Here is a 56,056-nt window from a genome sequence, read left to right as displayed (position 1 = left end):
GGATGAGCAGGGACGGCTGGAGCGTGGAGGACCTGGCCTGGCTGACCGCGTCGGTCAGCGACAACACCGCGACCAACGCACTGCTGCGCGTGGTGGGACGGGAGTCCACGGCCCGGTTGGCACAACGGCTCGGTCTGGGCCGTCTCGCGCTCCACGACAAGGTCCGCGACGTCCGGGGCCCGGACGTGCCGCCCGTCTTCGCCACGGGCACCGCGAGGGACCTGGCGCGGCTGGTGACGCACGCGGCACGCGGCACGATGGTCTCGCCCGCGGCCTCCGCGCGGCTGCTGGGGTGGATGCGCGCCAACACCGACCACGGGCTGGTCCCGGCCCTGGTGGACCACGACCCGTACGCGCCCGGTTTCCCGGATCCGCTGCCCGGTGGGCTGCTGGTGGCCAACAAGACCGGCACCGACACCGGGGTCCGCGCGGACGCCGGTGTCATCGTCGGGGCCCGGCGGCTCGCGTACGCGGTGGTGGCGCACTGGGACACGGCGCTGGGGCCGGGAGCCGAGCGGGCCGCGGTGCACGCCGTACGGGACGTCGGCCGCACCCTCGCGGCCTGCGCCGGCCGCTCCGCCCCCTGACGGGGCCGGGGCGGCCCCGCCCCGTCAGGACCACTGCATCTCCAGCAGCGACCTGATCTCCTCGGCCGCCGACCGCAGTTCCGCGAGGAAGATCCGCAGCAGCGGGTTGCGGTTGGTGGGCCGGGTGGCGACCCCGATCCGGCGGTGGAGCCGGGGGTGGTCCAGCCGGCAGACGTGGACGCCCGTACTGTCCGCGAGGCCGAGGGCCGGGACGAGCGCGATGCCCATCCCGGCCCGGGTCAGGTTGACCGTGACCTGGTAGTGGTCGGTGCGGCAGCGGATCCGGGGGCGGAAGCCCTCGGTGGCGCACGCGCGTTCCAGCACCGGTTCGCCGGTACGGCCGCCGTGCGTCCCGATCCAGGTCTCCCCCTCCAGGGCGGCGAGCCGGACGGTGGTGCGGCGGCCGAAGCGGTGGCCCAGCGGGAGGACCACCAGCTGGGGTTCGTCGAAGAACATCTCGACGTCGACGCCCGCGTGGCGGCACCAGGGGTCCAGCGGGTGCTCGAAGACGACCGCCGCGTCGAGCCGGCCGGCCTCCAGATCGGGCACCGTCTCGTGCGGCTGTCCGAGGATCAGCTCCAGTTCCACCTGCGGCCGCTCGGCGGCGAAGGCGGACAGCGCCCTCGGCAGCAGCTCCAGGCCCGAGGAGGCGAAGAAGCCGACGCGCAGGACGCCGGCCTCGCCCTCGGAGTGCGCGCGCAGATCGTCCTGCGCGACGGCCATCAGATCGGCCACGGCCTGGGCGTGCTCGGCCAGTCGCGCTCCGGCAGCCGTCAGCCGCAGGCTCTGCGGCTGACGTTCCACCAAGGCGGTCCCGACCTCCTGTTCCAGCCGGGCGAGCTGGTGCGAGACCGCGGACGGGCTCAGATGCAGGGCCCGGCCCGCGGCCACGATGGTGCCCGTGCGGGCTATCTCCAGCAGGACGAGCAGTCGGGCACTGTTCAGCATCGGGTCAGACTAGGCGGTATCGGCGCGGAACGCTCCAGGGGAACCGCGGGTTCCTCGACGTCCAGGCGCAGCAGGTCCTCCTCGGTCTCGCGGCGCACCACGGTGCGGACCGCGCCGTCGCGGACGAAGACGACCGCCGGGCGCGGCAGCTTGTTGTAGTTGGACGCCATCGCGTATCCGTAGGCGCCGGTGACCGGTGTGGCCAGGACGTCCCCGACGGCCGTGCCGACGGGCAGGGCGGCATCGTCGACGATCACGTCGCCGCTCTCGCAGTGCTTGCCCACCAGGCGCGCGCGCCACGGCCGCGGCGCGTGCGGACTGCGCGGCAGGAAGACCTCGTAACGGCTGCCGTACAGGGCGGGGCGCAGGTTGTCGCTCATCCCGCCGTCGACCCCGACGTAGGTCCGTACGCCCTCGATCCGTTTGATCGTCCCGACCCGGTAAAGGGTCAGCCCGGCGCGGGCGGCTATGGACCTTCCGGGCTCCACCGTGACCTCGCCGTGCCAGCCCGCCTCCCGGACGGCGCTCCGCACCGCGGCGGCCCAGTCGGCGAACGAGGGCACGGTCTGCCCGGCCTCGTAGGCGACGCCGAGGCCGCCGCCGACGGTCAGCCGGGGTGCGCGCGTCTCGACCGCGAACCGCGCCACGGCGGCGGCGCCGGCCGCGAGTTCGGCGGTGTCCAGCACCTGGGAGCCCACGTGCGCGTGGATGCCCTCCAGGACCATCGCCGGGGACCGGTCGGCACGCCGCACGGCGTGTGCGGCGGCCCCGTCCGCCAGACCGAAGCCGAACTTGGAGTCGTGGCCGCCGGTCCTGATCGCCTCGTGGGCACCGGCGGCGACGCCCGGGGCGACCCTCAGCTGGACGTGCGCGGGCGGCAGCCGTTCCTCGGCGTGCAGCCGCTCGATGCGGTCCATCTCGTCGAGGCTGTCGACCACGACGTGCCGCAGCCCGGCCGTCATCGCCGTGCGCAGTTCCGTCTCGTTCTTGTTGTTGCCGTGCAGCACGATCCGGTCGGCCGGTACGCCCGCGTGCAGGGCCACGCGCAGTTCGCCGCCGGAGGCGACGTCGAGCAGCATCCCCTCCTCGTGGGCGAGACGGGCCATGGCCGTGCACAGGAACGCCTTGGAGGCGTAGGCGACGTTGTCCTGGCCGAAGGCGGCGACCGCCTCCCGGCAGCGCAGGCGCAGGTGCTCCTCGTCGTAGACGAACAGCGGGGTTCCGAAGCGCTCCGCGAGGTCGACGAGCGGGACGCCCCCGACAGCGAGTCCGCCGGGGCGGGCCTCGGCCGTGAGGGGCAACAGCCCCGTTTCGATGGCTGACGTCATGGTTCCTCCCCTGTGGGCCGGTTCCCGGCCATCCTCCGGCCTGCGGGAGGGGACACAAAAGCGCATTCTTCCGTGGCTGAGCCTCAGGTTCTTCGATGCATCGACCCAGGCGTACCCGCGTGGCGGCGGCCGGGTCGCGGGTGCGGCGCACGCGCGGCGCTCACCGGCGCGGTGCGCCGTCCGCCGGGTCCTGGTCGCGTGCGACGGTTCCGGTCCGCTTGAGGGTGCGGATGATCGGGGCCGTCTCGACCGTGTCGACACCCGGGAGCGCCCCGATGCGCTCGGCGAGGTAGTCGTAGAGGTGTTCGTCGTCCCGGCACAGGACGGTGGCGAGCAGATTGGTCCGTCCCGTGGTCGCGGCCGCGTACGCCACTTCGGGGTGGCGGGCCAGCTCGGCGCCGGCGGCGGCGAGCCGCGCGGGACGCACCGACAGCCACAGCGCGGTGCCGGAGGGGCCGCCGAGCGAGCGCTCGTCGATGTCCAGCACGAAGAACAGCGCCCCGGCTCCGCGCAGGTGCGCGATGCGGCGGCGCACCGTCGACTCGTGGCAGCGTGCCTCGGCGGCGAGCGCGGCGTGCGTGGTGCGGCCGTCGCGGGCCAGTGCCGCGAGGAGCAGGTGGTCGAGGTCGGTGAGCCGGACGGGCTGCGCCCGGGCGTCGGGCGGCGGGTACGCGGGGGCGAGCGCGTCCCGCTGCTCCGGGGTGAGGACGGAGGCGATGCCGTCCCAGCCGGTCGGGCCGCCCTTGAACAGCCGCAGCAGCCGGTGCGCGGTCACCGACGTGACCGCGCGGCTCGCGGGGATCCGGCCCATCAGCAGCGCGTCCCGCTCCCGTTCGCCGCGCACCGCCAGGTGGCAGACCACCTCGGTACCACCGGCGGCGAGCTTGACCCAGCGGGTGTCCTCCCGCCGGGCCAGGGCCCGGGCGAGCCCCAGCGCGGCGCTCGGGACGCACTGGAGCCGCAGCGCCCACACGGTCTGCCCGACGGGTCTGGGGTTGAGCCGGCCGACGACGCGCAGCCCGGCCGTCTCGCGCAACCGGGCGTAGCGGCGGGCGACCATCTGGTCCGAGACGCCCAGGACCGAGGCGATCCGGCGCAATGGCGCGCGGCCGTCGATCTTCAGTGCGTGGATGAGCTGCAGATCGAGGAATTCCACGTCCGCCAAGTCTATGCGCGGCGAGAACCGGCATGCGCGGCCGGACTCGTTGTTCCTGTTCGGGACCATTTCGGATCCTCGGTGTGCAGGCCCGCGCGGATCGTTCCGGAGCGGGACCGCGCATCCCGCGGCGCCGCCCGGCGCGGTCGCCGCTGTCCACGAAGAGGAGGACGGGAGGCGTCGGCGCATCGCCCGCTTCCCACGGCGCATGAGCACATTCCGTGACCTTCGGCACTACATCGACCAGCTGACCGGGACGCTCGGGGAGGACGAGGTGCTCCGGATCGACGGCGCGGACCGCGATCTGGACATCGGCGGCATCACCGAACTCATGGCGGAGAAGGAGGGGCCCGCCCTGATGTTCGACAACATTCCCGGATTCCCCCCGGGCTACCGGGTGTTCACCAACTTCATGGGGACGGCGGCCCGCACCGCGGTGGCGCTCGGGCTGCCGCCCGACACCCCGAAGCTGGACATCGTGCGGGCCTGGAAGGACCTGAGCAGGCGGATCGAACCGGTGCCGCCGGTCGAGGTCACCACCGGTCCGGTCCTGGAGAACGTCCTGACCGGCGACGACGTCGACCTGCGCATCTTCCCGGCGCCCCGGTGGCACGAGGCCGACGGAGGGCGCTACATCGGCACCGCCTGCATGGTCATCGCCCGCGACCCCGACACCGGCTGGGTGAACATCGGCACGTACCGGGCGTGCGTGCAGGGCCCGGACCGGCTCTCGCTGTGGATGCTCGGCAACCGGCACGCCCGCGCCATCGCGGAGAAGTACTGGGCGCGCGGGCGTTCCTGCCCGATCGCGGTGGTGGTGGGCCAGGACCCGATCCTGTCCACGGCGGCGGCGATCGCCGCCCCCTCGGGGATGTCGGAGTACGACCTGGCCGGCGGACTGCGCGGGAAGGGGGTCGAGGTCCTGTACCCGGAGGGCAGCGAGCTTCCCGTCCCGGCGCACGCGGAGATCGTGATCGAGGGCGAGCTGCCGCCGGTCGAGGAGGAGTCCGTCCTGGAGGGGCCGTTCGGCGAGTGGACCGGCTACTACACGCACTCGGGCCAGGAGACCGTCGTCCGGGTGAAGCGGATCCTGCACCGGGACGACCCGATCATCCTCGGCGCGCCGCCGATGCTTCCGACCGTCCCCGCGGGCGACCAGGCCGTGCCGCTGTACTCGGCGTCGGTGACCTGGGACCACCTGGAGGCCTCCGGGGTGCAGAACGTCAAGGGCGTGTGGGCCTACGCCCGCCAGCTGCTGATGGTGGTCTCCATCGAGCAGACCGGCGCGGGGGACGCCATGCACGCGCTGCTGGCGGCGGCCGGGCGCAAGCGCACCGGGGGCATGGAGCGGTACTTCGTCGTGGTCGACGAGGACATCGATGTCACCGACATCAACCATGTCCTGTGGGCGATGTTCACCCGTGTCGATCCGTCGGAGTCGATCCAGGTGCTGCGCGCACCGACGACCGCCATCGATCCGCGGCTGTCGCCCGAGCGCCGGGAGGCCGGGGACCTGTCGATGGGGATCGTGCTGATCGACGCGACCAAGCCGTTCGCCTGGAAGGACCGCTACCCGGCGGCGAACCGCTTCGACGACGCGGCCCGCGAGGAGCTGCGGCGGCGGTGGGAAGGGGTCCTGGCGCTCTGAGAGCCCGTCGGACGGCCTCCGACCGGGACGGCCACGCCCTGGCGCGCATGCCGCCCGCGTCGCGGGAATGCCCTGGTGGCTCCTTCCCCGAGCGCTCGACTCCGTTCGAGCCGGGGAGACCCCGTCCGAGGCATCCCGGCGCCCCGGAACCGCACGCCCCGCACCGCGTCCGCTCTCCGATCGGAGGTCACCCGGCAGGCGCCGGTTCCGGCGCCGCGGGGAGGGGCGGGCCCCGCCCCTCCCCGCCTTCCTTCCCGTCCCCTCGTCCCCGTCCCTCTACTTCCTCGTCCCGCCCCGCATCCCGTTCCGTCGCGCCGCAAGGAGCCCCCGTGACCATCCCACCTCCCGCCCGTCTCGTCGTCGCAGTCACCGGCGCGACGGGCGCGCCGATCGCCGTCCGTCTGCTCGAAGTCCTGCGGGAGGTGCCGGAGGTGGAGACCCATCTCGTGCTGAGCACCTGGGCCCGCTCCACCATCGAGGTGGAGACGTCCCTCACCAGCAGACGGTTCGCCGAACTCGCCGACGTGAACCACAAGTTCGGTGAGCTGGGGGCGACGATCTCTTCCGGCTCGTACCGGACCGCGGGCATGGTGATCGTGCCGTGCAGCATGAAGACGCTCGCGGCGGTACGGCACGGTCTCGCCGACAACCTCGTCTGCCGGGCGGCCGACGTCACCCTCAAGGAGCGGCGGCCGCTGGTCCTCGTGCCCCGCGAGACACCGCTGAACGAGATCCACCTGGAGAACATGCTCGCCCTCGCCCGCATGGGCGCGCGGATCGTTCCGCCGATGCCGTCCTTCTACGACGCGCCGAGCAGCATCGACGACCTCGTGGACCACATCGTGATGCGGATCCTCGACCAGTTCTCCCTGCCGGTCGCCACGGCGGACATCGCGGAGCGCTGGCCGGGCCTGGCCGCCACCCGCGTACGGGAGTCTCGGCGGCAGCGGCGCGACACGACGGGGGCGGTCCGGGGCCGGTCGCGGTGACGGGCGGCCCCGGCCGCCCCTCGCGCCCGGGCGCCCGGGTGCTCAGGCGACCAGGGGGCGGTCGTGCGGTGCCACGGGAGCCGGGAGCATCGTGGAGCCGTTCAGGTAGCGGTCCGTCGCCGCGGCGGCGGACCGTCCCTCCGCGATGGCCCAGACGACGAGAGACTGTCCGCGCCCCGCGTCACCCGCGATGAACACGCCTCCCGCCCGCGCCCGGCCCGCCCCCGCGACCGGCTCCGACGGGCCGGCCGACGACGGTGCGGCCGTCACGGCCTCGAAGGCGTCGGTCCGGGCGTAGTTCCCCCGGTCGTCCAGTACGAGTCCGAGCTGACGCACCAGCCCGCCCTCCCGATCCGGACCGTGGAAACCGAGGGCGAGCAGGACCATGTCGGCGGGGATCACGTGTTCCGTGCCCGGCCTCGGCGTCCTGTCCGCGGGCCCCACCTCCGCCAGGCGCAGCGCGCACACACGGCCGGCCCCGTCGTCGTCGAAGCCCAGGGTGGCCGCGCAGAAGCGTCTCGGGTCCCCGCCGTCCCGGTCCCGGGCCTCCTCGTGGGCGTGGGACACCCGGTAGATCCGGGGGCGCACGGGCCAGGGTTCGGTGTCCGGGCGTACGGGTCCGGGTTCGGGGTTGATGTCGAGCTGGACGACGGAAGCGGCGCCCTGGCGCAGCACCGTGCCGAGGCAGTCCGCCCCGGTGTCGCCGCCGCCGACGATCACGACGTGTCTGCCCTCGGCGGTGAGGACCACGAGGTCCCGGTCCCCCTCGGCGACCCGGTTGGCCAGCGTCAGGTACTCCATGGCCTGGTGGATGCCGCACAGCTCACGGCCCGGGACGGGCAGTTCCCTGCGCTCCGTGGCCCCGACGGCGATGACGACCGCGTCGTTGCTGTCCGCGAGGCCGCGGGCGTCGAGGTCGTCACCGACGCGCACGCCGGTGCGGAACTCCGTGCCCTCCGCCCGCATCTGCTCGATGCGGCGGTCCAGATGGCACTTCTCCAGCTTGAAGGCGGGGATGCCGTACCGCAGCAGTCCTCCGAGGCGGTCGGCGCGTTCGTAGACGGTGACGGAGTGGCCGGCGCGGGTGAGCTGCTGCGCGGCCGCGAGCCCCGCGGGTCCGGAACCGACGACGGCGACGGACTTGCCGCTGAGGCGCCGCGGCGGGCGGGGCTCCGTGTATCCGCGTGCCCAGCTCTCGTCGGCGATGGCCTGCTCGACGTTCTTGATCGTCACGGGGTCGGCGTTGATGGACAGCACGCAGGAGTCCTCGCACGGCGCCGGGCAGAGCCGCCCGGTGAACTCGGGGAAGTTGTTCGTGGCGTGCAGCCGCTCGGCCGCCGCCCACCAGTCCCCCTTCCTCGCGTAGGCGTTCCACTCGGGGATGAGGTTTCCCAGGGGGCAGCCGCTGTGGCAGAAGGGGATGCCGCAGTCCATGCAGCGCCCCGCCTGTTCGGACACGAGCGGCAGCCTGGTCCGCCCCGCGTGGACCTCGTCCCAGTCGCCCAGCCGTTCCCGGACGGGGCGGGCGGGAACGGGCCGGCGATCGGTCCTGAGAAAGCCGTGGGGGTCGGTCATGGCTCCGCCTCCGTCGCCCACTCGCGGTGCACGGACGTCAGAGCCAGCCTACGCCCGCACGCCCTCGCGGCCATCCGGGTGACGAGCCGCGGACGGGTTCTCGCCGGGCGCCGGGGCCGGTCAGGCCTCCCCGGCCCCGCGCTGGACGACACCCCCCGCGCGGGCGGCCTCGCCGAACCGGTGCGGCTCGGAGGCGACGGGCAGGCGGTGGATCGCGATGACGGCCGCGTCGTCCCCCAGCCGTCCCCCGGCATGGCCCAGGAGATCGCGTCGCAGATGATGCAGGAGCGCCTCCGGGGAACTCTCGGTCCACCGGGCGGCCCGCTCCGCGAACGGGTAGAAGCGTCCGCCCCCGTCGCGCGCCTCGATGACCCCGTCGGTGTAGAGGAGCAGGGTCTCGCCGTCCTCGAAGGCGAACGAGTCCAGGGCGTAGGAGGACGGCCCCAGGCTGCCGACCCCCAGGGGCGGCGAAGGTCGCAGCCGGGGCACGGTGACGGAGTGCCCCGGGCCCAGCAGCAGGGGCGGGGGGTGCCCGCAGCTCGTCATCCGGCTGACGCCGCCCTCGTCGGGGATCTCCAGCAGCAGGGCGGTGACGAAGGGTTCGCCGATCTCGCCCTCCCGCTCGAAGTCGGCCTCGTAGCGGCAGACGCTCTGTTCGAGGGCCGCGGCGAGCTCGGGCAGGCCGGTGTGCCGGTGGGCGGCCTCGCGGAACGCCCCGAGCAGTACGGCGGCCTCACCGATCGCGGCCAGGCCCTTGCCCCGCACGTCGCCGATCAGCAACCGTGTTCCGCCGTCGACGCGGGTGACCGCGTACAGGTCCCCGCCGATCAGGGCCTCGTCCTCTGCGGGCAGGTACAGAGAGGCGACCCGCAGCGGGCCGATGCGTTCCGGGAGCGGCCACAGCAGCACCTGCTGCGCGGCCTCCGCCACCGACCGCACCTGGGCGAGCTGTCTGCCCCGGCGTTCGCGCAGCAGGCAGTAGAACACGATCAGCGCGGAGAGCACCGCGAGGGCGATGATCTGCACCAACGAGTTCTCGGTGGCCAGCCTGCCGAGGTGCTGGACGATGAACGTCTGGGCGGCCACGGCCAGCACCCCGACCGCCCCGGTCAGCACCGGGCCCGCGAAGGACGCGCAGAGCGCGGGCGCTATGACCAGCAGCGGTCCGAGCTGTATGTTCCGCCCCGTCACGATGTCCACGAGGGTGATCAAGACGATCAGGGCCAGGGGCAGCGCCACCAGCCCGTGGCCCGGCCGCCATGACTTGCGAAGAGCCCTGAAGCGTTCACCGATCCTCACGTCTTCCACAGTGCACCGCGGCCGGTCGCCTCACGACTCGACGGGGGTTCGCGCCGGCCCGGGTGCCACGGACGGGCCGGCGCCCGGTCGGAGCGTTAGGCTCGTTCTGCGGGCAGTCCCCCGCACGCGTTCCGACCGTGGAGGCGGCCATGAGCGAGAACGAGGAGTACCCGACTCCGTCGCAGGCCGAGGGCGAACGGCTGGACGAGGATCTCAACCCGGCCGAGCAGCGGCATCCCGCCACGACACGCACCCAGCCGTCCCAGGCGGAGGGCGAGCGCCTGCCGGAGGACGCCGAGAGCTGACCTGTCCATGTCCACCGACGCACTCGTGGAGCGCCGGGACGAGGCGATCGACGTGTCCGTCGGGCGGCCGGCGGCGCTGCGGATGCCCTCGGGCGGGCGGCTGGAGGACCTGCTGGACGAGGTGCTCGACCGGTGCGGCCGGGACGCGGAGGACGACATCGCGGTCCCGGCCTCCCGCATCCGCTCGGACGGGCGGATGCGGGAGCCGGCGTCCTGACCCGGTGGCGGGCGTTCATTCCCGGGTGTGCTTGCGGCGTGCGGCGGCACGGCTGGTCACCAGGTGCTTCATGACGAGTTCCTCGACCCGTGGCACGTCCCGGTCCGCGATCGCCTCGTAGAGGTCCTCGTGCTCCTCGGCGACCTCCACGAGGTCGTCGTGCTGCCCCAGCAGCCAGCGCATCCTGCTGCGCAGGGTGCCTCCGAGCTCGTTCAGCAGCTCGTTGTCGGCGAGGGACGTCACCGTCTCGTGGAAGTCGGCCGCCGCCCGTCGCGCCCGTACGGCGTCGCCCTCGTGCGCGGCGCTCAGCTCCGCGTCGAGATCCGCGCGCAGCTTCGCCAGTCCCGCGCGGGTGCGCCGCTGGGCGGCGAGCCGGAACGTCAGCGTCTCCAGAGCCGTACGGACCTCGTCGAGGTCCGCGATGTCCGTCGGCGTGAACTCCCGCACCACGGCCCAGGTGCGCGGCCTCGGAGTGACCAGCCCCTCGGTGACCAGGGCCCGCAGGGCCTCCCGGATGGGCAGCCTGCTCACTCCGAGCTCCGCGGCGAGTTCGCGCTCGACGAGTCTGCTGCCCGGCGCGCGGGCGCCGTCGATGATCTGGTCACGCAACTGCCGGGTGACCCGCTCCGACTCGGGTTCGAAGCCGCCAGGCGGTGTCATGTCCTCATTCTCCCATCAGTCGGGGACGTCGTGGCACGGCCCGGCCGGTGCGTAGCCGCGCTCCCGGACCAGTGCGTGCGTCAGCCGGGTGAAGGCGCGCGCGGCGGCGCTCTCGTAGGCGCTCTCCCGGCGCAGCAGGGTGGCGACCCGGGTGGGCAGGGGCGGGTCGACCGGGACGGGGGTCAGATGGGGGTGGTCGTCCGTGACCGCTTCAGGCAGCACGGTGGCCAGCCGGTCGGTGCGCTGCACGATCTCGGTGAGCGCCTGGACGCTGTTCGCTTCCACGGCGATCGGCGGGCTGACCCGATGCCGGGCGAAGTACCGATCGATGTGGTTGCGCGTGGCGAAGTCGCTGCTGAGCAACGCGAGTTGCTGTCCGGCCAGTTCACGGACCGGGACGGGTTGCCCGGTCCGGGTGTCCGGGCGACGGGTGGTGACGACGAGGCCGAGCGTCTCGGTGAAGAGCGGGACCGCCGCGATCCCGGAGAGGTGGTCTCCCCCGAACGCGATGCCGAGGTCCAGTTCGTCGGCCAGCAGGCTCGCCTCGATGCGATCCTGCGTCATCTCGCGCACCTCCAGGCTGATGCCGGGGTGACGGGTGCGCAGTTCCTGGGCGAGCGGTCCGACCAGGTAGGCGGTGAACGTCGGCGTCATCGCCAGGCGCAGATGCCCCTGGGAGAGGTCGGCGACGTCGAGGACGGCACGGTCGGCCGCCGCCAGTTCGCGGAGCGCGCGCCGCGCGTGGCGTACGTAGACCTCGCCCGCGTCGGTCGGACGGACACCTCGACCGCTGCGGTCGAGGAGATGGACGCCGACCGCTCTCTCCAACTGCTTGATCTGCTGCGACAGCGTCGGCTGGGAGATGCGCAGTTCGTCGGCCGCACGCGTGAAGCTGCCGTGCTCGACCACGGCGATCAGGTAACGGAGGTGACGCAGTTCCGGACCCATGCCCGGAGTATAGAGCCGATCGATCGATGTCCCCAGGCATATTCGGCGCTACCTATGCCCCCTGGTCATCGGGGCGCCACGGCCTCGGACCACGGCGGGCCGACGCCCCGCGAAGCGGCCGGGGGCGCGTCCGGCGACCGTGCTCGCCGTCAGGATCCGGACCGCCGGACGAGCCATAGATGAGATCAATGAGATCTATGGACAACATGACTTGGACTCTATAGCGCCAGGTCATGCATGGTGGATGACGTCAGCCCACCGGGCCGACGGCGACCACCGAAGGGAGTGACCGTGCACGACATCACCGACGGCTCCGAGCGTTTCCGCCGCGAGGTGTTCCCCGCGAAGGCCGGGCTGTTCGCCCGCCTGGCCACGACGCACCGGCCGGGGACACTGTTCATCGGCTGCTCCGACGCCCGCGTGGTACCCGAACTGATCACCCAGAGCGAACCAGGCGAGCTGTTCGTCGTCCGCACCGCGGGCAACCTGGTCCCGGCCCATTCCTCGGGCACGGACGGCGTCGCGGCGAGCATCGAGTACGCCGTCTCCGTGCTGGGCGTCCGCGACGTCGTCGTCTGCGGGCACTCGGCCTGCGGTGCCATGACCGCCCTGGCCGAGGAGCACGACCTGAGCGACGCCCCGGTGATCGCCGCATGGCTGCGGCACGCGGACGCCGCCCGCGCCCGGGCCGCCGCCGCCCCGGTCGCACCCGGCACGTCCGGGCTGGCCGCCCTGGTGCGCGTCAACGTCGCGGCACAGCTGCAGAACCTGGTCACCCATCCCTCGGTGGCCCGCGCCCTGGCCGCCAGGACGCTCACCCTGCACGGCTGGGTCTTCGACATCGCGACCGGATCCGTCGAGACGGTCGACCCCGTCGTCACCGCGGCCTGACACACCCCTCAAGAACACATCGGCCGCCTCGGTGCCGGTGCCACGGAAAGGAATCCCCATGCCCCACGCCCAGTTCGACCCCACCGCCCGCGCGGCCCTGGCCGCGGCCGCCGTCGAGGCCAAGACCCGCAAGGACCTGACCTGGCAGCGGATCGCCGACGCCGCCGAGCTGTCGGTCGCCTTCGTCACCGCCGCCGTCCTCGGCCAGCAGGCCCTCCCGAAGAAGTCCGCCGAGGCCGTGGCGGAGCTGCTGGGCCTGGACGCCGACGCCGCCCTGCTGCTGCAGACCATCCCGACGCGGGGATCGATCCCCGGCGGGATTCCCACCGATCCGACGATCTACCGCTTCTACGAGATGCTCCAGGTCTACGGCACCACTCTCAAGGCGCTCGTCCACGAACAGTTCGGCGACGGCATCATCAGCGCGATCAACTTCAAGCTGGACGTGAAGAAGGTCGCCGACCCCGAGGGCGGGGAGCGGGCCGTCATCACCCTGGACGGCAAGTACCTGCCGACCAAGCCCTTCTGACCAGTCGACTTCCGACGGCGCGTCCGCACGAGGCGCCGGACACCGGCCGTCGGGCCGGGACGGCATCCGCCGGTGCCGTCCCGGCCCGCCCGCCGGGCGCGCCCCTCTCCCCGGAGAACCGCCATGGACTTCGCCCGACGCACCATCGAGATCGCCCGCCGGAACGTCGAAGAGGGCGGGCGCCCCTTCGCCACCGTCGTCGTCAGGGACGGCGAGATCCTCGCCGAGAGCCCGAACAGGGTCGCCCAGACCTCCGATCCCACCGCCCACGCCGAGATCCTCGCCGTCCGCGAGGCGTGCCGGAAGCTCGGCACCGAGCACCTCGTCGGCGCCACCGTGTACGTACTGGCGCACCCCTGCCCCATGTGCCTGGGCTCGTTGTACTACTGCTCCCCCGACGAGGTCGTCTTCCTCACCACGCGGGAGGCCTACGAGCCGCACTACGTGGACGACCGGAAGTACTTCGAACTCGACACCTTCTACGGCGAGTTCGCCAAGGACCACCGGGACCGCCGGCTGCCGATGCGGCACGAGCCGCACGAGGCCGCCGTCGACGTGTACCGGTTCTGGCAGGAGCGCAACGGCGGGGACCGCAGGGTCGCGGGAGCGCCGACGGCCCGATGGCCGCCCGCCTCCGCGCCGCCCACCCGCACGACGGACGGCGCGGCGCGGAGGCGTGCCTCCCGCCCCGGTGGTACCACGGACCCGCGGGCCGCCCCGCACCCCCGAGCCCCGTACACCCGACCCGCCCGCACACACGAGGAGAGACCCTTGCCATCAGTCGAACTGTCCGAGGCCGAACTCCGCCACCTGGAGCGGGCCGTGCACCTGGCCGAGGAGGCGCTGCGGGCCGGCGACGAGCCCTTCGGTTCCGTCCTGGTGAGCGGCGACGGCCGGGTCGTCGCCGAGGACCGCAACCGCGTGCGCGGCCTCGGCGACAGCACCCGCCACCCCGAGTTCGAACTGGCCCGCTGGGCGGCCGCGCACCTCACGGCGCCGCAGCGCGCCGCGGCGACCGTCTTCACCTCGGGCGAGCACTGCCCCATGTGCGCCGCCGCCCACGGCTGGGTGGGCCTCGACCGCATCGTCTACGCCCACTCCGCGGCCCAGCTGACGCAGTGGCTGGACGAGCTGGGCGCGCCGCCGTCCCCGGTGCGCGCCCTGCCGGTCCAGGAGGTGGTACCGGGCATCGAGGTCCAGGGGCCGGTGCCGGCCCTGGCCGATCGCCTGCGGGAGATGCACCGCGCCTCCTACCTGTCGAGGCACCAGGCGATGTGACGGGCTCCTTCGGCACGCACGCGTCCGGTTCGGGTCCCGCCGCGCCGGTGGCGGATCACGCCCCGGGACCCGGCCGGCGCTCCCGCCGGGCGTCCGGCCCGCCGACGGGAAGCCGGGCCCGGGCACTCGCGATCAGCGCGCCCGGGTCCGGGCGCGCCTGCAGGGCGTTCAGGACGAGCCGCCACCACTGGTCGAGCCGGGACACGAACTCGTCCTCCCGCGGTGTCCCGTCGCCGCTGAGGCTGTACAGCCCGAAGAAGGCGCACACCAGGGCCGGGGCGGCGCCCGCCGGTTCGACACCCGCGGCGAGTTCGCCCCGTGACCGGGCGTCGGCGAGCAGCCGGGTGGCGGCCGCGGTCCAGGCGGCGAACGGGGTGGGAACGACGGCGTCGATGCTCCGCCGCTCCGCCCACAGCCGGGCACCCGCCCGCGCCACGACGTCCTGGCACAGGACTCGGGCGATCTCGAAGCTCAGGGCGACGAGCCGTTCGAGCGGCGGGACGTCCGGGGCCGTGTAGTACGCGGACAGCTGTGGCCACGCGGCGAACCGGTCGCGCACCACGGCGAGGGCGAGTTTCTCCTTGCTGGAGTAATGGAAGTAGACGGCCCCGCTGGTCCTTCCCGAACGGGCGCATATGTCGTTGACGCTCGTTCCCGCATATCCCCGTTCGACGAAGAGCTGCGCCGCGGATTCCAGCAGAGATCTCCGGGTCGTTCGCGCCCTGTCCTGCATGCCTGTTCCACCTTCGATATTCCATGCGATACATAAGGCGCGAGGAGGTAGTGCGCCCGCGCATCGACGGCCTCGCCCGACCGTACCGAGCGGAGATTTTATTATTCTTCGACTGCGCACACAGGGGGACATCAAGGAAACCCGGGGGGCTGGCCCACGCTTTCGCACACGGCTCCGCCACGACTGTTCCCGGAAATGACCAGGATTTTTCCACATCACCGGGCTTTCGGGCCGATTGGACGGACGATCGGCTCCGTACGGTCACCCTCGGGCCACTCCTCCGCGCACGCCCGGCGCGCGATCGCACCGCATCGAAACACTCGAAGTAGTGATTGCGCGCCGCTCGGACGCGAAATTAACGTAGTCGGCACGATGTTTTCGGGCCCGCCCCGAATCGACGGATGAAATCCGTCGCGGCGAGCTCCGCAGAGGCGATCGACCGCCTTCTCAAACGGTCACCGAAGATCGTCCGAAATCCAGTTCCCCCTCAGTCCAGCGCGCCTTCCCCCGGTCCGGGAGAACAGCGAACCGGAATCGGACCGCGGCCGGCGCACGCTCCGAGAACGGCAGAGAAATGGCAGCTCACCCCATTCCCCACTGGTCCCCCGCCGCCATCGTCTTCGATTGCGACGGCACGCTCATGGATACCGAACGCCACTGGCAGAACGCCCGCAACAGGGTGTTCGCGGAGTTCGGCCTCAAGCCCCCGCCCGGCTTCGCCGAACGCGCCCAGGGCGTCCACTACACCGAGTGCGGAAGCCTCATGGCCCGGGAGACCGGGAAGCCCGAACTCACCTACGAGATGACCCAATCGCTCCTGAGGCACTTCATGACGCTGGTCGACGAGGACCCCGTCACCATGCCGGGCGCGGCCGCCCTGGTGGGGCTCATCGCTCGCCACATGCCGCTCGCGGTCGCCAGCAACTGCCCGCGGGAAATGGTGGAGTCGTGCCTGCGGCGGGCCGGCCTGCTCGGCCACTTCGACCACGTCGTCGTGGCGGGCGGCTCGCTGCGCCCCAAGCCCCGCCCCGACGTGTACGCCGAGGCGGCGGAACGGTGCGGCGTCCGGCCGCACGAAGCGCTGGCGGTCGAGGACTCCCTCACCGGCATCGAGTCCGCCCGGAGGGCCGGACTGCGGGTGGTCGGCGTCGGGCCACGACCCTCCGGCCGGGGGGCGGAACGGGCCGACCTGTGGGTCGACGCCCTGAACGATCCGGCACTGGTGGCCTGGGCCCACACCTGGATCGCCGACGCCGGGCCGCCCGTCGCATGAGGCACCGGGCCGCCGACGCGGCCCCGGGCCCGGCGCGCACCGGCACACGACGGCGGCACGGCCGCGGTGTGCCGGTGTGCGTTCCGGTCCCGTACCACCCGGCCCGGGGCCCCGGGCCGCGCGACGCCGGGGTCTCACCATGCAGTCATATTTGACATTAGCGCGTCTTATGGAAGATAAAGAAGGTCCTTTGGGTTTAAGCTCACGCACCGTGATATTCGAGGCGTGACAGCCATGAACGTCTACGTGAATGAGTACCACCGTGCCGCACGCCGCCCCGTCCCCCGAACCGCCCGCCGACGCCGCCGCGGACTGGGAGGCATGGCGCGCCGAACGGCGCCGCTCCGTCACCTCGGCCACCGGGAACCTCGCCCTCGTCGAGACCCGCTGGGCCCCGGACGGCGAGCGCCCCGACCCGGACGCGGCCCGCGCCGGGCAGCCGGACACCGTGACCGTCACCACGCTCGAACGCACCGACGCCGTCACCGGCGCGCCCGAGTACGGGCTGCGTCTCTGGGACGCGCACTCCCCCGCGATCCGGCACTTCGACCGCACCGACGTCTTCCCGTACGACCCGTCCTGGGTGCTGGAGGCGTCGTACACGCCGGTGCCGGGCGCCAGGAGGGTCCCGTTCGAGCACATCCGGGACAACGGCGGCACCCGCGACCTCGTCGTTCCGGGAGACATCGAACTCACCCTGGACGGCCGGGACTACACCCTGAGCGCCTTCGACGACGACGGCACCCTGCTGCTCGTCTTCGGTGACCCGACCAACGGGGACACCACCTACGGCGCCGGACGCTTCCTCTTCGTCACCCGCACCGGCGAGGGCCGCGTCCTCCTCGACTTCAACCGTGCCTTCGTGCCGCCCTGCGGCTTCTCCGATCAGTACAACTGTCCGATGCCGCCGCGGCAGAACCGTTTCCACCTGCCCGTGACGGCAGGAGAGAAGCGCCCCGTCTTCCGCGACGGCTTCCCCGCACAGCACTGATCGCCCCCGGCAACTCCGCCCCGCAGCACGAAAGCGCGTACTCCTCATGAACATCAAGAAGACCTCCCTGTACGGCGGAGCGACCGCCGCCGCCCTCGCCCTGACCCTCACGGCCTGCGGTGGCGGCACCGGCGGCGCGTCCGGGGGCGGCAGCGGCAAGGACGCCACCATCAACATCGGTTCGCTCTACGAGCCGCAGAACCTCGACAACACCGGGGGCGGCGGCCAGGGCGTCACCGAGGCGCTCAACGGCAACGTCTACGAGGGGCTGTTCAGGCTCACCGACGACGGCAAGGTCGAAAAGCTCCTCGCCCAGGACCACAAGGTCTCCGCCGACGGCCTCACGTACACCTTCACCCTGCGCGACGGCGTGACCTTCCACAGCGGCAAGAAGCTCACCAGCCAGGACGTCAAGTACAGCCTGGAGAAGGTGCTCGCGAAGGACTCGCAGTCCGCGCGCAAGAGCAACCTCGAGGTCATCGAGTCCGTCGGGACGCCCGACGCGCGCACGGTCGTGGTCAGGCTGTCGAAGAAGTCGATCTCCTTCGTCTACAACCTCTCCTACGTCTGGATCATCAACTCCCAGGCCAAGGACCTCAGGACGAGCGAGGACGGCACCGGCCCGTACACACTGGACAAGTGGACCCGAGGCTCCGCCCTCGCCATGAACCGCTTCGCCGGCTACTGGGGCGACGCGGCGGCCAACAGGCGGGTCGTCTTCCACTACTACAAGGACGCCACCGCGCTGAACAACGCGCTGCTGACCAACGCGGTGGACGTCGTCACGAGCGAGCAGTCGCCCGACGCCCTCGACCAGTTCAAGAACAACCCGAACTACAAGGTCAACGACGGGAATTCGACGACCAAGCTGCTGCTCGCCTTCAACGACAGGGCCAAGCCGTTCACCGACGTCAAGGTGCGCCGGGCCGTCTCCGCCGCCATCGACGACGAGAAGCTGCTGAAGTCCGTGTGGGGCGGCTACGGCAAGCCCATCGGTTCGATGGTGCCGCCCACCGACCCCTGGTACGAGGACCTCACCGACGTCAACGCGTACGACACCGCGCGCGCCAAGAAGCTGCTCGCGGAGGCCGGATACGCGAAGGGCTTCTCCTTCACGCTCGACACCCCGAACTACGACCCGCACCCGACCGCGGCGACCTTCATCAAGTCCGAACTCGCCAAGGTCGGCATCACCGTCGAGATCAACACGATCACGCCGGACGAGTGGTACACGAAGGTCTACAAGAACCACGACTTCACGGCCACGCTCCAGGAGCACGTCAACGACCGCGACCTCGTCTGGTACGGCAACCCCGACTTCTACTGGGGCTACGACGACAAGCAGGTCACCCGGTGGGTCGAGGAGGCCGAGCAGGCGTCCAGCACCGCCGAGCAGACCGAGCTCCTGAAGAAGGTCAACCGCAAGACCGCCGAGGACGCGGCCAGCGACTGGCTGTACCTGTACCCGCAGATCGTGGTGGCGGGCAGCAAGCTCTCCGGATACCCGGTCAACGGCCTGAACTCCCAGTTCTTCGCCTACGACATCAAGAAGGGCTGATGGGCCGCTACCTGCTGCGCCGTCTCGCCTTCCTGCTGGTCTCGCTGGCCCTGGCGAGCGTGGTGCTGTTCGTGCTGCTGCGGATGCTGCCGGGCGACCCCGCCAACGCGCTCACCGCCGTGGGCGCCGACGCGGAGCAGATCGCCGCGGCCCGGCACGCCATCGGGTCCGACCGGCCGCTGCCCGAGCAGTTCACGCACTGGATCGGGCAGCTGGTGAGCGGCGACCTCGGCGCGTCGTTCGTCAGCTCGCTGCCCGTCGGCCCCGAGATCGGCTCCCGGCTGAACGTCACGGTCCCGCTGACGCTGGCGTCGTTCGTGCTGGCGGTGCTCATCGCGGTGCCGGTCGGCTTCGTGGCCGCGCACCGGCGGCGGACCTGGTACGGCGCCCTGCTCAACGGGGTGTCCCAACTGGGCATCGCCGTCCCGGTGTTCTGGCTCGGCATGATCCTCATCGCCGTCTTCGCGCTGAACGCCGGCTGGCTGCCGGCGGGCGGCTTCCCGCAGGAGGGCTGGTCGCAGCCGGCCGAGGCGGTCCGCTCGCTCACGCTGCCCGTCGTCACCATCGCACTGGTCATGAGCGCCTCGCTGATCCGCTACGTCAGGTCGGCCGTGCTCGACGTGCTGGGCAGCGACTACCTGCGCACCGCACGGGCCATGGGTGCCTCGTTCGGGCAGGCGATGTGGCGGCACGGGCTGCGCAACGCCTCGGTCCCGGTGATCTCGATCCTCGGCATCGAGCTGGCCTCCACCCTGCTGGGCGCGGTGGTCGTGGAGTCCGTGTACGCGCTCCCCGGCCTCGGCTCCCTGCTCGCGACCGGCATCGCGCAGCACGACTATCCGGTCATCCAGGGCGTGCTGTTCGTCTCCACCCTCGCGGTGCTGGTCATCGGATTCGTGGCCGACCTCGTCCAGCGGATCATCGACCCCCGACTGCGCGGCAGGCTCTCCGGAGGTGCCCGATGACTTCCCCGGTCCCGACGAAACACACGGACGCGGCCCCGGCGGAGACCGCCGAGGGCGAGCGGCGCGGGCGGCGCTCGTACACGCTGGTGACCGGCTGCGTCCTGGCCGGGCTGATCGCCGCCGTCGCGCTGGTCTCGCTGTTCTGGCTCCCGTACGCCGCCGACGACACGTCCGGCGGACGGCTCGCGGGCCCCGGTGCGGGGCATCCGCTCGGCACCGACAAGCTGGGCCGCGATCTGCTCACCCAGCTGATGACCGGTTCCCGCATCGCCTTCGAGGCCGGGCTGGGCTCGGTGCTCATCGCCGCCGCGCTCGGCGGCACGCTGGGCGTGCTGGCCGCGTTCGCGCAGGGCTGGCTCGACGACACGGTCTCCGCGTTCCTCGACATCCTGATCGCCTTCCCGACGCTGCTGCTGGCGATGCTGATCGTGGCCGCCCGCTCGGCCACCCTGGGGTCCGCCGTGCTGGCGATCGGCCTCGCGCAGAGCGCGGTCGTGGCACGGCTGGTGCGGATCCTGGTCAAGCGGGTCCTGGCGCGGGACTACATCACGGCGGCGCGCACCTCGGGCACCTCGTGGCCGCGCATCGTGACCGGGCACGTGCTGCCCAACATCTGGCCGACGCTCGTGGTGAACCTCGCCCTGCAGTTCGGGCTCGCGGTACTGGCCGAGGCCGGGCTGTCGTACCTGGGCCTGGGCGCGCCGCCGCCCAACGCCTCGTGGGGCCGCATGCTCCAGGAGGCGCAGGCCACCTTCACCACGGCCCCGGCTGGCGCGCTGGCCCCGGGCATCCTGCTCGTGCTGCTCGTCATCGGCGTGAACCTCGTCGCCGACGGGCTGCGCGACACCCTCGACCCCGCGACCCGGCGGAGGCGCTCGTGACCATTCTCGACGTACACGACCTCACGATCCGCACGGCTCAGGGACGGACCCTCGTCGACGGCCTCTCGCTGACCATGGACCGGGGCGAACGCCTTGGTCTCATCGGGGAGTCGGGCTCCGGGAAGTCGCTGACCACCCTCGCCGTGCTCGGCCTGCTGCCGGACGGCATGACGGCCACCGGAAGCGTCGTGCTGGCCGGTACGCAGATCGTGGGCGCGAGCGAGAAACAGCTCACGGGCGTGCGCGGCAGGGACGCCTCCGTCGTCTTCCAGGAGCCGCTCACCGCGCTCGACCCGCTGATGCGGGTCGGCCGGCAGATCGCCGAACCGCTCGGCAGGCGGCGGGGGTTGAAGGGCGCCGGGCTGAGGCGGGCCGTCGTGGAGGCCCTGGAACAGGTGCGGCTGCCCGAGCCGGACCGGATCGCCCGCGCCTTCCCGCACGAGATCTCCGGCGGCCAGCGCCAGCGTGTCGCGCTCGCCATGGCGCTGGCCTGCGATCCGCAGCTGCTCATCGCGGACGAGCCGACCACCGCGCTCGACGTCACCGTGCAGTCCGACATGCTCGACCTGCTCGACACCCTGGTACGGGACCGGGGCATGGCGGTTCTGTTCGTCAGCCACGATCTCGCGGTCGTCTCGAAGGTCTCCGATCGCGTGCTGGTCCTCAAGGACGGGCGGGCCGTGGAGGAGGGCGACGTGCACGAGATCGTGCGCGCCCCGCGCGAGGAGTACACCAGGGCACTGGTGGCGAGCGCCCGCCGGCTGGAATCGGCGCTGGACCTGAGGAGCACGCGATGACGCCCGTACTGGAGCTGGAGAAGGTCTCCTTCGGTTACCGGGGACACGGCGCGCCCGTCGTCGAGGACATCTCCCTCGCCGTCGGCTCCGGGCAGTCCCTCGCCCTCGTCGGGGAGTCGGGCGCGGGCAAGACCACACTGCTGCGGTTGCTGCTCGGGCTGGCCCGGCCGTCCTCGGGCGCCGTCCGGTTCGACGGCGAGGAGCTGAGACCGCGCGACGGGGAGCAGATGCGACGGTTCCGGCGCGGTGTGCAGTGCGTCTTCCAGGACCCGTACTCGTCGCTGAACCCGCGTCGGCGCGTCGGCGCGATCGTGTCCGAGCCCCTGCGCTCCCTGGGCATCGACAGCCGGGCCGGCGCCGCGCCCAAGGTCGCCGAGGCCCTGGAGCGGGTCGGTCTCCCGGCCGACGCGGCGGGGCGCTATCCGCACGAGTTCTCCGGCGGCCAGCGCCAGCGCATCGCGATCGCCCGCGCGACGGTGTGCGATCCGCGGGTGCTGCTCGCCGACGAGCCGGTCAGCGCGCTCGACGTCACCACGCGCGTCAAGGTCGTCGACCTGCTCAAGGAGCTGAAGGAGGAGCGCGGCCTGACGCTGGTCATGGTCTCGCACGACCTGTCGGTGGTCGCCTCGCTCTGCGAGCGCACCGCGGTCCTGGAGCGCGGCCGCCTGGTCGAGCAGGGTGACACCGCGCAGGTGCTGGGTGCCCCGGCGCACCCGTACACGCGCCGCCTCGTCGAGAGCGTGCCGCGGCTGCCCGCCTGACCGGGGACTCAGTCCGCGTCGTTCGCGGGCGGGCCCGCGTCCTCGTACGGGACGGCGGGCCACTCGCGGCGGCCCTCGTCGTGCCAGAGCGGTCGCCGGTCGACGCGCAGGCCGAGGATCTCCGGTCGCGCGTAGTGGCCGCGCGAGTCGACCCAGACCTTGACGGCGTCGATGTCGGCGAGGTCGATCGCGGCGGCGACGAGCTTCTCCTCCGGACCGGTGTGCGGGCCCGCCAGGTACTGGCTGAAGGGGTGGATCACGGCCGACCAGCCGCCGCCTTCGGTGATGTGCTTCTGCGGTCCGACGGTGTCCGCCATCCAGCGCAGGCACGTCTCGTCGACGGGGTTGCCCGCGGCGGCGACGAAGGACTGGGCGGTGAGCGCGTGCGTCTTCATCATGGCGTCGATCTGGATGTCGGCGACGGCCTCGAAGCCCGCCATGGTGGACAGACCGGGCCAGGCCGCCGCGTGGATCTCCTGGCCCTGGACGACGAGGGCCTGCCGGGCCAGGTTCATGGTGTGCTCCCAGCAGACCAGTCCGCCGATCCGGCCCAGGGCACTGTCGAACACGCCGAGCGTCGAGCCGCCGCCCTGGGCCCACACCATCCGTTCGGCGTAGGTGGGCTGGAGCTTGCGGTGCACTCCGAGCAGGGTGCCGTCGGGGTCGATGAAGACCTGGCTGTTGAAACAGGTGCGGGTGCCCGCGAGCCGTTCGCTCACGCCGAGGACCGTACCGACCCCGGCGCGGCGGCAGGCGGACCGGACCCGGTCGATCCCCGGGCCGGGCACCTCGACGGACGCCTCGGCGTAGGCGGCGTTGGCGGCCTGCTGGTCCAGCGGGGCGTACGCCTCGATCCAGTACGGGTAGCCCGGCACGAAGGTCTCGGGGAACACCAGCAGGTCGATGCCCTCCCGGCCGGCCCGTTCGACGAGGCCGACGACCTTGTCGAGGGTCGCCTCGGTGTCCATGAACACGGGCGCGGCGTGCACGGCGGCGACGGTTCGTTTCCTGGGAACGGGGGACGGCACAGGGCCCCTCCTCGAAGACGGTGACGCACCGCGGGACCGGCGATCCGGACGACCGCCGGGACCTCTGGGGCGGTGCCCGGACGCGTCGGCCCCGGGTGCGTGGGCGGGGTCGGTCGGTGGCAGTGTGCCATCGTTCACCGCCGCGTGTGCCGGTACCGGCGCGACCGGCTCGTCAGCCGCCCCACCGCCAGTACTGTTCGGGCCGGGCCGGACCGGAGCAGCCGGTGCGGACCAGCCGGGGGTCGGGGCGGTCCCGGCTGTCCCAGCGGGCGGGCAGTTCACGGTCGTCCTGGTACAGGCAGCGGTGGTCGGCTGCGCTCTCGATCCGCCATGCCGCGCGCTGCCATGTCGTGCTCCGCCACGGCACCCGGGTCCATGTCTGGTTCGCGGCGCCGCCCCGGCAGGGTTCGAGCGCGGCCCCCGCACCGGCGGCCGTGAGGCAGGAGTGCGGCTCGCCCCACAGGCCGATGGTGCCGTCGCTCCGCATCCGCCAGCGCTGGGCCGGGGATCCGTCGCACGCGCGGATGCGGACCTCCCGGGACTTCGGCGGCGTGCCCGCCGCGTCGAGGCACCGGGCCGGGTCGGGACCGGCGGCGTACGTGGTCCGTCCGACGTCCCCGAGGACCTCGCCGGGCCCCGGAGCGCGGTGCGTCTGCGGGTACTGCCGACGGATCCACAGGTTCCAGTCCTCCTGGAGCGGACCGCGGTAGGGCGGCACCTCGGCGCACCGGCCGGTGGCGCGGCACCGGCGCCGGGCGACGTACCAGCGCACCACCCGCTCCTTCTCGGCGGCCTGTGCGGGCGTCAGGTCCGCGTCCAGCACCGACATCCGGTAGCCGAGGTACGAGGTGACGGGGATCCCGAGGGCGTAGCCCACTCTCCTGAAGTAGCGGGCGGTGATGCCGTGGTCGCTGTGATCGACGCCGCCACCGAGACCGAACGCGAAGGACGCGTTGTCGTGGTCCATGGTCAGGATCCGTTCCGCGCGGCCCGTCCCGGCCAGGGCGCGGAGCGTGGCGACGAGCCGTTCCTCGGTGTAGGCCGGGCCGTCCGGGAACCCGCGCACGCTGTGCCTGCTCCCGTCGAAGAGTCTGAGCACGCTGTCGGGCTCCTCGCCGTGCGGAAGCCCGTCGTGGAGATCGAGGAAGGTGAGCCGGATCCCGGCGCCGACCGGCCGGTCGGCCAGCAGGAACGAACGGACGCGCAGGCCGCCGGTCCGTACGTCGGACCGCTTCCAGCCATCGGCGGCCCCGGCCATGGACGCGTAGGCGGCCCGTACCCCGTACTCCCTGCGGTCCACGTACTTCAGCGCCCGTGTACGGTCGCGGACGGCGTCGTCCCCGGCGGTCAGGTACACGGTGTGGACCGGGCATCTCGCCCGGATCGTCCGCGCGATCTCCGGGTTCAGGAAGAACAGGTCGTCGTCGGGGTGCGCCACGCCCACCAGGGTGCGCCGGCACCGGAGCGGCTCCGTCTGGGGCGCGGCCGCCGTGCCGGGGCCGGGGGTCGGGGCGGGCGCGGCGGCGGGGCCGAACAGGGCGCAGAGCACCGCGGCCGCCGCGAGCGTGCGGCGGACGAGGCGGTGGCCGCCCCGGCCGTCCCGGGTGTTCTCGCGCGCGTGGTGGTCCATCTGCGGATGATCACCGGGCGGCTGCCCGGAGCCAACCGACCCGCCGCGCGGCACACCCGGTCGGGGGGTCGGACGCGGTGCGCGGGGGCCCGGCGAGAGGGCCGGGGCCCCGGCGGGGTGCCGTGGTCAGGGCCGGGCGGTGGGCTCGAACCAGGTGGGTTCGTCGGTCAGTGCCTGCTTGATCCTGAACCGCGAGAACTCGTTCAGCGGCGGCAGCGCGTCCACCGGGTACCAGCCCACCTCCAGCGACTCGTCGTCGTTCACGCGTGCCTCGCCGCCCGTCGCCCGGCAGCGGAACGTGACGTCGAGGTACTGGCAGCGGTCCCCGTTTGCGTACTCGACCGGTTCGAGGGCCTGCGTGAGCACCACCCGCTCCGCCACGCAGTGCACGGCGGTCTCCTCGTACACCTCGCGCTCGGCCGTCGCCGCGGGCTGCTCGCCCGGCTCGCAGATGCCCCCGATCAGCGCCCATCGGCCGGTGTCGGAGCGCCGACCGAGCAGCACTCTGCCCTCGTCGTCGAGGACCACGGCGGTCACCCCCGGCAGCAGGAGCAACTGGTGGCCCGCGGTGGCGCGGATCCGGCGGATGAAGTCAGGAGTAGCCATGGCTCGACCCTAACGGCCTGGGGACCGATAGGGAGCGGGCTCGCGCCGCCCTGCGACTCCGCTTGCGGCGTTGTCGTCGGTTGTCGATGCGCCGCATCGACTCCCTCCTCCGCCTTGCAATCGAAGCCGCATGACGACGCTCCCTGATCCACTCCCTATCGCTCCCCAGGTCGTAAGGCCTGTCCCGTGACCCCTGGCGGACGCGCGAGGCCCACGGCACCTCGCCGCGTCGTCGGAACGCCGCACACATCCGGTACGCGGACGTCCCTCCGCCTTGTGAGGCACCGCGTCCGACGCCGCGCGCCGATCCATCAGGGATTGCGGGACAGCCCTTGGACGGTGTCGCGTCCCGCCCGGCGGAGCCGTACCGCACGGACGGCGGTCCGGCCGAGCCCCGCCGCGGCGATCAGCGCGAGCACCGCCTCCGGAAGGACGCCCAGGCGGGTGGCGGGCGTCTGCGAGGACCGCAGCGGCACCTCGTCGACGAGCGCGGCCGGGGTGAACAGCTCCGTCCGCTGGACGACGGTGCCGTCGGGCCGGATGATCGCGCTGACCCCGCTGGTGACGGGGACGACGACGGACCTGCTGTGCTCGACCGCCCGGACCCGGGACATGGCGAGCTGCTGGTAGGTCATCTCGCTGCGCCCGAAGGTGGCGTTGTTGCTGGGGACGGCGATCAGCCGGGCGCCGTGGTCGACGGTGTCCCGCACCGCGCCGTCGAACGCGGCCTCGTAGCAGGTCACCAGCCCGACGGGGGTGCCGGACAGGTCGAAGACGCCGACCTTGCTCCCGGGGCCGAAGTCCCGCCGCACCCGGTCCACGTCGGAGCTGAAGAGGCGGGCGACGGAGCGCATCGGGATGTACTCGCCGAACGGTTGGATGTGGCGCTTGTCGTAGGTGGCGACGGGCCCCTTCCCCGGCTCCCACTGGATGAGGGTGTTGCGCAGTTTGCCCGTGTCGGGTGTGAGCACCGCGCCGATCACGGTGGGCGCGCCGATCGCCTTCACCGCGTTGTCGATGACGAACCGGGCGTCCACGTTGAGGTACGGGTCGAGGTCGGAGGAGTTCTCCGGCCACAGCACGAAGTCGGGCCGGGGCGCCTTGCCCGCCTTCACGTCCCGGGCGAGCTGTTCGGTGCGGCGGGCGTGGTTGTCGAGGACGGCGCGGCGCTGGGCGTTGAAGTCGAGTCCGAGCCGGGGCACATTGCCCTGGATGGCGGCGACGGTGGCGGTGCCGTCCTCGGCCGAGTCGTCCACCAGCGGCCACGCGGCGATCGCGGCGGCGACGGGAGCGAGGACGCAGGCCGCCGTGGCGGCGACGGCGCCCCGGGGGACCTCGCGCGTCTTCCGGTACGCGCGGAAGCGACGCAGCGCCTCGTGGAGGCCGAAGCCGCACAGCACCACGGCGAAGGAGAGCAGCGGCGTGCCGCCCACCGCCGCGAGCGGCAGGAACACACTGTCCGCCTGCCCGAAGGCGATCTTCCCCCAGGGGAAGCCGCCGAACGGCACCCGGGCCCGGATCCCTTCGTCCAGTGCCCAGACGGCGGCCGCCCACAGCGGCCAACAGGCGAGACGGGAGACGGCGGAGATCCCGGCGCAGCCCACGGCGATGAACAGCGCCTCGGCCGCGGCGAGCGCCAGCCACGGCACCGGGCCCACCTCCTCGCCCGTCCAGTGCAGCAGCGGCAGCATGAACCCGAGCCCGGCGAGCAGACCGAGTCCGAACCCGGCGCGCGGCCGGCGCCCGTGGAGCACCCAGCCGAGCAGCGCGAAGCCCGGCAGGACCAGCCACCACAGGGGCCGGGGCGGGAAGCTCAGGTACAGCAGTACGCCCGAGACGACGGCCGCCGCGGACCGTACGAGGACGGGGATCAGCCGTCCGCGCGGGGACGCGGGGGCGGGTGCGGGCTGCTGCGGGTCGTCGACCGACGTGATGGTGGCGCTCACCCGCGGAGTCTACGGTCATCGGCTGTGCGCCCGTCAGTCCCGTCCGGTCGGTGCCGGCTCGGGGCGTCCTCTCCCCCGCCGCGCCCCTGGTCAGCCTCCGGTCGCCGCGCCCGTCCTCGGCAGGTGCAGGCGTTCGCGGATGAACCGCACGCCCGCCTCCGCGTCGTCGACGGTGATGGTGAACGTCCGGCCGTCGCCGAGCCGGAGCACCAGGCCCTCGCCCCTGCGGACCACCACGGCGGTGCCCTGCTCGGGGCGCCAGCGGTAGCCCCAGCCGCCCCACTGCCGGGGGGTGACCCGGGGTGCGAACTCCGCGCCCACCACATGGGTCAGCAGGATCCGGCGGCGCGGCAGGCCCATGTGGCCGCAGCGCACCTCCAGGGCGTCGCCGTCGACCCTGACGGCCACGTTCACGAAGGCGAGGGTGCCGAAGAGCATGAGCAGTCCGACGGCCACGCAGCCGATCACGGACATCAGCAACGGGGCGCGCCCGGTGGCCCAGTCGGAGGTGACGGCCAGCTGGACGCCGAGCGCCAGGCAGGCGGCGCCCGCGGCGGCCAGCACCCACTGGACCCGGTTGGTGGCCCGGCCGACCCAGACGTCGGAGTCGGGCTCGGCCCCGGCGTGCCTCGGTTCTCGGGGGTGGTCCCTCATGTCAAGCAGCGTACTCAGGGGACCGCACGCCGGGGACGCCGCCGAGGGCCCGGATCCGGGTCAGCGGGCGGGGGTGACGGCCCCCAGCAGCCGCCCCTCGGCGTAGGCCAGAGCGGCCGGCGGCAGGTCGCCGGGGTGTCCTCCGAGGAGGACGGTGAGACCGCCGGCCGGTTGGGCCGACGGAGCGGGTGCGAGCCCGATACGGCGCAGTGCCTGGGCGGCGACGGCACCGGCCGATCCGTGGAGCGCGACGGGGGGCAGGCCGCGCTCCCGCAGGGCGGCGCGGATGCGTTCGGCGACCAGTTCGTAGTGGGTGCAGCCGAGGACCACGGCGCGGGCGTCCCGGGGGGTGAGCGCGGCGGCCGCGGCGACGGCGCGGTCGACGGCCGCCTCGTCCGCGTGTTCCACGGCGTCGGCGAGCCCGGGGCACGGGATCTCGGTGACGTCGACGCGGTCCGCGAATTCCCGGATGAGTCCGCGCTGGTAGGAGCTGCCGGTGGTGGCGGGGGTGGCCCAGATCGCGACGGGGCCGCCGCTCGCGGCGGACGGCTTGATGGCGGGGACGGTGCCGATGACCGGCACCCCGGGTTCCAGTTCGGTGCGCAGGGTCGGCAGGGCGTGCACGGAGGCCGTGTTGCAGGCGACGATCAGCGCGTCCGGCCGCTGGGCGGCGGCGGCGCGGGCCACGCCCAGCGCACGGGCGGTGAGGTCCTCGGGCGTACGCGGTCCCCAGGGCATCCCGCCGGGGTCGCAGGAGAGCACGAGATCGGCGTCCGGTCTCAGCCTGCGTACCGCCCCGGCTGCCGCGAGGAGGCCGATTCCCGAGTCCATGAGCGCGATCTTCACCCGGTCACCATAGTCGACCGCCCTTGCGATTCCTCCGCAGTGGGGCAGACTGCGGCGAATGAGTGCCGTTGCCTGGATCGCCACGGGTTCGCTGGCCGCGTGGGTGTGGTTGCTGCTGGGACAAGGGTTCTTCTGGCGCACCGATCAGCGGATGCCCGTCCGCCGGGCGCCGGAGCGCTGGCCCTCGGTCGCGATCGTCGTGCCCGCACGTGACGAAGCAGACATGTTACCCGTGAGTCTGCCGTCGTTGCTGACGCAGGACTATCCGGGTGTCGCGGAGGTCTTCGTCGTCGACGACTGCAGCGAGGACGGGACCGGTGACGTCGCCCGCGCGCTGTCCGTGCGGTACGGGGGGCTGCCGGTGACGGTGACGTCGCCCGGCGAGCCGGAGCCGGGCTGGACCGGCAAGCTCTGGGCGGTGCGGCACGGGATGGCGCTGGCCCGGGCCCGGCGGCCGGAGTACCTGCTGCTGACGGACGCCGACATCGCGCACGAGCCGGACAGCCTGCGGGAGCTGGTCTCCGCCGCCGTGTCGGGCGGCTTCGACCTGGTCTCGCAGATGGCCCGGCTGCGGGTGTCGAGCGTCTGGGAGCGCCTGGTCGTGCCCGCCTTCGTGTACTTCTTCTCGCAGCTCTACCCGTTCCGGTGGGTGAACCGGGCGGGGGCGCGCACCGCGGCGGCGGCGGGCGGGTGCGTGCTGCTGCGGACGAAGGCCGCGGACCGGGCCCGGGTGCCGGAGTCGATCCGGCAGGCGGTGATCGACGACGTGTCGCTGGCGCGGGCGGTGCGGCGCGGCGGCGGGCGGATCTGGCTGGGGCTCGCGGAGCGGGTGGACAGCGTGCGGCCGTACCCGCGGCTGGCCGATCTGTGGCGGATGGTGTCGCGGAGCGCGTACACCCAGCTGCGGCACAGTCCGGTGCTGCTCCTCGGGACGGTGCTGGGGCTGGCGCTGGTGTACCTGGCGCCGCCGGTCGCGCTCGTCGCCGGGCTGCTGGGCGGCGACCCGGTGGCGGCGTGGGCGGGCGGTGCGGCGTGGGCGGTGATGGCGGGGACGTATCTGCCGATGCTGCGCTACTACCGGCAGTCGCCGTGGTCCGCGCCGCTGTTGCCGTTCACCGCCCTGCTGTACCTGCTGATGACGGTCGACTCGGCGGTGCGGCACCACCGGGGGCGGGGCGCGGCCTGGAAGGGGCGCACGTACGCCCGTCCCGAGGCCGCGCCGGACCGGTGAGCGGAGCTGTTCATGGGCCGATGGCGTCGGTCCCGTCCGGACGTCCGGGAGGTCATTTGCGGCCGGGCGTCCAGTTCATTCCCCACCCGTAGGCGTAGTCGATGGTGCGCTGCGGGCTGACTCCGCGCTGGGGCACGAGGTAGCGGGCCTCGCGCTGCACCGTGAGGTCTCCCCCGTTGTTGGTGAGGAGGGCGAGGGCGCAGACCGTGGACGGGACGGTGCATTCGTCGAGGGAGAAGTCGATCGGGGCACCGTGCTGGGGCTGGAGGGTGACGGTCGCGTGGAGGTCGGCGAAGCTCCGGGCGCCCTCGTAGATGGTGACGAAGATCAGGACGCGGCGGAACCTGTCCTTCTGGTCGAGGTTGACGGTGAGGTTCTCGCCGGTGGCGACGGCGCCGGTGCGGTCGTCGCCGTCGAGGTGGATGTACGGGGGCTGCCGGAGCGCTCCGAACGCGTTCCCGAGCGCCTGCACGACTCCCTTGCGGCCGTCGGTGAGTTCGTAGAGGGCGCACAGGTCGAGATCGAGATCCGCATGGTGGGCGACCGCCCTGCCGAGTTTGCGTCCCCAGCCCGTGAACTGTTTGCGGACTTCCCAGTTGAGATTGACTCGGAGGAGTCCGGAAGTTCCGCCCTGTTTGGCGAGAGAGACCGACGGCGCCTGTTTGGTGAGCGTGATCTTCGTCAGCCGGACGGGAGCGGGAGTGGAAGGAGCCGGAGGCGTTGCCGGCGGGGCCGTGGGAACCGGCGGGATCGGGGGCACTCGGTCCACCCGCGTTGTCTGTCGGGGTTGTTGGGGCGATTGGGGATACGCCTGGGGACGCTGGGGTTCATCGACGGAAATTCCGAAGTCCGTCGCCAGGCCCTCCAGACCGGTGGCGTAACCCTGGCCGACCGCACGGAATTTCCAGTTGCCCTGACGCCGGTACAGTTCGCCGAGGATGAACGCGGTCTCGACGGTGGCGTCCGTGCTGTCGAAGCGGGCGATCTCGGATCCGTCCGCCGCGTCCGTGATCCGTATGTACAGCCCCGTCACCCGGCCGAACGTGCCGCCGTCGGCGGAGGCCGCCAGGACCACGCGCTCGATGGCCGGCTCGACGCGCGCCAGGTCGACGGCGAGGTTGTCCGTCGCCCCGTCACCGATGGTCCTCCGGCCCTCGTGGCGTACGGCGCCGGAGGCGTGGGCGGGCTGGTTGTAAAAGACGAAGTCGGCGTCGTCGCGCACCTTTCCCGATACGAGCAGGAGTGCCGATCCGTCCACGTCCGGCGCCCCTGGAGAGGTGCGCCACCCCAATTCGACCCGTACGGATCGGGCCGGCACCGGAACATTGGCGCCTTTTAGCATGGTCATGATCGCCCCCATCGCGAGTCCGGCTGACCGAAGGCCATTCTCCGCCAACCTAATGCCCCGTCGGCCACGGATCGCGCATCGGTGCGCAACGAGTGCCGGAGACCAGCCGTTCATGCCCGGGAAGACGTCCGGCGATCAGCCGTTCATCCACCAGAAACTGACGTCTTTACACGATCCCAACACACTTTGGTGCCCCTTTTTCCCAAGTTCGCTCGGATTGAGGAACGAGGTTCCCCCACACCACGCAAAACAACCCTCTTGTCGGACTCCCCAACCGCCTCGTCGTGGGCTTAACTTAGGTGGCATGACGTCCCCCCGCTCCACCTACGGCAGCGGCTACTACGCTGCGTCGTCGTTCCCCGACACTCCGATCTACGACTCCCTGGTCGCGGAGCGGGGCACCCCTCAGATCGCTCCGATCCGAGTGCCTGCCGCCTATGACACCGGCAGCAGCAATCTGCCGGCCCTCCCGGCGGCGCTGCCCGCTCTCCCGGCGGCACCCTCCCAGCCCGCGCCGCCGTACGGCTACCAGCAGCCGCCCCAGCAGGGGTACGCGCCGATGCAGCCCCCGCAGCTGCAGAACGCCCCGGCGCCGTACATCCCGCAGCAGCCGGGCGCGGCCCGCGGCGGGCACCCGGCGCCCTATCCGCAGCAGCAGCAGCGGCCCGCGCCCGCCACCGGGTACGAGGCGATGCGCCCGGCGTCACCGCGCCCCGCCCCGGCGCCCTCCCCGTACGAGGACCCGTACAACCGCCCCTACCCGGGCCGGGGGTACTGAGTCCGACCGTACCGAGCGGGAGTCGCGCAAGGTCGCACCGAGGTCGTCGTCGAGCCATGGGGACTCGCCGACGACCTCGTCGTTCGCGGGGCGGGCGGATCTCGTCGACGGCCTGCCCGTCCGCTCCCGACGTGCCGCCGCCCCCGTTCCCCCGGGAACCCGCGCGCACGGCCCGAGCGTTGACGTCGCGGCGGGTGATGACGTCGCTCTCCCCTCACCGCTTCGGAACGCGAGGCGTGCCGCATCGGGCCGCGACGGACACGGAAGGGGTGCGGAACCGTGCGAGCGGCAGCAGGAGTGTGGCGTTGGCGGCGCAGTCCCCTGTGCCGCGCCACCGACCGGCGCGAGGCGTGGGTGGCCCTGGTCGCCCTGCTCCTCATGACGCTGGGGGCACCGGCCCTGGGCGGGGTGTGCGGGGTGCTCGCGGACGAGAACCTGCAGCGCTCGGCGCGCGCCGAGCGGGCGGAACGACGCGCCACGGCGGCGGTCGTGCTCGGCCCGGCATCGGCGTCGTCCCGCGTCGTCGCCGATCCCGAGGGGGTGTCCGAACGCACCGCGCGGACGTCGGTGGTGGTGCGATGGCGGGCCCCCGACGGCACGGAACGGCGCGGCACGGTGGCCGCGCCGCCCGGGAGGACCGCCCCCGGGACCGGGGTGAGGATCTGGACGGACCGCGCGGACCGCGTCGTGGCGCGCCCCATGGACGTACCGACGGCCCGTGCGCACGCGGTGCTGGCCGGTCTCGGGGCGGCGATGGCCGCCGCCGGTCTGATCGAGTGCGTCCGTCGCCTGATCGTCCGGCACATGGTCCGCGCACGGCACGCCCTCATCGACCGCGCCTGGGCCGGGGCCGGCCCCGACTGGGGCAGGACCGGGACCGGCACCTGACCGGCGGGCCGCTCGGGTCAACTCCCGCCCCCCACGCGCGCTACGGTGGACCGGCCCGCCCGCTTCCTCGGCGGGCGGACCCGTGGGCGCCGCTGCCCGAAGGCCGGTGGCACGGGCATCACACACGCACGAGGTGGGGGCACAGCAGCGCCATGGCACAGGGCACGGTCCAGGTGACACACACCGGCACATCGCGGTGGCGGCGCCGCACAGGCGAATACCCCACCCTCACCGCGGCCCTGGAGGCCGCCGCGGACGGTGACGTCCTCACCGTCGCGCCGGGCACCTACCGGGAGAACCTGGTCCTGCACCGCGCGGTGACGCTGCGCGGGCCCGAGGGCTCGGTCGGCTCGGTGCGGATCGCACCGGCCGACGGCGTCCCGCTGACCGTCCGCGCCTCCGCCGTCGTCACCGACGTGCACGTGGAGGGCCAGGACTCGACGGCCCCGGCGCTGCTGGTCGAGGACGGGGCACCGGAACTCGCGGACCTGCGGATCGTCACGCGTTCGGCCGCCGGAATCGAGGTGCGCGGCGCGGGCCGGCCGACGGTGCGCCGCTGCACGGTCGACAACCCCGCGGGAGCCGGCATCGCCGTGCTCGACGGCGCGGCCGGGGTGTTCGAGCAGTGCGAGGTCGTCTCGGCCGGACAGTCCGGCGTCTCGGTGCGCGACGGCGCGCACCCGCGGCTGGAGCGCTGCCGGGTCCATCACGCCTCGGGTTCGGGGCTGAGCGTCACCGGCGAGGGCAGCGGCCTGGAGGCCGTCGGCTGCGAGGTGTACGAGATCAAGGGCAGCGGGATACAGGTGTCGGCCCGTGCCGCAGCCCATCTCACCGACTGCACGGTGCACCGCACGTCGGCGGACGGGGTCACGCTCGACACCGACGCCGTACTGACGCTGGCCGACTGCGACATCCACGACATCCCGGAGAACGCGGTGGATCTGAGGTCCCGTTCGGTCCTCACCCTCACCCGTTCCACCGTGCGCCGGTTCGGCCGCAACGGGCTCTCGGTCTGGGATCCGGGCACTCGTGTCGACGCCAACCAGTGCGAGATCCACGACAGCACGGGCGACTACCCCGCGGTCTGGGTCAGCGACGGGGCGACGGTGATACTGGACTCCTGCCGGGTCCACGACGTGCCGGACGCCCTGTTCGTGCTCGACCGCGGATCGCGCGCCGACGTCGTCGACAGCGACCTCTCCCAGATCCGCAACACCGCGGTGTCCGTGAGCGACGGAGCGACGGCCCAGCTCGACGACTGCCGCGTCCGCGAGGCGTCCACCGGCGCCTGGTTCCGCGACCACGGCAGCGGCGGCACGCTGAACAACTGCACCATCGACACGGTGCAGACCGGGGTGATCGTCACCAAGGGCGCCGACCCGGCGATCGAGCGGTGCACGGTCACCTCGCCCACCGAGGCCGGTTTCTACGTCTCCGCCGAAGGCCGCGGTACCTTCCACGGCTGCCGGGTCACCGGCAGCGAGGGCTACGGCTTCCATGTGATGGACGGCTGCCGCACGACACTGACCCGGTGCCGCACCGAGCGCTGCGCCCGCGGCGGTTACGAGTTCGCCGAGGGCGGTGCCCACGGCGACGGCCAGGGGGCGGGACCCGCCGTGGAGGACTGCACCAGCGACGAGAGCGCGCTGCGCTCTCCCGCCCCTGCGGCACCCGCCGTGCTGACCGCCACCCAGCCGGCATCCGCCGGGCTGCTCGGGGCGGTCCCCGGTCCGCGTGCCGCGGATCCCGCACTGGCCGAGGCGTCGCCCGCCCGCCCGGTGCGCGACGCGGACACCGTCCTCGGCGAACTGGACGCCCTGGTGGGGCTGGACAGCGTCAAGCGTGAGGTGCGCGCCCTCACCGACATGATCGAGGTCGGCCGTCGACGCCGGGAAGCCGGCCTCAAGGCGGCGTCGGTGCGGCGCCACCTCGTCTTCACTGGCTCCCCCGGCACCGGCAAGACCACCGTGGCCCGGCTGTACGGCGAGATCCTCGCCTCGCTCGGGGTGCTGGAGCAGGGACATCTGGTCGAGGTGTCCCGCGTCGATCTGGTGGGTGAGCACATCGGGTCGACCGCCATCCGTACCCAGGAGGCGTTCGACCGGGCGCGCGGCGGGGTGCTGTTCATCGACGAGGCGTACGCCCTGTCGCCGGAGGACTCCGGCCGCGACTTCGGCCGGGAGGCGATCGACACGCTCGTGAAGCTGATGGAGGACCAGCGGGAGGCGGTGGTCGTGATCGTCGCCGGGTACACCCACGAGATGGAGCGGTTCCTGACCGTCAACCCCGGTGTGGCGTCGCGTTTCTCACGGACCATCACCTTCGGCGACTACGAGCCCGCCGAGCTGCTCCGGATCGTCGAGCAGCAGGCCGAGGAGCACGAGTACGACCTGGCCCCCGGGACCGGTGAGGCACTGCTGAAGTACTTCACCGAACTGCCCAAGGGCCCGGCCTTCGGCAATGGTCGCACCGCGCGGGGGACGTTCGAGTCGATGGTGGAGCGGCACGCGGGCCGGGTCGCCCAGCTCTCCGCGCCGAGCACGGACGACCTCAGCCTGCTCTACCCGGAGGATCTCCCGGAACTCCCTTGAGAACGAAGGGGCTTCGAGGCCCCGTCCCCCGTCGTCGCCTGACGGGGCAGAACGGGGCCGAGGCGGTCGAGCAGCGCGGTCCGCTCCTCGGCGAAGACCGGGTCGGCCTGGTAGTCGAAGTGCCCCAGGACGGGCTCGGGCAGCGGGTGTTCGGGCGTGCGCCCGTAGACCAGGGGGTCCTTCAGCGGCCCCCGGTCCACCGCGGGCCCCGGCGCCTCGTCGAACCCGGCCCGGCCACCGATCGGGTCGGTGGCCCGCCAGAGGTTGCGCCAGCAGTTCACGGTGCGGTGCAGGCCGTGCAGCGGTCCGGGACCGAAGTAGGCGGGGAACCAGCGCCCGTACAGGCGCTCGATCGGTGAGCCGTAGGTGAGCAGGGCGACCCGGCTGCGCGTCCGCGCGGGCAGCTGCCAGACCGCCGACGCGGCGAGGACGCTGCCCTGGGAATGGCCGGAGATGACGAGTCGGCCACCGGTGAGCCCGGTCCAGCCGGACATCCGGGACACCAGGTCCGGGACGGCGCGCTCGGCGTAGCAGGGCGGCGCGAAGGGGTGCGCGGCGCGCGGCCAGAAGGTCCCGACGTCCCAGAGAATGCCGATCGTGCGCCGCGCGGAGGCGTCGCGGTAGGCCCGCCGCCCCCAGGTGACGAACAGTATGAACCCGAACCCGATGAGCCAGGAGCCGGTGGACTGGGCCGCCTCGGCCACTCCCTCGACGAACGGCCCGCTCCCCTTCAGCGCGACCCCGGGAACCTCTCCGCCGGCCCAGGCGCCCCAGACCGCCGCCGCGCCCAGCAGCAGCGTGGCGCCCGCCACCGGGCCGACGATCGCGGGGGCGGAGTCGGTGAGGGCCGCCGCGGCCCGGATACGGGCGATCTGCCGCGTCCGGGCGGGGTCGGGCCGCTCCTTGCCGTACTCCCGGTCGATCCCCGGTTCCAGGGCGCGCGCGGTGAGCCAGGTGCGGACGAGGAGCAGGAGGGCGGGGATGACCAGCAGCGCCAGCAGGACCGGGATGACCGCGGCCTGCCAGCTGAGCAGCACCGGCGGTCCCTCGATGACGGCACCGGCCGTGCCCGGGGTGCCGGAGCCGTCGAGCCAGTCGGCGACGCGCTGGGCGACCCCGCCGGTCATGACGCCGCCGAGCGCGCAGGCGAGCATGGCCACCACCGGTCCGCCCAGTCCGTGCAGGACGGTGCGGGGTTCGGGTGTCCTGCGGTAGAGGCCGAGGGCCACCCCGGCGAGCAGGAGCACGAGCAGCACCTGGGCGAGGGTGATGACGCCGAAGGCGAGGTGACCGGGCAGGGCGCCGGTGGAGACCCAGCCCGGACGCGACCATGCGGCGTACCCCCCGGTGAGGACGAGCAGGGCCAGGGCGGCGCCCGGCAGGTAGGTGACGAGGGCGCGGTCGAGCCGGTTGTCCAGGCGGCGTTCGCTGCGCCCGCGGCGGCAGACGACCCAGAGCACGACCAGGGCGCCCGCCACCAGGGCCGCCTCGATGAGGCGGCCGAAGACGACGGGTACGGGGCCGGGCGCGGCACGGTCGTGGCGGGTGGCGGCGCCCGCCACGAAGGCCGCGACGGTGAGGAAGCCCGCGGCGGTGTGGGCGGCGCGCAGGCGGGCGACGAGCCTGCGGCCGTACCAGAAGCCCGGCCTGCCGAGGGCGGGGCGGCCCTGTGCCGCGGGCTCGGGGGCGCCCTCGCCGTCGCCGGTCCCGTCCCCGGCGTCGCCGTCCGGTCCGGAGCCGGTGAGCGGGCGCTGCGACTCGTACGCGCTCCACGTCCGGTTGGACAGGAACCACAGCAGTCCCACCAGGGCGGTGGGCACCAGCGCGGCGAGGGCCAGCCGCCGCCCCGGCTGGGACCACCAGCCGCCCTGCGCCGACGAAAGGAAGCCGAGCCAGGAGCGCCGGTCCGCGCAGTCCGGGGCTCCCGCGCACTGCCAGGCCGTCAGGTCGAGGGCGACCTCGCACACGGCCGCGGTCAGCAGGATCGTGAGGCTGAGCGCGACGAGCCGGACGAGGACGCCGTACAGGCGCACCGCGCGGGTGCGGGCGCGGGCGGTGGGGCGCATCCAGTGGGCGAGGTTGACGACCATGAACGGGAGCAGCAGCAGCCACAGCGCCCGGGAGCCGTTGCCGGAGGTGAGGTTGGACCAGCAGTAGGCCTCTTCGATGGGCCGGTCGCGGTACCGCTCCGGGTGCTGTTCGGCGTCGGTGTCCCCCGGGCGCCGGTAGACCGCCGCCGTCGCGTCGCCGGTGATCCGGACCACGCGGGGTTCGTCGAGCATCTCCTGGGGGGTGGCGCCGCCCACGCCGTGGACCAGCAGCTCCAGCGCTGGCCCCGGCGACGGGGCCCGGGTGGCAGGTGGCACTGGGGTGACTCGCTCTCTCGCTCGTGGGGGGAGTCCTGATGGACAGTCACCAGGATCGTGGCGGAACGGCGGTATCCACGCCGCCCTCACGGAATCTCCCCACCGCGTCGGCCGGCGACACCGCGTGGCAGGATGATCCCGTTTCCAGGGGACTGGCGGTCGGCGGGAAGGAACGGACCGGCGTTGAGCGAGAATCAGAACCTGCTCGCGGAGCAGCGGCGTGCCCTGATCCTCGACGAGGTGCGCAGGCGGGGCGGGGTCCGGGTGAACGAGCTGACCCGCAGACTGAACGTCTCCGACATGACCGTGCGCCGGGACCTGGACGCGCTGGCCCGCCGGGGTGTGATCGAGAAGGTGCACGGCGGCGCCGTTCCGGTGGTCGAGGCCAGTACGCACGAGCCCGGTTTCGAGGCCAAGTCGGTCCTGGAGCCGACCGCCAAGGAGGACATCGCGCGGGTGGCGGCGACGATGGTGGTGCCGGGCAGCGCCGTCGCGCTCTCCGGCGGCACGACGACGTACGCGCTCGCCCGGCGGCTGGTGGACGTGCCCGATCTGACGGTGGTGACCAACTCGGTGCGGGTCGCGGACGCGTTCCACTCCGCGCAGCGTGCCGACGCGGCGGGCGGGGCGCGCCCCGGGGCTGCCACGGTGGTGCTCACGGGCGGGGTGCGGACCCCGTCCGACTCGCTGGTCGGTCCGGTCGCCGATCAGGCGATCGCCTCGCTCCACTTCGACGTGCTGTTCCTCGGGGTGCACGGGATCTCGGTGGAGGCCGGTCTCTCGACGCCGAATCTGGCGGAGGCCGAGACCAACCGCCGTTTCGTCCAGTCCGCGCGGCGGGTGGTGGTGGTCGCGGACCACACCAAGTGGGGCACGGTGGGCCTGAGTTCGTTCGCCGCACTGGACCAGGTGGACACGTTCGTGACGGACGCGGGGCTGTCGGCGGCGGCCCGCGAAGAGATCGCGGTGCACCTGCCGGGCCTGCTGGTGGCGGAGCCGGCCCCGGACGACACCTGAGGTCCTGCGGGGCTCCCCAGGCGGTCACCGGGACCGCGTGCGGCATGTGCGGTCCGGCCGAGGTGCCGGGCGGCGTCGGTGCGGGTGGCCGGTACGGGTGGCCCGTGCCGCCGTTCGGAGTCGTTCGCCGGGCCGCGCGCTCCGGTCCGGTGGAAGACTCGGGCGGGTGAAGGATTCCTCGGGCGGTACGCGGCCGCTCTGTCTGGTGACGGGTGCCACCGGCTACATCGGCGGGCGGCTGGTACCCGGGCTGCTCGACGCCGGTCACCGGGTGCGTGCGGCGGTGCGGGATCCCCGCAGGCTGCGCGACCATCCGTGGGCGGACCGGGTCGAGGTGGTGGCGGCCGACGTCCGGGACGCCGGTTCCGTGCGGGCCGCGATGCGGGACGTGGACGTGGCGTACTACCTGGTGCACGCGCTCGGCTCCGGGCCGGGCTTCGAGGAGCGGGACCGCGAGGCGGCCCGGATCTTCGGCGAGCAGGCGCGGGCCGCGGGGGTCGGGCGGATCGTGTATCTCGGCGGACTCACCCCGCACGGGGTGCCCGAGCGGGACCTGTCCCCGCATCTGCGGTCGCGGGCCGAGGTGGGGCGTGTGCTGCTCGCTTCCGGGGTGCCGACGGCCGTGCTGCGGGCGGCGGTCGTCATCGGGTCGGGTTCGGCCTCCTTCGAGATCCTGCGCCATCTCACGGAGCGGCTGCCGGTGATGGTCACGCCGAGCTGGGTGAGCACGTCGATCCAGCCGGTCGCGGTGCGGGACGTGATCCGGTGGCTCGTCGGCTGCGCCGGGCTGCCCGCCGAGGTGAACCGCGCCTTCGACATCGGGGGTCCGGACGTCATGACGTACCGGGACATGATGCGCCGGTACGCGGAGGTCGCCGGGCTGCCGCGCCGGCTGATCCTGCCCGTCCCGGTGCTCACCCCGGGACTCTCCGGCCTCTGGATCGGGCTGGTCACCCCGGTGCCGCCGTCGATCGCCCGGCCGCTGGCGGAGTCGCTGCGGCACGAGGTGGTCTGCCGCGAACACGACATCGCCCGATACGTGCCCGATCCGCCGGGCGGTGCCCTCGGCTTCGACGAGGCGCTGCGGCTGGCGCTCCAGCGGATCAAGGAGGCGCGGGTGGACACCCGGTGGTCCTCGGCGTCGGTGCCCGGCGCGCCCAGTGATCCGTTGCCCACGGATCCGGACTGGTCGGGCGGCACGCTCTACCGCGACGAACGGGAGCTGACGGTGCCGGTGCCGCCGGACGCGCTCTGGCGGGTGATCGAGGGCGTCGGCGGCGAGAACGGCTGGTACTCGTTCCCGCTCGCCTGGGCCGTACGGGGCCAACTCGACCGATTCGTCGGCGGTGTCGGGCTGCGGCGTGGGCGGCGGGACCGGCAGCACCTGCGGGTGGGCGACTCGCTGGACTTCTGGCGGGTGGAGGAGATCGTTCCCGGTGAGCTGCTGCGACTGCGCGCCGAGATGCGGCTGCCCGGTCCGGCGTGGCTCGACCTGTCGGTGGCCCGTGACGGGCGGGGGCGGACGGTCTACCGGCAGCGCGCGCTGTTCCATCCCCGTGGGCTGCTCGGCCATGCCTACTGGTGGAGCGTATGGCCGTTCCACGCGGTGGTGTTCGGCGGCATGGCCCGTAACATCACCGCCGCCGCACGGTCGGCGCCGCCACGCTCGGCGGGCTGACGGCCTTGCGGACGAAGACATCTGACGGAGCGCCAGCTATGGTGTGCGCGGTCCCGTACGCCCCTGCCGACCGCACGGAGGTGCACCCGTGTCCCGCCGACTCCGTTCCGTGGGGATCGACTTCGTCGATTCCGCTCCCCTGCGCCTGGTGTTCGCCGCCGGGATGTCCTCGTCTCCCGAGCGGGTCTACCGCGCCCTCGCCGACGAGGTGGCGGACTGGCCGCGCTGGTTCGCCTCGGTCACGGCGGCCCGGTCCATCGGCGAGGGGAGGGCCCGCGAGGTCCGGCTCAGGGGCGGAGCGGTCCTGCGCGAGACGGTCCTCGTGGCGGATCCCGGCGAGCGGTACGCCTATCGGGGCGACGCGGCCAACACCCCCGGGATCCGGGCCCTGGTGGAGGAGTGGCTGCTCACTCCGGAAGGGGCCGGGACGCGGGTGCGGTGGACGTTCGCCGCGGACGGTTCCGGGCCCTTCCGGTTCGCCCTGCGGCTCGGCCGCTCCGGGATGGGCCGGGCGTTCCGGGACGCGGTGCGCACGCTCGACGGGCGGCTGGCCGCGTCGTCGGAGTGAGGCGGGCCGCGGGCCCGGCGCGGGACGGGACCGGCACCGCGCCGGGACCGGGCCGTGCGGACCGGCCCGTTCGCCCCGGCTACCCGGACCAGCCGCCCCCGTTCAGGAAGGAGTCGATGGTCGCCGCGTACGGGGCGATGTCCAGTCCCTGCCCGACGAGCCAGTCGTCGGAGTAGTACTTGTCGAGGTAGCGGTCGCCGGGGTCGCAGATGAGCGTGACGACGCTGCCCGTGGTGCCCTCCTCCACCATTTCGGCGACCAGCTTGAACGCGCTCCACAGTCCGGTGCCGGTGGAGCCGCCCGCCTTGCGGCCGATGGCCGTCTCCAGGGCGCGTACGGCGGCGACGCTGGCCGCGTCCGGCACCTTCATCATGCGGTCGATCGCCCCGGGCACGAAGCTCGGCTCCATCCGGGGCCGGCCGATGCCCTCGATCCGGGAACCGCAGTCACTGGTGGCCAGGGGATCGTTCCGGGTCCAGCCGTCGAAGAAACAGGAGTTCTCCGGGTCGGGCACGCAGATCCGGGTGTCGTACTGCATGTAGTGCACATAACGCGCGATGGTCGCCGAGGTGCCGCCCGTCCCGGCCGTGGCGACGATCCAGGTCGGCTCCGGGTAGCGCTCCAGCCTGAGCTGCTGGTAGATCGACTCGGCGATGTTGTTGTTGCCGCGCCAGTCGGTGGCCCGTTCGGCGTAGGTGAACTGGTCCATGTAGTGGCCGCCGGTGTCGGCGGCGAGCGTGGCGGACTCCTCGTACATCGTGCGGGAGTCGTCGACGAAGTGGCACCGGCCGCCGTGGAATTCGATCAGCCGGCACTTCTCGGGGCTGGTGGTGCGGGGCATCACGGCGATGAACGGCACACCGATCAGCTTGGCGAAGTACGCCTCCGAGACGGCCGTGGATCCGCTGGACGCCTCGATCACCGGCTTGCCCGGCCGGATCCAGCCGTTGCAGAGTCCGTAGAGGAAGAGCGAGCGGGCCAGCCGGTGCTTGAGGCTGCCGGTGGGGTGCGTCGACTCGTCCTTGAGGTAGAGGTCGATGCCCCACGCCTCGGGCAGCGGGAAGCGCAGCAGATGGGTGTCGGCGGAGCGGTTGGCGTCCGCCTGGACCTTGCGTACGGCTTCCTTGAGCCAGGCCCGGTAACCGGGGTCGGAGCGGTCGACGTCGGCGGTCGCCGCGACCGGGTCGTGTCCCTGCTGAACCGTGCTCATGGGCGCGCTCCTCCTCGTGTCACCGCAACTCCACGCCGCCCACGATATTCCCCTCACCTGCACAAACGTTTCCTTTGATGGGCCATAGCCTTGGCTTGGCCCCAGCGCGCGGTACGGGCGCGCCCGTGCGCCGGTACGCGACCTGGCGCGACGGTCCCGGCTTGTGCAGACTGCCCATCAGAGCCATGCGAAGGGGGCGAAGCAGCCATGCAGGAAACGGAGTTCAGTGCGACGGGGGTTCGGATCGAACGGTGGGCCCGGTCGCTCACCAGGGCCGGACAGGTGGTCGTCAAGGACGGCAGGGTGGCCCTGCTGACCAGCTACGGACGGGAGATCGACAGCGCGCCGGTGCGGACGGTGAGCGCGGGCCGGCCGTGGTTCGCCGGGGCCGGGGCGACCGTGGCGCGCCTCAACGGGACGCGCTACCGGCTGACGATGGGGCAGCGCGGCCACGGGCCGGACCGGACGGGTCCCGCCCGCAGGTTCCTGGAGACGCTGCGCAGCGCGGGCGGCCGGATGATCTGAGCGGACGGCACCGCCGGCACCTCGCGAGTTGCGAGGCCGTGTCCCCTGGGCGACATTGGTCACACGTCACTCGTGGTTCACCGGCGGTGACGCTGTGACCCTCTCCGCCGGCAGGGATCGGCAGGCCGTCTGCTGGATCCGTTCCTCCGTCTTCTTCCGGACCCAATTCGGGGAGTCGCAGCCGTGATCAGCGAGCCAAGCAGGCACTGCACGGTGGAGCTCCAGGCCCTGCCGTCGCGGATCGGTCAGGTCCGCAGAATCATTTCGGCCCAGCTCCGCTACTGGCATCTCGATCCCTTGATCGACCATGCGGCACTCGGCGTCACCGAACTGCTGACCAACGTCCACCGGCACGCCCAGCCGGACAAGGCGTGCACCGTCGAGATCGAACTGTTGCTCGAACGACTGACGGTGTCCGTCCACGACCACGACCCGCGGCTGCCGACGGTGCGCGAGGCCGGAGCGTTCAGCACGTCGGGACGCGGTCTCGCCCTGATCGCCGCCGTGAGCGAGAGCTGGGGAGCCCGCCCGAGGGGCGGGGCGGGCAAGGTCGTCTGGTTCACGCTCCCGGCGCCTCCCCGGTTCGCCGTACGGCCGTCGCACCCGGTGTACGGGGCGACCACGGACGGGCCGTTCGAGCCGGACGCCGCCGCGTACCCGGCGGGCCGCACCCCGTCCGTCGCCCGGTCGATGGTGGTCGGATAGCGGGAACGGCCGCGACGGCCGCCGGGCCGCCCCGCTCGCAGCCGTAGGGCCGCGCCCGCGCGGCCGGCGGGCCGGGTGCCGATGGATCCGGAGGCCGTCGCCGGTGGGCTGGTGCCCGGGGCACGCGGATCGAGCCGTTGCCTCAACACGCGGCCGATTCCCCGGATCATCGCCGGGAGAAGGCGGCCCGGTCGATTCCCGGCGGGCCCCGCGGTCGGACCTCAGCGCCGGGCCGACGCCAGCACACTCAGACCGAACATCAGGACGCCCAGGGGGAGGTGGACCGACGGGACGTGGGCGATACCCAACACGACCTGGACCGAGGCGAGCACGAGGAATCCTGACGCGTGCAGGACCGGCCGGGGCGAGCCGCCGCCCGGCTTCCACGCCAGCACCGCCGCGAGCACGTACAGCATCGACGCCCCGTACATCACACGGGCTCCGACGCCGTGCAGCGTCTCCCCGTAGGACGAGGTCAGCAGCAGCCCGGCCGAGACCGCCTGAAGGAAGATGGTCAAGGTCTGCAGAGCGATCGCGATCCGCAGGAACGAGGAGCCGCGTCGCGCGTTCGCCGTCACCTGACTGGCCATGTCACAGTCCCCTTTTCCGCCCTCGGGCAGTGGATCGATAAGGTCTCACCTGCCCGACGACGCGGGCCCGCGAAAGGTGAGGCGAGGGGGCGGCCGCAAGCATGGGGACTGTCGGGGCCGGCGCAGACGGGATAGTCGGCGAGCGGCGCCAACTGATCAATGTCGCCTACCGGTTGCTCGGCTCGGTGACCGAGGCCGAGGACGCCGTGCAGGATGCCTACACACGGTGGTACGGGCTGCCGCGGAGCCGGCAGGAAGAGATCCTGTCCCCCGGCGCCTGGCTGACGACGGTGACCGGCCGCATCTGCCTGGACCTGCTCGGCTCGGCACGGGCCCGTCGTGAACGCCACGTCGGCGCGTGGCTGCCCGAGCCGCTGCCCGACCGCGCCGAGTGGGACCACGCGGGCCCCACCGGCCCCGCGGACCCCGCCGACCAGATCGTTCTGGACGAGTCGGTGGCCATGGCCTTCCTCGTCGTCCTGGAGTCTATGACGCCCGCCGAACGGGTGGCGTTCGTCCTGCACGAGGTCTTCCGGTACCCGTACGCCGAGATCGCCGGTGTTCTCGGCCGGACCCCTGCGGCCTGCAAGCAGTTGGCGGCCTCCGCCCGGCGGCGGGTGGGCGCCGCGGGCGCTCCGGTGCCGGCGGCCGGCCGGGCCGACGTGGTGAGGCACGTCAAAGTGGCCTGGGAGGCCAAGGACATCGCGGCCCTCGTCGGTCTCCTCGACCCGGCTGCCGTGATGACCGCCGACGGCGGCGGCATGGTCGGCACCGTCCTGCAGCCGGTCGAGGGCGGCGCGCGCATCGCCCGGTACATGGTCGCCATCGCCGACAAGGCTCCGGGGCTCGAACTCCTGGAGCGGTCGGTCAACGGTGCGCCGGGCCTGGTGGCCCAGCGCACCGGCGTCGTCGTGACCGTGGCCTCGTTCGAGGTCTCCGACGGGCGCGTCAGCCGGATCTGGGCGGTCCGCAACCCGGAGAAGCTGCGGCCGTGGGCGCGGGTGGGCTGAGGGCTGTCCCGTGTTCCCTGACGGGCGGGGTCACCCTCGCCCGAGGTGATCCTCCCGGGTCGCGCGAGGATCCCCGTGGCCGGCCCGGGACGGGCGTTCGCCCGGGCGACACCCGCCGACCGGGGCCGAGCGCGCCCCGCCGGGGTGCCGAGGGGTGGGTACGGCGCGGACGCCACCGTCCCGGGGCCGCCCGCGGGCGACCGACGAGCAGGCCCGGCAGGGCCCCGCCGCCGCTCGGGGCGGCGCGGGCAGCCGCGCCCCGGCTCAAGCGAGCGCGGCCAGCGGGTCGTCGAGCACCGGCTGCCAGGCCAGTTCCGCCGCGCCCACCAGGCTGTTGTGGTCGAGCGTGCACGGCAGGATCGGCACACTGCCGCTGCGCCCCCACAGACTGCGGTCGGCCACCACCGCGCGCAGCCGTTCGGGGTCGGCGTCGAGCAGGGCTCGGTGCAGTCCGCCGAGGATGATGCGGTCCGGGTCGAGGATGTTGACCAGCCCGGCGAGCCCGAGGCCGAGCCGGTCGATCAGCTCCTCGGCGGCACCCCGCACCGCCGGGTCGTCGTACTCCGTGCGCAGCAGGTCGCCTGCCTGCTTGAGCAGCGACTCCTCCGGGCCCGGTTCGCGGCGTGCCGCGAGCAGGAAGGCCAGCGGATCGGTCTCGACGTCCAGACAGCCGCGACCGCCGCAGTGGCACGGGCGGCCGTCGGGATTCACCGGGAGGTGCCCGACCTCCAGCGCGAGCCCCGAACTCCCGGTGTGCAGACGGCCGTCGAGGACCAGCGCGCCGCCCACGCCGCGGTGACCGGTGGCCACGCAGAGCAGGTGCCGCGCGCCGCACCCGGCGCCGTGACGGTGTTCGGCGAGCGCGGCGAGGTTCACGTCGTTCCCGGCGAAGGCGGGGCCGGGGATGCCCGCCGCCGCGACGTGGGCGGCGAAGATCTCGCGCACCGGAGCCCCCGCGGGCCAGGCGATGTGCAGGGGGTTGAGCGCGGCCCCCTCGGGTTCGGCGACCGCGGACGGCACCGCGATTCCCGCGCCGACGCAGCGGCGTCCGCTGTCCCGCAGCAGGCGGGCGCAGTCGTCGACGACCTCTCCGATGACCTGCGCCGGGTCGGCCGTGACGGTCACGCATCCGGGAGCGGTGGCGACGATCCGCCCACCCAGCCCGACGAGCGCCGCCCGGTACCCGTCCGCGTGCACCTGCGCGGCGACCGCGACCGGACCCGACTCGCGCACGGACAACCGGTGCGAGGGGCGGCCCTGGGAACCGGCGGCGGAGCCCGGCCGGGAGTCGACCTGGATCAGGCCGAGCGCCTCCAGCTCCGAGGCGACCGCACCGGCCGTCGCCCGGGTGACCCCGAGTTCGGAGGTGAGGACGGCGCGGGTGGGCGCGCGCCCGGTGTGGACCAGTTCCAGCGCGGGCCCGAGCGCGCTGCGGCCCCTCTCCAGCTTCGTCCGGGTGGTGGTCACCTTTCCGTTCATGGGGGCGAGTCTCCCATGATCCGGGCGTGCCGCCGACGCCCCGGCGTCGCACCCGCGGCCCGGACGGCGGCGCCCCGTCGAGCGCCTTGCACGCGTTGCCCCGGCGCCCCTATCCTGAGTTTGTGCCGCAACTAAACAAATTGCGGACGGCCCTGCCGGGAGTCCCGGGCGGTCGCACCGCCACGTCTTCGACGGCCCGCCTCCGTACCGCGCTGACCGTGTTCTTCGCCCTCGACGGTTTCCTCTTCGCCGGCTGGGTCGTCCGCATTCCGGCCATCAAGCACCAGACCGGTGCGTCGGCCTCCGGCCTGGGGCTCGCGCTGCTCGGCGTGTCCGCCGGGGCCGTGGTGACCATGATGCTCACCGGCCGACTGTGCCGCCGGTTCGGCAGCCACGCGGTGACGGTGGTCTGCGGCGTGCTCCTCTCCGTGAGCATCGCGCTGCCCGCGCAGGCTCGTTCGGCGTTCACGCTCGGCCTGGTGCTGCTGGTCTTCGGGGCCGCGTACGGCGGGATGAACGTGGCGATGAACAGCGCGGCCGTCGATCTGGTGACCGCCCTGCGGCGTCCCGTGATGCCGGGATTCCACGCCGCGTTCAGCCTCGGCGGAATGATCGGGGCCGGGCTCGGCGGGCTGGTGGCGGGCGCCCTCTCACCCGCCACGCACCTCTTCGCCCTCACCGGGATCGGGCTCCTGGTCACGGCGACGGCCGGACCCGCGCTGCTGCGCCACCCGAGACCCGGGCCGCCCGCCCCCTCGTCCACGTCCGCCCCGGCGGGGGCGGCCGACGGCTCCGGGGCGCAGCCGCGACCGGCCCGGCACGCACGGCGAACGGTGCTGCTGTTCGGCGTGATCGCGCTGTGCACCGCGTACGGCGAGGGCGCGCTGGCCGACTGGGGCGCCCTCCATCTGGAACAGGACCTGCGCGCCCACCCCGGGATCGCCGCCGCCGGATACTCCTTGTTCGCACTGGCCATGACGGCCGGCCGGCTCGGCGGCACGATGCTGCTCCAGCGCCTCGGCCAGACCCGCACCCTGGTCGCGGGCGGCGCGACGGCGGCGGCCGGGATGCTGCTCGGCTCGCTCGCCCCCACCGCTTGGGCGGCCCTTCTCGGGTTCGCGATCACGGGCCTCGGCCTGGCGAACATCTTCCCCGTGGCGGTGAGCCGGGCCGGGGAGGTCTCAGGCCCCTCGGGGGTGGCCGCCGCGTCGACGCTGGGCTACGGCGGGATGCTGCTCGGACCGCCCACGATCGGCTTCCTGGCCGACTGGCTCTCCCTCCCGACGGCCCTCACCACGGTGGCACTGCTGGCCTCGGCAGCCGCCGTCCTCGGATACGTGGCGCGGGGCACCACCCGCACATGAGGCATCGGCCGCACCCCCCGGACGGCCACACGCGCGCGGGCCGGATCCGGTGATCCCCGGACCGGATCCGGGGACTTCCAGGCCGGATCCGGGGACTCCCGGGCCCGCCGGGTGGGCCGCGGGCGCGCGTCGGCGCCGATCTGCGCCGCTGGCACAATCGGCATCATGGACATCACGAGGCATGTCGAGTCCCTGGCCGACGAAGGACGGTTGCTGATGGCCGCCGCCCGTGAGGCGGGCACCTCGGCGCCGGTGCCCACCTGCCCGGACTGGCGGATGCGCGATCTGGTCCGACACACAGGCATGGTGCACCGCTGGGCAACCGGATTCGTCATCGAGGGCCACCCCTCGTACCACCCGAACGGCGGGGAACCCGATCTCGACGGACCCCCGCTCCTCGACTGGTTCCGCGAGGGCCACGCCCTCCTGGTCGACGCCTTGACGGCCGCCCCGGCCGGGCTGGAGTGCTGGACCTTCATGCCCGCTCCGTCGCCACTGGCCTTCTGGGCCCGGCGCCAGGCGCACGAGACGACGATCCACCGGGTGGACGCGGAGTCGGCACGCGGCGGGCGCCTGTCGACGGTGGCGGCCGAGCACGCGGTGGACGGCATCGACGAACTGCTGCACGGCTTCCATTCCCGCGGTCGGAGCAAGGTGCGCTCGGCGACACCGTGTTCCCTGCGGCTGCGTGCCACGGACATCGACGCCACCTGGACCGTACGGCTGTCGCCCGAACCGCCGCGCACCGTACGCGACGAGGAGACGGCCGAACCGGTCCTGGCGGACTGCCGGTTGAGCGGTACGGCCGAGGAGCTCTACCTGACGCTGTGGAACCGGCTGCCGCTCACGACGCTCACCATGGCGGGCGACCCCGGGCCGGCCCGGATCTGGCGGGAGAACTCCGGGGTCACCTGGTCCTGACGGCGGACCGGCGACACGGTGGTCCGCGCCCGGCTCAGACGAGCCAGCCGGGGCGCACGAGCCCCGACTCGTAGGCGAGAACGACGAGTTGGGCCCGATCGCGGGCGCCGAGCTTCACCATGGCGCGACTGACGTGGGTCTTCGCGGTGAGCGGGCTGACGACCAGCCGTCGGGCGATCTCCTCGTTGGAGAGTCCCATGCCGACGAGGGCCATCACCTCCCGCTCCCGTTCGGTCAGCCCGCCCAGCCCGGTCGCCGCAGCGGGCCCCTTGGAGCGGGCCGCGAACTCGGCGATGAGCCGACGGGTGACCCCTGGTGAGAGCAGGGCGTCCCCGTCCACCACGGCGCGTACCGCCCGCAGCAGTTCGTCCGGCTCGGTGTCCTTGACGAGGAAGCCGGAGGCCCCGGAGCGGATCGCCTCGAAGACGTACTCGTCGAGCTCGAAGGTGGTGAGCATGACCACCTTGACACCGTTCAGCGCGGTGTCCCCGGTGATGGCGCGGGTGGCGGCGAGGCCGTCGAGGAGCGGCATCCGGATGTCCATCAGCACGGTGTCGGGGCGCAGTTCGCGCACCAGGCGCACGGCCTCCTCGCCGTCGGCGGCCTCCCCCACCACCCCGATGTCCGGCTGGGCGTCCAGCAGCGCGCGGAACCCGGCCCGGACCAGCAGCTGGTCGTCGGCGAGCAGAACACGGATCACGCCGTCTCCGTCTCGTTCTCGTTCTCCGACGGTCCGGCCGAGCCGGTGGGGCGGGTGGAACCGGGCGACCGCGGCGCGCCGGGCGGCAGCGGGAGCTCGGCCAGCACCCGGAATCCGCCGTCGGCCCGGGGCCCGGCCTCGATCGTGCCACCCAGCGCGGCGGCCCGCTCCCGCATCCCCGCCAGTCCGTTGCCGCTGCCCCCGGCGTCGCCACCGGTGGCGGGTCCGTCGTCGTCGACGCGAAGGCGGACACGGCCGGGACCGTAGCCGATCCTGACCCGCGCGGTACGCGATCCGGAGTGCCGGATCACATTGGTCAGCGCCTCCTGCACGATCCGGAAGGCGGCGAGGCCGGTGGCGGGCGGCACGGCGTCACGCGCCCCGTCGGTCTCGACGGTGACGGCCAGTCCGGCGCTCGCCGCCTGGTCCACGAGTTCGGGCAGCCGGTCCAGACCGGGGGCCGGGGCCCTGGGCGCGTCCCCGGGAGCGCGCAGGGCGTCCAGGACCTGGCGGACCTCCCCCAGCGCCTGCCTGCCGGCGGCCCTGACGGCGGTGAGCGCGGCCCGCGCCTGCTCGGGGTCGGAGTCCAGCAGCGCGAGGCCGACGCTCGACTGGACGTTGATGACGGAGATGCTGTGGGCCAGCACGTCGTGGAGCTCACGGGCCATCCGCAGCCGCTCCTCGTCGGCCCGGCGCCGCCGCGCCGCCTCCTGCTCCGCGCGCCGCGCCGCCCACTGCTCACGGCGTACGCGGACGAACTCGGCGACCGCGACGATCGCCACCACCCAGGCGGCGATGCCCAGTTCCTGCCCCCAGGAGGCGGCGTGGTCGTCGGCCGGCGGCAGCCACCGGTGGAGCGGGTGGGTCACCAGGACGTGGCCCAGCCACACCATGCCGACCGCCGTCCAGGCCGCCCGCCGGTGCCCGGAGACGACGGCGCCGAAGCAGCCCACGGCGACCGCCAGGAAGACCGGCCCGTACGGATATCCGGCCGCCAGGTAGACCGTCGCGGCGGCCGAACTCCCGAACGCGGCGGCCACGGGGTGGCGGTGGCGGAGCAGGAGCACGGCGACAGCCGCGAGGAGCAGCAGCCGGGCGAAGAGGTCCAGCGGGGCCCGTTCGTCCGTCTGGACCCGGGCCGCGACGGTCGAACCGATCAGCACGACGGCGCCCAGCAGGATCGTCGAAGGCCAGGGCAGCCGGGAGGCCGAGTGCCCCGGCGCCTCCACCAGCCATCGCGGCGGTCCGTCGTACCACCGGTGTGTGCGTCGCTCCTCCATGCCGGCCACGCTAGACGGCGTACCTCGGCTCGGGCGTCCGCCGGGAGTGGCGGTCGCCCGTACTCCCCGGGGAGTACGCCGCGGGCACGGAGCGGGACGCGGACCCGGCTCGGGGCCGGTCCGTGCTGGTGCCGTTCGGTCCTGGACCGGGTCGAACGCATCGGCACCGACCGCCGGACACCACCGAGCGGGTCGGCCGTCCTGGGCCCTGTCGTCGCAGTGCCGCCGTTCGGCCGGAGGTCGGATTGCGCGGCGTCCGGTGCTTCCCCGAGTTCTCGGCTTCGCTCGAACAGGGGAGACGCCTTGCGATGCACCGCACCGGACGCCGCGGGCCCCGCCCTTCGGGCGGACGACGCTACTTTCGCAACATGTCCTGGCGGTCCATCATCGACAGCGCCCGCTGGGCCAGCGGGTGCGTCCGGACCAGTTCGGCCAGCGACGTCGTCCCCCGGGTCACCCCGGCGAACGCGTTCCAGGCCGGACGGAACCCCGTCAGCACCGCATGCAGCACACCCGGGCGCCGTTCGAACAGCTTCAGCATGCGGCGGCCGACGCCCATCTCGACGCCGAGCCCCGCCTTGATGGCGAAGGCGTAGTTGAGCGCCTGACGCCGGGCATCCACCGCGTCGTGCGACTCTGCGACCCGGACCGCCCACTCACCGGCGAGCCGCCCCGACCGCAGCGCGAAGGAGATGCCCTCGCGGGTCCACGGTTCCAGCAGTCCCGCCGCGTCGCCGCACACCAGCACCCGTCCGCGCGACAGCGGCGAGTCGTCGCTGCGGCAGCGTGTCAGATGCCCGGAGGAGATCTTCGGCTCGAACCCGGCGAGCCCCAGCCGGGCGATGAAGTCCTCCAGGTACCGCTTGGTGCCCGCGCCGTCGCCGCGCGCCGAGATCACACCGACGGTGAGGGTGTCGCCCTTGGGGAAGACCCAACCGTAACTGCCGGGCATCGGGCCCCAGTCGATCAGCACCCGCCCCGCCCAGTCCTCCGCGACCGTCGGTGGGACCGGGATCTCCGCCTCCAGGCCGAGGTCCACCTGATCCAGCTTCACCCCGACGTGGGCTCCTATCCGTCCGGCGCTGCCGTCGGCGCCGACGACCGCGCGGGCCAGGACGGTCTCGCCACCGGCCAGCACCACGGCGACCGTGCGCCGGTCCGGTACCGCGGCACCGTGCTGCTCGACCCTCGTCACGGTGGCTCCGGTACGGAGTTCGGCACCCGCCTTCTGGGCCTCCTCGACCAACCCCGCGTCGAACTCGGGGCGGTTGATGAGACCGAAGAGCATCCGCTTGGAACGGCGGGTACGCGCCAGCCTGCCGTTGAGCGAGAACGTCACCGCGTGGACCCGGTCGCGCAGCGGCAGCTCGAATCCTGGCGGCAGCGAGTCCCGCGAGAACCCGATGATCCCGCCGCCGCACGTCTTGTAGCGCGGCAGTTCGGCCCTCTCGAGGAGCAGTACCCGTCGGCCCGCGACCGCCGCCGCGTACGCCGCGGAGGCTCCGGCCGGTCCACCACCGACGACGACCACGTCCCACACGGTCGACTCTTCGCGCTCCTGCACGGCGTCTGCGTTCTCGCTGCTCACGATGTGCTTCTGCTCCCGATCCCACCAATGGCCCATGCTGCTCACGGCATCCTACGGCGCGCCCGTCCGGACACCCCCTGTGGGAGGATCGACCGAGCGTTCGCCCCGCACGCACACCGCACCACCGGTACGTGTGCGCCCGGATTCGTACCCATAACGTCGCACCCACGAGGAGCGTGCCCATGACCGCCCGTCCGATCTCCGAGACCATCGCCTCGCTGATGCCCCGCGCCAAGGCGGAGCTGACCGAGCTGGTGGCCTTCCAGTCGGTGGCGGATCCCGCGCAGTTCCCGAGGAGCGAGTGCGAGGCCGCCGCCAACTGGGTCGCGGACGCGCTCCGCGCCGAGGGCTTCCAGGACGTCGCCCTGCTCGACACCCCCGACGGAACGCAGTCGGTGTACGGCTTCCTGCCGGGTCCGGCCGGCGCCCCGACCGTGCTGCTCTACGCGCACTACGACGTACAGCCGCCGCTCGACGAGTCCGCCTGGCTCTCGCCGCCGTTCGAGCTGACCGAGCGGGACGGCCGCTGGTACGGCCGGGGCGCGGCCGACTGCAAGGGCGGCTTCATCATGCACCTCCTCGCGCTGCGCGCCCTGAAGGCCGACGGGGGCGTCCCGGTCTCGGTCAAGGTGATCGCGGAGGGCTCCGAGGAGCAGGGCACCGGCGGACTGGAGCGGTACGCGGAGGCGCACCCCGAGCTGCTCGCCGCGGACACCATCGTCATCGGCGACACCGGCAACTTCCGCGTCGGCCTGCCGACGGTCACCGCGACGCTGCGCGGCATGACCATGCTGCGGGTCACCCTCGACACCCTCGAAGGGAATCTGCACTCCGGTCAGTTCGGCGGCGCCGCCCCGGACGCGCTGGCCGCGATGATCCAGCTGCTGGCGTCGCTGCGCGCCGAGGACGGCAGCACCACCGTCGACGGGCTGACCGCGGACACCGAGTGGGACGGGCTCCAGTACCCGGAGGCCGAGTTCCGCGCGGACGCCAAGGTGCTCGACGGCGTCGAGCTGATCGGCACGGGTACGGTCGCCGACCGGATCTGGGCCCGGCCCGCCGTGACCGTCATCGGTATCGACTGCCCGCCGGTGGTCGGCGCGACCCCCTCGCTCCAGGCGAGCGCACGAGCCCAGATCAGCCTGCGGGTACCGCCGGGCCGGGACGCCGCCGAGGCGACGGAACTGCTGACCGCGCACCTCATGGCGCACGCCCCGTGGGGAGCCAGGGTGTCGGTGGAGCAGGTCGGCCAGGGCCAGCCGTTCCGCGCGGACACCACCAGTCCCGCGTACACCTCGATGGCGCGGGCGATGGAGGTCGCGTACCCCGGCGAGACGATGCAGACGTCCGGGATGGGCGGCTCGATCCCGCTCTGCAACACCCTCGCCGCGCTCTACCCGGAGGCCGAGATCCTGCTGATCGGCCTGAGCGAGCCGGAGGCTCAGATCCACGCCGTGAACGAGAGCGTGTCGCCCGAGGAGCTGGAGCGCCTGTCGGTCACCGAGGCCCTCTTCCTGCGCAACTACGCCGAGTCCAAGAGGGCCTGACGGGGCTTCGGGAGAAGGCGTCCCCGCGGGTTCCCGGCGCCTGCCGGGCCCGCGGGGCGAGTCGGCGGACCTTTCCCTCACACCCCGCCGTGCCCGCCTCCGACGGAGTCGGCCGAGGCGCACTGCCGCGGCGTCGGCCGCATGGGCCTTCGTGGTATCGGCCGTACGGGCCCTCGGGGGCACCGACCCGGTGGTCCGCTCGCCTCCGACGCCGCCCGGGCCCGGCGGCCCCCGACCGTCGCCGACGCCGACGCCGGGCCGCGCCGGAGCCCTCCGCCTCAGCCGACCGGGATCCCGGCCTCCAGATTGAGCACGGTCTTCCGTTCCCGGGCACGCAGCGCCCAGCGCAGCCTCTCGTAGCGGGTGGGAGGGAGCAGGACGGCGGCCTCCTCCTCGGTGACGAACCGCCAGCCGCGCAGCTCCGAGTCCGGCAGCAGCAGCCGCTGAACGTCCGCGCCGGGCAGCAGCCCGCCGTCGAAGAGCATCCGGAGACCTCCGTATCCGGGCGGGTGGGGCGCCTCCCAGTCGACGACCAGGAGCTTGGGCACCCGGTCGAGGTGGATCCCTATCTCCTCGGCCACCTCACGGATCCCCGCCTGCGCCGGTGCCTCGCCCTCCTCGACGACCCCGCCGGGGAACTCCCAGCCCGGCTTGTACGTCGGGTCGACGAGCAGGACCCGGTCGTGCTCGTCGAAGAGCAGCACCCCGGCCGCGACGGTCTCCCCGGTCGGGGCGGGGGTCTGCACGATCTCGCAGGCGGTGGCCGCTCCGGTGCGCACCGCCTCGGCTATGCGCTCGGCCGTCTCGTAGGGGGTGAGCGCGCTGGTGTCGATCGTGAGGGCGTCACGGGTGAGCCAGCCGAGCGCCGCCCGGTAGGGGCCGATGTGCTCGTAGGCCCATTGCTGGGCCCGTTCGCCGTGCCCGGGGTCGTCGGGGGACTCCACCCGGCCCGCGATCCGTTTGCGCAGGATCGTTTCCTCTTGCGAGAGCAGCACATGGCGCACCGGTATGCGCCGGGAGGCGAGCCCGCCGAAGATCTCGTCGCGGTATTCCTGCCGCAGCAGCGTCATCGGCACCACCAGCACGCCGGACACCTCGGCCAGCAGAGCCGCGGCGGTGTCCACCACCAACCGCCGCCAGATCGGCAGGTCCTGGAAGTCCGTCACCTCGGCGAGCCGCTTCTGAGGCAGCAGGTACCGCAACCCCGCACCGATCAGCTCGGGGTCGTAGAAGGTGCTGTTCGGGATCAGATCGACCAGCTCGCGCGCGGCGCTCGTCTTCCCCGCGCCGAACGCACCGTTGATCCAGACGATCACGGTTCCCCCCTCTTCCGTAGCCCCCTGTGGCTTGCCCGCAACACCCTGCCGCGAAAACCCGGCTGTGGCGATGCTGTTACCCGAAAGGGACCGTCGGATGCCCCCGGACGCGGCTCGTGTTCGCGACCGGCCCGCACACCGCCACGACGGGCCCGGCCCGCCATACATGACCTCCCGTCAAAACACTTCCGGAGCAGCGGATCCGGGGCCCGGGCGAACCTCTCCACCGGGCCATGCCCACTCCACGCCGGACCTTCGGTTCCGCCTTCCGCCCACCGGAACGAGGACGGCCTTCACGCCATTGCCACAATCACATCACCAACGGAACA

At 73.2% G+C, this 56,056-nt stretch carries 50 protein-coding genes and 2 pseudogenes (1 of these 52 cut by a window edge); 29 read left to right on the top strand and 23 right to left on the bottom strand.

Annotated features, from left to right (window positions below; translation table 11 throughout):
• On the top strand, positions 1-587 hold the 3' portion of the coding sequence (locus tag AB0E67_RS21000; RefSeq protein WP_362028834.1) for a serine hydrolase. Its footprint begins 256 nt before the window's first position; 587 of the gene's 843 nt are visible here — the last part of the coding sequence; its start codon lies beyond the left edge, outside the window; it ends in the stop codon at positions 585-587.
• Positions 588-611: 24 nt separating this feature from the next.
• Here the strand turns inward: AB0E67_RS21000 and AB0E67_RS20995 are convergent, their stop codons facing one another.
• The 3 genes from AB0E67_RS20995 to AB0E67_RS20985 form a co-directional block, all read right to left on the bottom strand.
• Entirely contained in the window at positions 612-1,535 is a 924-nt protein-coding gene (locus AB0E67_RS20995) for a LysR family transcriptional regulator (RefSeq protein WP_073785819.1), read from the bottom strand.
• Positions 1,529-2,863 carry a diaminopimelate decarboxylase gene (lysA, locus tag AB0E67_RS20990; RefSeq protein ID WP_362028831.1) on the bottom strand — a complete coding sequence of 445 codons (1,335 nt, stop codon included), beginning with the start codon at positions 2,861-2,863 and terminating at the stop codon, positions 1,529-1,531. The genes AB0E67_RS20995 and lysA overlap by 7 nt, the downstream gene beginning before the upstream one ends.
• 160 nt (positions 2,864-3,023) lie before the next feature.
• The gene (locus tag AB0E67_RS20985; RefSeq protein WP_362028828.1) at positions 3,024-4,019 is read right to left on the bottom strand and encodes an AsnC family transcriptional regulator; all 996 of its coding nucleotides are present in this window, start codon (positions 4,017-4,019) and stop codon (positions 3,024-3,026) included.
• Between the two features lie 208 nt (positions 4,020-4,227).
• Between AB0E67_RS20985 and AB0E67_RS20980 the strand changes: the two genes are divergently transcribed.
• Both AB0E67_RS20980 and AB0E67_RS20975 read left to right on the top strand, forming a co-directional pair.
• A complete protein-coding gene (locus tag AB0E67_RS20980) occupies positions 4,228-5,667 on the top strand; it encodes a UbiD family decarboxylase (protein WP_362028826.1) in 1,440 nt (479 codons plus the stop codon).
• A gap of 329 nt (positions 5,668-5,996) precedes the next feature.
• On the top strand, positions 5,997-6,656 hold the full coding sequence (locus tag AB0E67_RS20975; protein WP_362028823.1) for a UbiX family flavin prenyltransferase: 660 nt from the start codon (positions 5,997-5,999) through the stop codon (positions 6,654-6,656).
• A gap of 42 nt (positions 6,657-6,698) precedes the next feature.
• Here the strand turns inward: AB0E67_RS20975 and AB0E67_RS20970 are convergent, their stop codons facing one another.
• Both AB0E67_RS20970 and AB0E67_RS20965 read right to left on the bottom strand, forming a co-directional pair.
• Positions 6,699-8,231 (bottom strand): glutamate synthase subunit beta, encoded by a 1,533-nt coding sequence (locus AB0E67_RS20970; RefSeq protein ID WP_362028820.1) that lies wholly within the window; start codon positions 8,229-8,231, stop codon positions 6,699-6,701.
• 120 nt (positions 8,232-8,351) lie between these two features.
• Positions 8,352-9,530, bottom strand: a complete 1,179-nt coding sequence (locus AB0E67_RS20965) for a PP2C family protein-serine/threonine phosphatase (protein ID WP_362028818.1) — start codon at positions 9,528-9,530, stop codon at positions 8,352-8,354.
• Between the two features lie 149 nt (positions 9,531-9,679).
• On the opposite strand from AB0E67_RS20965, the gene AB0E67_RS20960 reads away from it, so the two are divergent.
• Together AB0E67_RS20960 and AB0E67_RS20955 are read left to right on the top strand one after the other, a co-directional pair.
• The gene (locus AB0E67_RS20960; protein ID WP_199883242.1) at positions 9,680-9,835 is read left to right on the top strand and encodes a hypothetical protein; all 156 of its coding nucleotides are present in this window, start codon (positions 9,680-9,682) and stop codon (positions 9,833-9,835) included.
• Between the two features lies 1 nt (position 9,836).
• Positions 9,837-10,052, top strand: a pseudogene (locus tag AB0E67_RS20955) (diguanylate cyclase); the annotation flags it as partial.
• A 15-nt stretch (positions 10,053-10,067) separates the two neighbouring features.
• Here AB0E67_RS20955 and AB0E67_RS20950 read toward each other — a convergent pair.
• Both AB0E67_RS20950 and cynR read right to left on the bottom strand, forming a co-directional pair.
• Positions 10,068-10,712, bottom strand: a complete 645-nt coding sequence (locus tag AB0E67_RS20950; RefSeq protein WP_362028815.1) for a GntR family transcriptional regulator — start codon at positions 10,710-10,712, stop codon at positions 10,068-10,070.
• 15 nt (positions 10,713-10,727) lie between these two features.
• Complete coding sequence (gene cynR, locus AB0E67_RS20945) at positions 10,728-11,660, bottom strand: transcriptional regulator CynR (RefSeq protein WP_362028812.1); 933 nt, start codon at positions 11,658-11,660, stop codon at positions 10,728-10,730.
• Between the two features lie 291 nt (positions 11,661-11,951).
• On the opposite strand from cynR, the gene AB0E67_RS20940 reads away from it, so the two are divergent.
• The 4 genes and pseudogenes from AB0E67_RS20940 to AB0E67_RS20925 all read left to right on the top strand — a co-directional run bounded on the left by AB0E67_RS20940 (position 11,952) and on the right by AB0E67_RS20925 (position 14,358).
• Entirely contained in the window at positions 11,952-12,551 is a 600-nt protein-coding gene (locus AB0E67_RS20940) for a carbonic anhydrase (RefSeq protein WP_362028809.1), read from the top strand.
• A gap of 58 nt (positions 12,552-12,609) precedes the next feature.
• On the top strand, positions 12,610-13,080 hold the full coding sequence (gene cynS / locus AB0E67_RS20935) for a cyanase (RefSeq protein WP_362028807.1): 471 nt from the start codon (positions 12,610-12,612) through the stop codon (positions 13,078-13,080).
• 123 nt (positions 13,081-13,203) lie between these two features.
• Positions 13,204-13,698, top strand: a pseudogene (locus AB0E67_RS20930) (nucleoside deaminase); the annotation flags it as partial.
• A 168-nt stretch (positions 13,699-13,866) separates the two neighbouring features.
• A complete protein-coding gene (locus tag AB0E67_RS20925; protein WP_362029055.1) occupies positions 13,867-14,358 on the top strand; it encodes a nucleoside deaminase in 492 nt (163 codons plus the stop codon).
• Between the two features lie 55 nt (positions 14,359-14,413).
• Here the strand turns inward: AB0E67_RS20925 and AB0E67_RS20920 are convergent, their stop codons facing one another.
• A complete protein-coding gene (locus tag AB0E67_RS20920) occupies positions 14,414-15,091 on the bottom strand; it encodes a ScbR family autoregulator-binding transcription factor (RefSeq protein ID WP_073785807.1) in 678 nt (225 codons plus the stop codon).
• A gap of 574 nt (positions 15,092-15,665) precedes the next feature.
• Here AB0E67_RS20920 and AB0E67_RS20915 point away from each other — a divergent pair.
• The 7 genes from AB0E67_RS20915 to AB0E67_RS20885 all read left to right on the top strand — a co-directional run bounded on the left by AB0E67_RS20915 (position 15,666) and on the right by AB0E67_RS20885 (position 22,317).
• Entirely contained in the window at positions 15,666-16,364 is a 699-nt protein-coding gene (locus tag AB0E67_RS20915) for an HAD family phosphatase (RefSeq protein WP_362028804.1), read from the top strand.
• Positions 16,365-16,614: 250 nt separating this feature from the next.
• Positions 16,615-17,355 (top strand): DUF1684 domain-containing protein, encoded by a 741-nt coding sequence (locus tag AB0E67_RS20910; protein ID WP_362028801.1) that lies wholly within the window; start codon positions 16,615-16,617, stop codon positions 17,353-17,355.
• Between the two features lie 46 nt (positions 17,356-17,401).
• Complete coding sequence (locus tag AB0E67_RS20905; RefSeq protein ID WP_362028798.1) at positions 17,402-18,913, top strand: ABC transporter substrate-binding protein; 1,512 nt, start codon at positions 17,402-17,404, stop codon at positions 18,911-18,913.
• Positions 18,913-19,878 carry an ABC transporter permease gene (locus AB0E67_RS20900; RefSeq protein ID WP_362028796.1) on the top strand — a complete coding sequence of 322 codons (966 nt, stop codon included), beginning with the start codon at positions 18,913-18,915 and terminating at the stop codon, positions 19,876-19,878. The genes AB0E67_RS20905 and AB0E67_RS20900 overlap by 1 nt, the downstream gene beginning before the upstream one ends.
• The gene (locus AB0E67_RS20895) at positions 19,875-20,759 is read left to right on the top strand and encodes an ABC transporter permease (protein ID WP_362028793.1); all 885 of its coding nucleotides are present in this window, start codon (positions 19,875-19,877) and stop codon (positions 20,757-20,759) included. The genes AB0E67_RS20900 and AB0E67_RS20895 overlap by 4 nt, the downstream gene beginning before the upstream one ends.
• On the top strand, positions 20,756-21,556 hold the full coding sequence (locus AB0E67_RS20890; RefSeq protein ID WP_362028790.1) for an ABC transporter ATP-binding protein: 801 nt from the start codon (positions 20,756-20,758) through the stop codon (positions 21,554-21,556). Before AB0E67_RS20895 ends, AB0E67_RS20890 begins: the two co-directional genes overlap by 4 nt.
• Positions 21,553-22,317, top strand: a complete 765-nt coding sequence (locus AB0E67_RS20885; protein WP_362028787.1) for an ABC transporter ATP-binding protein — start codon at positions 21,553-21,555, stop codon at positions 22,315-22,317. The genes AB0E67_RS20890 and AB0E67_RS20885 overlap by 4 nt, the downstream gene beginning before the upstream one ends.
• A gap of 8 nt (positions 22,318-22,325) precedes the next feature.
• On the opposite strand, the gene AB0E67_RS20880 is transcribed toward AB0E67_RS20885, so the two are convergent.
• From AB0E67_RS20880 to AB0E67_RS20855, 6 genes are all read right to left on the bottom strand, one after another.
• A complete protein-coding gene (locus tag AB0E67_RS20880; protein WP_362028785.1) occupies positions 22,326-23,345 on the bottom strand; it encodes a carbon-nitrogen hydrolase family protein in 1,020 nt (339 codons plus the stop codon).
• A gap of 172 nt (positions 23,346-23,517) precedes the next feature.
• Positions 23,518-24,975: a ricin-type beta-trefoil lectin domain protein gene (locus tag AB0E67_RS20875; protein ID WP_362028782.1), complete on the bottom strand. Its 1,458-nt coding sequence runs from the start codon at positions 24,973-24,975 to the stop codon at positions 23,518-23,520.
• Between the two features lie 126 nt (positions 24,976-25,101).
• Positions 25,102-25,581 carry an NUDIX domain-containing protein gene (locus tag AB0E67_RS20870; RefSeq protein ID WP_362028779.1) on the bottom strand — a complete coding sequence of 160 codons (480 nt, stop codon included), beginning with the start codon at positions 25,579-25,581 and terminating at the stop codon, positions 25,102-25,104.
• A gap of 311 nt (positions 25,582-25,892) precedes the next feature.
• Entirely contained in the window at positions 25,893-27,527 is a 1,635-nt protein-coding gene (gene lnt / locus AB0E67_RS20865) for an apolipoprotein N-acyltransferase (protein WP_362028776.1), read from the bottom strand.
• Positions 27,528-27,617: 90 nt separating this feature from the next.
• Positions 27,618-28,181, bottom strand: a complete 564-nt coding sequence (locus tag AB0E67_RS20860) for a hypothetical protein (protein ID WP_362028773.1) — start codon at positions 28,179-28,181, stop codon at positions 27,618-27,620.
• A gap of 60 nt (positions 28,182-28,241) precedes the next feature.
• Positions 28,242-29,027, bottom strand: coding sequence for an aspartate/glutamate racemase family protein (locus tag AB0E67_RS20855; RefSeq protein ID WP_362028771.1), 786 nt, complete (start codon positions 29,025-29,027; stop codon positions 28,242-28,244).
• A gap of 58 nt (positions 29,028-29,085) precedes the next feature.
• On the opposite strand from AB0E67_RS20855, the gene AB0E67_RS20850 reads away from it, so the two are divergent.
• Entirely contained in the window at positions 29,086-30,258 is a 1,173-nt protein-coding gene (locus tag AB0E67_RS20850; RefSeq protein ID WP_362028768.1) for a glycosyltransferase, read from the top strand.
• A gap of 52 nt (positions 30,259-30,310) precedes the next feature.
• Here the strand turns inward: AB0E67_RS20850 and AB0E67_RS20845 are convergent, their stop codons facing one another.
• Positions 30,311-31,618, bottom strand: coding sequence for a TerD family protein (locus tag AB0E67_RS20845; RefSeq protein WP_362028765.1), 1,308 nt, complete (start codon positions 31,616-31,618; stop codon positions 30,311-30,313).
• Positions 31,619-31,910: 292 nt separating this feature from the next.
• Between AB0E67_RS20845 and AB0E67_RS20840 the strand changes: the two genes are divergently transcribed.
• The 3 genes from AB0E67_RS20840 (at position 31,911) to AB0E67_RS20830 (ending at position 35,863) form a co-directional block, all read left to right on the top strand.
• Complete coding sequence (locus tag AB0E67_RS20840; protein ID WP_362028762.1) at positions 31,911-32,384, top strand: DUF6643 family protein; 474 nt, start codon at positions 31,911-31,913, stop codon at positions 32,382-32,384.
• Positions 32,385-32,663: 279 nt separating this feature from the next.
• Positions 32,664-33,272: a hypothetical protein gene (locus AB0E67_RS20835; RefSeq protein ID WP_362028759.1), complete on the top strand. Its 609-nt coding sequence runs from the start codon at positions 32,664-32,666 to the stop codon at positions 33,270-33,272.
• Positions 33,273-33,424: 152 nt separating this feature from the next.
• Positions 33,425-35,863, top strand: coding sequence for a right-handed parallel beta-helix repeat-containing protein (locus AB0E67_RS20830; protein ID WP_362028757.1), 2,439 nt, complete (start codon positions 33,425-33,427; stop codon positions 35,861-35,863).
• Here the strand turns inward: AB0E67_RS20830 and AB0E67_RS20825 are convergent.
• Positions 35,833-38,229 carry a hypothetical protein gene (locus tag AB0E67_RS20825; RefSeq protein WP_362028754.1) on the bottom strand — a complete coding sequence of 799 codons (2,397 nt, stop codon included), beginning with the start codon at positions 38,227-38,229 and terminating at the stop codon, positions 35,833-35,835. The two genes, AB0E67_RS20830 and AB0E67_RS20825, sit on opposite strands and share 31 nt — an antisense overlap.
• A 183-nt stretch (positions 38,230-38,412) precedes the next feature.
• Between AB0E67_RS20825 and AB0E67_RS20820 the strand changes: the two genes are divergently transcribed.
• The 3 genes from AB0E67_RS20820 to AB0E67_RS20810 all read left to right on the top strand — a co-directional run bounded on the left by AB0E67_RS20820 (position 38,413) and on the right by AB0E67_RS20810 (position 41,492).
• Positions 38,413-39,246, top strand: coding sequence for a DeoR/GlpR family DNA-binding transcription regulator (locus AB0E67_RS20820; RefSeq protein ID WP_362028751.1), 834 nt, complete (start codon positions 38,413-38,415; stop codon positions 39,244-39,246).
• A 166-nt stretch (positions 39,247-39,412) separates the two neighbouring features.
• Positions 39,413-40,924 (top strand): SDR family oxidoreductase, encoded by a 1,512-nt coding sequence (locus AB0E67_RS20815; RefSeq protein WP_362028749.1) that lies wholly within the window; start codon positions 39,413-39,415, stop codon positions 40,922-40,924.
• 88 nt (positions 40,925-41,012) lie between these two features.
• The gene (locus AB0E67_RS20810; protein WP_362028746.1) at positions 41,013-41,492 is read left to right on the top strand and encodes an SRPBCC family protein; all 480 of its coding nucleotides are present in this window, start codon (positions 41,013-41,015) and stop codon (positions 41,490-41,492) included.
• 79 nt (positions 41,493-41,571) lie between these two features.
• Here AB0E67_RS20810 and AB0E67_RS20805 read toward each other — a convergent pair whose 3' ends face one another.
• The gene (locus tag AB0E67_RS20805) at positions 41,572-42,702 is read right to left on the bottom strand and encodes a PLP-dependent cysteine synthase family protein (RefSeq protein WP_362028743.1); all 1,131 of its coding nucleotides are present in this window, start codon (positions 42,700-42,702) and stop codon (positions 41,572-41,574) included.
• 207 nt (positions 42,703-42,909) lie between these two features.
• Between AB0E67_RS20805 and AB0E67_RS20800 the strand changes: the two genes are divergently transcribed.
• Positions 42,910-43,227: a hypothetical protein gene (locus tag AB0E67_RS20800; protein WP_073785777.1), complete on the top strand. Its 318-nt coding sequence runs from the start codon at positions 42,910-42,912 to the stop codon at positions 43,225-43,227.
• A 183-nt stretch (positions 43,228-43,410) separates the two neighbouring features.
• Complete coding sequence (locus AB0E67_RS20795) at positions 43,411-43,932, top strand: ATP-binding protein (protein WP_360105001.1); 522 nt, start codon at positions 43,411-43,413, stop codon at positions 43,930-43,932.
• Positions 43,933-44,153: 221 nt separating this feature from the next.
• On the opposite strand, the gene AB0E67_RS20790 is transcribed toward AB0E67_RS20795, so the two are convergent.
• The gene (locus AB0E67_RS20790; protein ID WP_362028740.1) at positions 44,154-44,522 is read right to left on the bottom strand and encodes a hypothetical protein; all 369 of its coding nucleotides are present in this window, start codon (positions 44,520-44,522) and stop codon (positions 44,154-44,156) included.
• A gap of 101 nt (positions 44,523-44,623) precedes the next feature.
• On the opposite strand from AB0E67_RS20790, the gene sigJ reads away from it, so the two are divergent.
• A complete protein-coding gene (sigJ, locus tag AB0E67_RS20785; RefSeq protein WP_362028737.1) occupies positions 44,624-45,532 on the top strand; it encodes an RNA polymerase sigma factor SigJ in 909 nt (302 codons plus the stop codon).
• A 264-nt stretch (positions 45,533-45,796) separates the two neighbouring features.
• Here the strand turns inward: sigJ and AB0E67_RS20780 are convergent, their stop codons facing one another.
• Positions 45,797-47,011 (bottom strand): ROK family protein, encoded by a 1,215-nt coding sequence (locus tag AB0E67_RS20780; protein ID WP_362028734.1) that lies wholly within the window; start codon positions 47,009-47,011, stop codon positions 45,797-45,799.
• Positions 47,012-47,133: 122 nt separating this feature from the next.
• On the opposite strand from AB0E67_RS20780, the gene AB0E67_RS20775 reads away from it, so the two are divergent.
• Complete coding sequence (locus tag AB0E67_RS20775) at positions 47,134-48,375, top strand: MFS transporter (protein ID WP_362028731.1); 1,242 nt, start codon at positions 47,134-47,136, stop codon at positions 48,373-48,375.
• A 165-nt stretch (positions 48,376-48,540) separates the two neighbouring features.
• Positions 48,541-49,296, top strand: coding sequence for a maleylpyruvate isomerase family mycothiol-dependent enzyme (locus tag AB0E67_RS20770; protein WP_362028728.1), 756 nt, complete (start codon positions 48,541-48,543; stop codon positions 49,294-49,296).
• A 34-nt stretch (positions 49,297-49,330) separates the two neighbouring features.
• On the opposite strand, the gene AB0E67_RS20765 is transcribed toward AB0E67_RS20770, so the two are convergent.
• From AB0E67_RS20765 to AB0E67_RS20755, 3 genes are all read right to left on the bottom strand, one after another.
• On the bottom strand, positions 49,331-49,996 hold the full coding sequence (locus tag AB0E67_RS20765; RefSeq protein WP_362028725.1) for a response regulator transcription factor: 666 nt from the start codon (positions 49,994-49,996) through the stop codon (positions 49,331-49,333).
• Positions 49,993-51,276 (bottom strand): sensor histidine kinase, encoded by a 1,284-nt coding sequence (locus AB0E67_RS20760; RefSeq protein WP_362028722.1) that lies wholly within the window; start codon positions 51,274-51,276, stop codon positions 49,993-49,995. The genes AB0E67_RS20765 and AB0E67_RS20760 overlap by 4 nt, the downstream gene beginning before the upstream one ends.
• 355 nt (positions 51,277-51,631) lie before the next feature.
• Complete coding sequence (locus AB0E67_RS20755) at positions 51,632-52,864, bottom strand: geranylgeranyl reductase family protein (RefSeq protein WP_362028719.1); 1,233 nt, start codon at positions 52,862-52,864, stop codon at positions 51,632-51,634.
• 182 nt (positions 52,865-53,046) lie between these two features.
• On the opposite strand from AB0E67_RS20755, the gene AB0E67_RS20750 reads away from it, so the two are divergent.
• Positions 53,047-54,411, top strand: coding sequence for a dipeptidase (locus AB0E67_RS20750; protein ID WP_362028716.1), 1,365 nt, complete (start codon positions 53,047-53,049; stop codon positions 54,409-54,411).
• A 278-nt stretch (positions 54,412-54,689) separates the two neighbouring features.
• Here the strand turns inward: AB0E67_RS20750 and AB0E67_RS20745 are convergent, their stop codons facing one another.
• Positions 54,690-55,727: an NUDIX domain-containing protein gene (locus tag AB0E67_RS20745; RefSeq protein WP_362028713.1), complete on the bottom strand. Its 1,038-nt coding sequence runs from the start codon at positions 55,725-55,727 to the stop codon at positions 54,690-54,692.
• Between the last annotated feature and the right edge of the window lie 329 nt (positions 55,728-56,056).

Source organism: Streptomyces sp. NPDC032161 (assembly GCF_040636995.1).
Lineage (GTDB): Bacteria > Actinomycetota > Actinomycetes > Streptomycetales > Streptomycetaceae > Streptomyces.
Note: the sequence above shows the minus strand (reverse complement) of the source record. Positions and strands in the feature narration are given on the sequence as shown.

What these genes read in the sequence shown, in the direction of transcription:
- AB0E67_RS20950 (WP_362028815.1), bottom strand. Translation starts at nt 10,712, where the DNA reads ATGACACCGCCTGGCGGCTTCGAACCCGAGTCGGAGCGGGTCACCCGG.
- AB0E67_RS20870 (WP_362028779.1), bottom strand. Translation starts at nt 25,581, where the DNA reads ATGGCTACTCCTGACTTCATCCGCCGGATCCGCGCCACCGCGGGCCAC.
- lysA (WP_362028831.1), bottom strand. Translation starts at nt 2,863, where the DNA reads ATGACGTCAGCCATCGAAACGGGGCTGTTGCCCCTCACGGCCGAGGCC.
- AB0E67_RS20845 (WP_362028765.1), bottom strand. Translation starts at nt 31,618, where the DNA reads ATGGGGGCGATCATGACCATGCTAAAAGGCGCCAATGTTCCGGTGCCG.
- AB0E67_RS20860 (WP_362028773.1), bottom strand. Translation starts at nt 28,181, where the DNA reads ATGAGGGACCACCCCCGAGAACCGAGGCACGCCGGGGCCGAGCCCGAC.
- AB0E67_RS20980 (WP_362028826.1), top strand. Translation starts at nt 4,228, where the DNA reads ATGAGCACATTCCGTGACCTTCGGCACTACATCGACCAGCTGACCGGG.
- AB0E67_RS20915 (WP_362028804.1), top strand. Translation starts at nt 15,666, where the DNA reads ATGGCAGCTCACCCCATTCCCCACTGGTCCCCCGCCGCCATCGTCTTC.
- AB0E67_RS20895 (WP_362028793.1), top strand. Translation starts at nt 19,875, where the DNA reads ATGACTTCCCCGGTCCCGACGAAACACACGGACGCGGCCCCGGCGGAG.
- AB0E67_RS20830 (WP_362028757.1), top strand. Translation starts at nt 33,425, where the DNA reads ATGGCACAGGGCACGGTCCAGGTGACACACACCGGCACATCGCGGTGG.
- AB0E67_RS20900 (WP_362028796.1), top strand. Translation starts at nt 18,913, where the DNA reads ATGGGCCGCTACCTGCTGCGCCGTCTCGCCTTCCTGCTGGTCTCGCTG.
- AB0E67_RS20875 (WP_362028782.1), bottom strand. Translation starts at nt 24,975, where the DNA reads ATGGACCACCACGCGCGCGAGAACACCCGGGACGGCCGGGGCGGCCAC.
- AB0E67_RS20800 (WP_073785777.1), top strand. Translation starts at nt 42,910, where the DNA reads ATGCAGGAAACGGAGTTCAGTGCGACGGGGGTTCGGATCGAACGGTGG.
- AB0E67_RS20840 (WP_362028762.1), top strand. Translation starts at nt 31,911, where the DNA reads ATGACGTCCCCCCGCTCCACCTACGGCAGCGGCTACTACGCTGCGTCG.
- AB0E67_RS20770 (WP_362028728.1), top strand. Translation starts at nt 48,541, where the DNA reads ATGGACATCACGAGGCATGTCGAGTCCCTGGCCGACGAAGGACGGTTG.
- AB0E67_RS20750 (WP_362028716.1), top strand. Translation starts at nt 53,047, where the DNA reads ATGACCGCCCGTCCGATCTCCGAGACCATCGCCTCGCTGATGCCCCGC.
- sigJ (WP_362028737.1), top strand. Translation starts at nt 44,624, where the DNA reads ATGGGGACTGTCGGGGCCGGCGCAGACGGGATAGTCGGCGAGCGGCGC.
- AB0E67_RS20850 (WP_362028768.1), top strand. Translation starts at nt 29,086, where the DNA reads ATGAGTGCCGTTGCCTGGATCGCCACGGGTTCGCTGGCCGCGTGGGTG.
- AB0E67_RS20970 (WP_362028820.1), bottom strand. Translation starts at nt 8,231, where the DNA reads ATGACCGACCCCCACGGCTTTCTCAGGACCGATCGCCGGCCCGTTCCC.
- cynR (WP_362028812.1), bottom strand. Translation starts at nt 11,660, where the DNA reads ATGGGTCCGGAACTGCGTCACCTCCGTTACCTGATCGCCGTGGTCGAG.
- AB0E67_RS20805 (WP_362028743.1), bottom strand. Translation starts at nt 42,702, where the DNA reads ATGAGCACGGTTCAGCAGGGACACGACCCGGTCGCGGCGACCGCCGAC.
- AB0E67_RS20920 (WP_073785807.1), bottom strand. Translation starts at nt 15,091, where the DNA reads ATGCAGGACAGGGCGCGAACGACCCGGAGATCTCTGCTGGAATCCGCG.
- AB0E67_RS20790 (WP_362028740.1), bottom strand. Translation starts at nt 44,522, where the DNA reads ATGGCCAGTCAGGTGACGGCGAACGCGCGACGCGGCTCCTCGTTCCTG.
- AB0E67_RS20995 (WP_073785819.1), bottom strand. Translation starts at nt 1,535, where the DNA reads ATGCTGAACAGTGCCCGACTGCTCGTCCTGCTGGAGATAGCCCGCACG.
- AB0E67_RS20960 (WP_199883242.1), top strand. Translation starts at nt 9,680, where the DNA reads ATGAGCGAGAACGAGGAGTACCCGACTCCGTCGCAGGCCGAGGGCGAA.
- cynS (WP_362028807.1), top strand. Translation starts at nt 12,610, where the DNA reads ATGCCCCACGCCCAGTTCGACCCCACCGCCCGCGCGGCCCTGGCCGCG.
- AB0E67_RS20910 (WP_362028801.1), top strand. Translation starts at nt 16,615, where the DNA reads ATGAGTACCACCGTGCCGCACGCCGCCCCGTCCCCCGAACCGCCCGCC.
- AB0E67_RS20905 (WP_362028798.1), top strand. Translation starts at nt 17,402, where the DNA reads ATGAACATCAAGAAGACCTCCCTGTACGGCGGAGCGACCGCCGCCGCC.
- AB0E67_RS20780 (WP_362028734.1), bottom strand. Translation starts at nt 47,011, where the DNA reads ATGAACGGAAAGGTGACCACCACCCGGACGAAGCTGGAGAGGGGCCGC.
- AB0E67_RS20760 (WP_362028722.1), bottom strand. Translation starts at nt 51,276, where the DNA reads ATGGAGGAGCGACGCACACACCGGTGGTACGACGGACCGCCGCGATGG.
- AB0E67_RS20885 (WP_362028787.1), top strand. Translation starts at nt 21,553, where the DNA reads ATGACGCCCGTACTGGAGCTGGAGAAGGTCTCCTTCGGTTACCGGGGA.